At 70.6% G+C, this 51,374-nt stretch carries 50 protein-coding genes and 1 pseudogene; 25 read left to right on the forward strand and 26 right to left on the reverse strand.

All coding sequences use genetic code 11. The features are described from left to right. Nucleotides 1-432 precede the first annotated feature (432 nt). From AC0699_RS27800 to AC0699_RS27815, 4 genes are read right to left on the reverse strand one after another with little or no spacing between them, the layout of a single operon-like run. The gene (locus AC0699_RS27800; protein WP_478665400.1) at nucleotides 433-624 is read right to left on the reverse strand and encodes a DUF1059 domain-containing protein; all 192 of its coding nucleotides are present in this window, start codon (nucleotides 622-624) and stop codon (nucleotides 433-435) included. Nucleotides 625-677: 53 nt separating this feature from the next. Next, the gene (locus AC0699_RS27805) at nucleotides 678-932 is read right to left on the reverse strand and encodes a hypothetical protein (protein WP_478665403.1); all 255 of its coding nucleotides are present in this window, start codon (nucleotides 930-932) and stop codon (nucleotides 678-680) included. Next, nucleotides 929-1,429: a sigma factor-like helix-turn-helix DNA-binding protein gene (locus AC0699_RS27810; protein WP_478665404.1), complete on the reverse strand. Its 501-nt coding sequence runs from the start codon at nucleotides 1,427-1,429 to the stop codon at nucleotides 929-931. The genes AC0699_RS27805 and AC0699_RS27810 overlap by 4 nt, the downstream gene beginning before the upstream one ends. A 31-nt stretch (nucleotides 1,430-1,460) precedes the next feature. Then, nucleotides 1,461-1,991, reverse strand: a complete 531-nt coding sequence (locus AC0699_RS27815) for a MarR family winged helix-turn-helix transcriptional regulator (protein ID WP_478665407.1) — start codon at nucleotides 1,989-1,991, stop codon at nucleotides 1,461-1,463. 166 nt (nucleotides 1,992-2,157) lie between these two features. On the opposite strand from AC0699_RS27815, the gene ilvA reads away from it, so the two are divergent. The 3 genes from ilvA (at nucleotide 2,158) to AC0699_RS27830 (ending at nucleotide 5,563) form a co-directional block, all read left to right on the forward strand. Next, nucleotides 2,158-3,387, forward strand: coding sequence for a threonine ammonia-lyase (gene ilvA, locus AC0699_RS27820; protein WP_478665409.1), 1,230 nt, complete (start codon nucleotides 2,158-2,160; stop codon nucleotides 3,385-3,387). 290 nt (nucleotides 3,388-3,677) lie between these two features. Continuing rightward, nucleotides 3,678-4,712: an ATP-binding cassette domain-containing protein gene (locus tag AC0699_RS27825; RefSeq protein WP_478665411.1), complete on the forward strand. Its 1,035-nt coding sequence runs from the start codon at nucleotides 3,678-3,680 to the stop codon at nucleotides 4,710-4,712. After that, nucleotides 4,709-5,563: an ABC transporter permease gene (locus AC0699_RS27830; RefSeq protein WP_478665414.1), complete on the forward strand. Its 855-nt coding sequence runs from the start codon at nucleotides 4,709-4,711 to the stop codon at nucleotides 5,561-5,563. Before AC0699_RS27825 ends, AC0699_RS27830 begins: the two co-directional genes overlap by 4 nt. A 70-nt stretch (nucleotides 5,564-5,633) precedes the next feature. Here the strand turns inward: AC0699_RS27830 and greA are convergent, their stop codons facing one another. Together greA and AC0699_RS27840 are read right to left on the reverse strand one after the other, a co-directional pair. Beyond that, a complete protein-coding gene (gene greA / locus AC0699_RS27835; RefSeq protein ID WP_453668936.1) occupies nucleotides 5,634-6,131 on the reverse strand; it encodes a transcription elongation factor GreA in 498 nt (165 codons plus the stop codon). Between the two features lie 169 nt (nucleotides 6,132-6,300). Further along, nucleotides 6,301-6,717, reverse strand: a complete 417-nt coding sequence (locus AC0699_RS27840) for a DUF4307 domain-containing protein (protein WP_478665416.1) — start codon at nucleotides 6,715-6,717, stop codon at nucleotides 6,301-6,303. 97 nt (nucleotides 6,718-6,814) lie between these two features. Between AC0699_RS27840 and mca the strand changes: the two genes are divergently transcribed. Next, the gene (gene mca, locus AC0699_RS27845) at nucleotides 6,815-7,696 is read left to right on the forward strand and encodes a mycothiol conjugate amidase Mca (protein WP_478665418.1); all 882 of its coding nucleotides are present in this window, start codon (nucleotides 6,815-6,817) and stop codon (nucleotides 7,694-7,696) included. After that, nucleotides 7,689-7,925 (forward strand): hypothetical protein, encoded by a 237-nt coding sequence (locus AC0699_RS27850; RefSeq protein ID WP_478665419.1) that lies wholly within the window; start codon nucleotides 7,689-7,691, stop codon nucleotides 7,923-7,925. Before mca ends, AC0699_RS27850 begins: the two co-directional genes overlap by 8 nt. Nucleotides 7,926-8,095: 170 nt before the next feature. Here the strand turns inward: AC0699_RS27850 and AC0699_RS27855 are convergent, their stop codons facing one another. Beyond that, the gene (locus AC0699_RS27855) at nucleotides 8,096-11,314 is read right to left on the reverse strand and encodes a tetratricopeptide repeat protein (protein ID WP_478665422.1); all 3,219 of its coding nucleotides are present in this window, start codon (nucleotides 11,312-11,314) and stop codon (nucleotides 8,096-8,098) included. A 169-nt stretch (nucleotides 11,315-11,483) separates the two neighbouring features. Between AC0699_RS27855 and AC0699_RS27860 the strand changes: the two genes are divergently transcribed. Then, nucleotides 11,484-12,107, forward strand: coding sequence for a hypothetical protein (locus tag AC0699_RS27860; protein ID WP_478665424.1), 624 nt, complete (start codon nucleotides 11,484-11,486; stop codon nucleotides 12,105-12,107). A gap of 44 nt (nucleotides 12,108-12,151) precedes the next feature. Further along, complete coding sequence (locus tag AC0699_RS27865) at nucleotides 12,152-14,185, forward strand: thioredoxin domain-containing protein (RefSeq protein WP_478665426.1); 2,034 nt, start codon at nucleotides 12,152-12,154, stop codon at nucleotides 14,183-14,185. Between the two features lie 145 nt (nucleotides 14,186-14,330). On the opposite strand, the gene AC0699_RS27870 is transcribed toward AC0699_RS27865, so the two are convergent. The 3 genes from AC0699_RS27870 to trhA form a co-directional block, all read right to left on the reverse strand. After that, a complete protein-coding gene (locus tag AC0699_RS27870; RefSeq protein ID WP_478665427.1) occupies nucleotides 14,331-14,954 on the reverse strand; it encodes a TetR/AcrR family transcriptional regulator in 624 nt (207 codons plus the stop codon). A 5-nt stretch (nucleotides 14,955-14,959) separates the two neighbouring features. Then, nucleotides 14,960-16,468 (reverse strand): DHA2 family efflux MFS transporter permease subunit, encoded by a 1,509-nt coding sequence (locus tag AC0699_RS27875; protein ID WP_478665430.1) that lies wholly within the window; start codon nucleotides 16,466-16,468, stop codon nucleotides 14,960-14,962. A 161-nt stretch (nucleotides 16,469-16,629) separates the two neighbouring features. Continuing rightward, on the reverse strand, nucleotides 16,630-17,307 hold the full coding sequence (gene trhA, locus AC0699_RS27880; protein WP_469769165.1) for a PAQR family membrane homeostasis protein TrhA: 678 nt from the start codon (nucleotides 17,305-17,307) through the stop codon (nucleotides 16,630-16,632). Between the two features lie 208 nt (nucleotides 17,308-17,515). Between trhA and AC0699_RS27885 the strand changes: the two genes are divergently transcribed. Then, the gene (locus tag AC0699_RS27885) at nucleotides 17,516-19,339 is read left to right on the forward strand and encodes a phosphoenolpyruvate carboxykinase (GTP) (RefSeq protein ID WP_478665434.1); all 1,824 of its coding nucleotides are present in this window, start codon (nucleotides 17,516-17,518) and stop codon (nucleotides 19,337-19,339) included. A gap of 207 nt (nucleotides 19,340-19,546) precedes the next feature. Here AC0699_RS27885 and AC0699_RS27890 read toward each other — a convergent pair whose 3' ends face one another. Continuing rightward, entirely contained in the window at nucleotides 19,547-20,428 is an 882-nt protein-coding gene (locus AC0699_RS27890) for a hypothetical protein (RefSeq protein WP_478665436.1), read from the reverse strand. 373 nt (nucleotides 20,429-20,801) lie between these two features. Here AC0699_RS27890 and AC0699_RS27895 point away from each other — a divergent pair, with 373 nt between their 5' ends. Continuing rightward, complete coding sequence (locus tag AC0699_RS27895) at nucleotides 20,802-21,917, forward strand: glycosyltransferase (protein ID WP_478665438.1); 1,116 nt, start codon at nucleotides 20,802-20,804, stop codon at nucleotides 21,915-21,917. 156 nt (nucleotides 21,918-22,073) lie between these two features. On the opposite strand, the gene AC0699_RS27900 is transcribed toward AC0699_RS27895, so the two are convergent. Together AC0699_RS27900 and AC0699_RS27905 are read right to left on the reverse strand one after the other, a co-directional pair. Then, on the reverse strand, nucleotides 22,074-22,460 hold the full coding sequence (locus AC0699_RS27900) for an SCO4983 family protein (RefSeq protein WP_478665440.1): 387 nt from the start codon (nucleotides 22,458-22,460) through the stop codon (nucleotides 22,074-22,076). A 116-nt stretch (nucleotides 22,461-22,576) separates the two neighbouring features. Further along, nucleotides 22,577-23,788 carry a pyridoxal phosphate-dependent aminotransferase gene (locus AC0699_RS27905; protein ID WP_478665442.1) on the reverse strand — a complete coding sequence of 404 codons (1,212 nt, stop codon included), beginning with the start codon at nucleotides 23,786-23,788 and terminating at the stop codon, nucleotides 22,577-22,579. A gap of 252 nt (nucleotides 23,789-24,040) precedes the next feature. On the opposite strand from AC0699_RS27905, the gene AC0699_RS27910 reads away from it, so the two are divergent. Then, entirely contained in the window at nucleotides 24,041-25,129 is a 1,089-nt protein-coding gene (locus tag AC0699_RS27910; protein WP_478665443.1) for a Kelch repeat-containing protein, read from the forward strand. 137 nt (nucleotides 25,130-25,266) lie between these two features. Continuing rightward, nucleotides 25,267-25,899: an alpha-ketoglutarate-dependent dioxygenase AlkB gene (locus AC0699_RS27915; RefSeq protein WP_478665446.1), complete on the forward strand. Its 633-nt coding sequence runs from the start codon at nucleotides 25,267-25,269 to the stop codon at nucleotides 25,897-25,899. A 45-nt stretch (nucleotides 25,900-25,944) separates the two neighbouring features. On the opposite strand, the gene AC0699_RS27920 is transcribed toward AC0699_RS27915, so the two are convergent. Then, on the reverse strand, nucleotides 25,945-27,228 hold the full coding sequence (locus AC0699_RS27920) for a phosphatase PAP2 family protein (RefSeq protein WP_478665450.1): 1,284 nt from the start codon (nucleotides 27,226-27,228) through the stop codon (nucleotides 25,945-25,947). A 129-nt stretch (nucleotides 27,229-27,357) separates the two neighbouring features. After that, complete coding sequence (locus tag AC0699_RS27925) at nucleotides 27,358-27,534, reverse strand: hypothetical protein (protein WP_478665644.1); 177 nt, start codon at nucleotides 27,532-27,534, stop codon at nucleotides 27,358-27,360. A gap of 398 nt (nucleotides 27,535-27,932) precedes the next feature. Between AC0699_RS27925 and AC0699_RS27930 the strand changes: the two are divergent. Further along, nucleotides 27,933-28,127 (forward strand): annotated as a pseudogene (locus AC0699_RS27930) (alpha-ketoglutarate-dependent dioxygenase AlkB); the annotation flags it as partial. Nucleotides 28,128-28,245: 118 nt separating this feature from the next. Here the strand turns inward: AC0699_RS27930 and AC0699_RS27935 are convergent. Together AC0699_RS27935 and AC0699_RS27940 are read right to left on the reverse strand one after the other, a co-directional pair. Further along, complete coding sequence (locus AC0699_RS27935) at nucleotides 28,246-28,842, reverse strand: hypothetical protein (RefSeq protein ID WP_478665452.1); 597 nt, start codon at nucleotides 28,840-28,842, stop codon at nucleotides 28,246-28,248. Nucleotides 28,843-29,060: 218 nt separating this feature from the next. Beyond that, nucleotides 29,061-30,428: a cytochrome P450 gene (locus AC0699_RS27940; protein WP_478665454.1), complete on the reverse strand. Its 1,368-nt coding sequence runs from the start codon at nucleotides 30,426-30,428 to the stop codon at nucleotides 29,061-29,063. Nucleotides 30,429-30,624: 196 nt separating this feature from the next. Between AC0699_RS27940 and AC0699_RS27945 the strand changes: the two genes are divergently transcribed. Further along, nucleotides 30,625-30,915 carry a type II toxin-antitoxin system RelE/ParE family toxin gene (locus AC0699_RS27945; RefSeq protein WP_478665457.1) on the forward strand — a complete coding sequence of 97 codons (291 nt, stop codon included), beginning with the start codon at nucleotides 30,625-30,627 and terminating at the stop codon, nucleotides 30,913-30,915. A 41-nt stretch (nucleotides 30,916-30,956) separates the two neighbouring features. Here the strand turns inward: AC0699_RS27945 and AC0699_RS27950 are convergent, their stop codons facing one another. From AC0699_RS27950 to AC0699_RS27960, 3 genes are all read right to left on the reverse strand, one after another. Then, nucleotides 30,957-31,814, reverse strand: coding sequence for a hypothetical protein (locus AC0699_RS27950; RefSeq protein ID WP_478665460.1), 858 nt, complete (start codon nucleotides 31,812-31,814; stop codon nucleotides 30,957-30,959). Between the two features lie 309 nt (nucleotides 31,815-32,123). Beyond that, nucleotides 32,124-33,338 (reverse strand): enoyl-[acyl-carrier-protein] reductase FabV, encoded by a 1,215-nt coding sequence (gene fabV / locus AC0699_RS27955; RefSeq protein ID WP_478665462.1) that lies wholly within the window; start codon nucleotides 33,336-33,338, stop codon nucleotides 32,124-32,126. A gap of 431 nt (nucleotides 33,339-33,769) precedes the next feature. Further along, nucleotides 33,770-34,312: a helix-turn-helix domain-containing protein gene (locus tag AC0699_RS27960; protein ID WP_478665633.1), complete on the reverse strand. Its 543-nt coding sequence runs from the start codon at nucleotides 34,310-34,312 to the stop codon at nucleotides 33,770-33,772. A gap of 84 nt (nucleotides 34,313-34,396) precedes the next feature. Between AC0699_RS27960 and AC0699_RS27965 the strand changes: the two genes are divergently transcribed. Continuing rightward, on the forward strand, nucleotides 34,397-35,254 hold the full coding sequence (locus tag AC0699_RS27965; protein WP_478665464.1) for a class I SAM-dependent methyltransferase: 858 nt from the start codon (nucleotides 34,397-34,399) through the stop codon (nucleotides 35,252-35,254). A gap of 84 nt (nucleotides 35,255-35,338) precedes the next feature. Here AC0699_RS27965 and AC0699_RS27970 read toward each other — a convergent pair whose 3' ends face one another. Both AC0699_RS27970 and AC0699_RS27975 read right to left on the reverse strand, forming a co-directional pair. Next, nucleotides 35,339-35,935 carry an NADPH-dependent F420 reductase gene (locus AC0699_RS27970; protein WP_478665466.1) on the reverse strand — a complete coding sequence of 199 codons (597 nt, stop codon included), beginning with the start codon at nucleotides 35,933-35,935 and terminating at the stop codon, nucleotides 35,339-35,341. A gap of 41 nt (nucleotides 35,936-35,976) precedes the next feature. Beyond that, nucleotides 35,977-36,795 carry a 3'(2'),5'-bisphosphate nucleotidase CysQ gene (locus AC0699_RS27975; RefSeq protein ID WP_478665469.1) on the reverse strand — a complete coding sequence of 273 codons (819 nt, stop codon included), beginning with the start codon at nucleotides 36,793-36,795 and terminating at the stop codon, nucleotides 35,977-35,979. A gap of 138 nt (nucleotides 36,796-36,933) precedes the next feature. Between AC0699_RS27975 and AC0699_RS27980 the strand changes: the two genes are divergently transcribed. Together AC0699_RS27980 and AC0699_RS27985 are read left to right on the forward strand one after the other, a co-directional pair. Continuing rightward, on the forward strand, nucleotides 36,934-37,839 hold the full coding sequence (locus AC0699_RS27980) for a LysR family transcriptional regulator (RefSeq protein ID WP_478665471.1): 906 nt from the start codon (nucleotides 36,934-36,936) through the stop codon (nucleotides 37,837-37,839). Nucleotides 37,840-37,868: 29 nt separating this feature from the next. Then, nucleotides 37,869-38,048 carry a hypothetical protein gene (locus AC0699_RS27985; protein ID WP_478665473.1) on the forward strand — a complete coding sequence of 60 codons (180 nt, stop codon included), beginning with the start codon at nucleotides 37,869-37,871 and terminating at the stop codon, nucleotides 38,046-38,048. 106 nt (nucleotides 38,049-38,154) lie between these two features. Here the strand turns inward: AC0699_RS27985 and AC0699_RS27990 are convergent, their stop codons facing one another. Together AC0699_RS27990 and AC0699_RS27995 are read right to left on the reverse strand one after the other, a co-directional pair. Next, nucleotides 38,155-38,424 carry a DUF397 domain-containing protein gene (locus AC0699_RS27990; protein WP_478665475.1) on the reverse strand — a complete coding sequence of 90 codons (270 nt, stop codon included), beginning with the start codon at nucleotides 38,422-38,424 and terminating at the stop codon, nucleotides 38,155-38,157. Next, nucleotides 38,421-39,215 carry a helix-turn-helix domain-containing protein gene (locus AC0699_RS27995; protein ID WP_478665478.1) on the reverse strand — a complete coding sequence of 265 codons (795 nt, stop codon included), beginning with the start codon at nucleotides 39,213-39,215 and terminating at the stop codon, nucleotides 38,421-38,423. The genes AC0699_RS27990 and AC0699_RS27995 overlap by 4 nt, the downstream gene beginning before the upstream one ends. A gap of 94 nt (nucleotides 39,216-39,309) precedes the next feature. Between AC0699_RS27995 and AC0699_RS28000 the strand changes: the two genes are divergently transcribed. From AC0699_RS28000 to AC0699_RS28025, 6 genes are all read left to right on the forward strand, one after another. After that, on the forward strand, nucleotides 39,310-39,810 hold the full coding sequence (locus tag AC0699_RS28000; protein WP_478665481.1) for an ATP-binding protein: 501 nt from the start codon (nucleotides 39,310-39,312) through the stop codon (nucleotides 39,808-39,810). After that, nucleotides 39,777-40,430, forward strand: a complete 654-nt coding sequence (locus AC0699_RS28005; protein WP_478665484.1) for a hypothetical protein — start codon at nucleotides 39,777-39,779, stop codon at nucleotides 40,428-40,430. Before AC0699_RS28000 ends, AC0699_RS28005 begins: the two co-directional genes overlap by 34 nt. 82 nt (nucleotides 40,431-40,512) lie before the next feature. Next, nucleotides 40,513-42,045, forward strand: a complete 1,533-nt coding sequence (mptB, locus tag AC0699_RS28010) for a polyprenol phosphomannose-dependent alpha 1,6 mannosyltransferase MptB (protein WP_478665635.1) — start codon at nucleotides 40,513-40,515, stop codon at nucleotides 42,043-42,045. 109 nt (nucleotides 42,046-42,154) lie between these two features. Continuing rightward, a complete protein-coding gene (locus AC0699_RS28015; RefSeq protein ID WP_478665488.1) occupies nucleotides 42,155-42,613 on the forward strand; it encodes a hypothetical protein in 459 nt (152 codons plus the stop codon). Between the two features lie 56 nt (nucleotides 42,614-42,669). After that, nucleotides 42,670-44,697, forward strand: a complete 2,028-nt coding sequence (locus AC0699_RS28020) for a bifunctional polysaccharide deacetylase/glycosyltransferase family 2 protein (RefSeq protein ID WP_478665637.1) — start codon at nucleotides 42,670-42,672, stop codon at nucleotides 44,695-44,697. A 208-nt stretch (nucleotides 44,698-44,905) separates the two neighbouring features. Beyond that, entirely contained in the window at nucleotides 44,906-45,772 is an 867-nt protein-coding gene (locus AC0699_RS28025) for a trypsin-like peptidase domain-containing protein (RefSeq protein ID WP_478665491.1), read from the forward strand. 4 nt (nucleotides 45,773-45,776) lie between these two features. Here AC0699_RS28025 and AC0699_RS28030 read toward each other — a convergent pair whose 3' ends face one another. Beyond that, nucleotides 45,777-47,396, reverse strand: coding sequence for an N-acyl-D-amino-acid deacylase family protein (locus AC0699_RS28030; RefSeq protein ID WP_478665493.1), 1,620 nt, complete (start codon nucleotides 47,394-47,396; stop codon nucleotides 45,777-45,779). A gap of 46 nt (nucleotides 47,397-47,442) precedes the next feature. Beyond that, on the reverse strand, nucleotides 47,443-48,732 hold the full coding sequence (locus AC0699_RS28035; protein WP_478665496.1) for a type III PLP-dependent enzyme domain-containing protein: 1,290 nt from the start codon (nucleotides 48,730-48,732) through the stop codon (nucleotides 47,443-47,445). Nucleotides 48,733-48,856: 124 nt separating this feature from the next. Here AC0699_RS28035 and AC0699_RS28040 point away from each other — a divergent pair, with 124 nt between their 5' ends. The 3 genes from AC0699_RS28040 to AC0699_RS28050 are packed head-to-tail and all read left to right on the forward strand — an operon-like array spanning nucleotide 48,857 to nucleotide 51,206. Further along, nucleotides 48,857-50,011, forward strand: a complete 1,155-nt coding sequence (locus AC0699_RS28040; protein ID WP_478665498.1) for a sugar kinase — start codon at nucleotides 48,857-48,859, stop codon at nucleotides 50,009-50,011. Next, nucleotides 50,008-50,790: an IclR family transcriptional regulator gene (locus tag AC0699_RS28045; protein WP_478665501.1), complete on the forward strand. Its 783-nt coding sequence runs from the start codon at nucleotides 50,008-50,010 to the stop codon at nucleotides 50,788-50,790. The genes AC0699_RS28040 and AC0699_RS28045 overlap by 4 nt, the downstream gene beginning before the upstream one ends. After that, a complete protein-coding gene (locus AC0699_RS28050; RefSeq protein ID WP_478665503.1) occupies nucleotides 50,787-51,206 on the forward strand; it encodes a RidA family protein in 420 nt (139 codons plus the stop codon). Before AC0699_RS28045 ends, AC0699_RS28050 begins: the two co-directional genes overlap by 4 nt. Nucleotides 51,207-51,374: the final 168 nt, after the last annotated feature.

Raw genomic sequence — 51,374 nt, forward strand, 5'->3', positions numbered from 1 at the left:
CCCCCCCCCCCCCCCCCCCCCCCCCCCCCCCCCCCCCCCCCCCCCCCCCCCCCCCCCCCCCCCCCCCCCCCCCCCCCCCCCCCCCCCCCCCCCCCGGTACAGCTCGACCTCGCCCGGGCCCGGTACAGCTCGACCTCGCCCGGGCTCCGTTCCGCCGGGTCCGGCAGCTCGCCCCCGGGCCTCGCTCCGCCCCGGTCCGGCGCGCGGCCAGGCCCGGTCACGCTCGGATCCCGTTCCGCCAAGGTCCGGGCCCCGCCCGTTCGGATCCGTTCCGCCGGGTCCCGGCCCGGTCGGGTCTGTTTCGCCCAGGTCCCGTTCCGCCCAAGCTCAGGCCGCCCGTTGGGATTCGTTACGCCGGGCGCCGTCCGCGCGGCCGGGTGTTTCCGCTCAGGTCCCGTGCCCCCGGTCAGGCGGCAGGTCCCCTGCCCCCGGTCAGGTGCCGACCTTCTCGTCCTCCAGCATGTTGCTGATCTGTTCGCGCAGTTCCGCGCTGTCCTCGTGGCCATGGACGGAGACCGCGTGCTCGGTCGCGGCCCGGAGGACTTCCTCCTCCTCACCCGCGATGGTGAGGGTGCAGTTCGTCTCGCTCGGGAACTTGCGGCAGTCGGCAACTTTTCTGGTCATGACGACCTCCTGTGCTGGTGCGTTGCGCCGCTTCTCCCAGGATAGAACCGGGCTCACCAGCCCTCGATCTCTGGCGTCGTCGTCGACGGAGGAACGGTCCACGGCTCGACGACCGCCGCCCACACCGCGAACGCGACGGCGGCGGCGAGCAGCAGCAGCCAGCCCACGCGGTGCAGGGTGCGGCGGCGGCGCAGCAGCCGGGTGCCGCGGGTGGTCGCGCGGATGTACAGGTCGGAGGGGACCAGCGGGTGGGGGATGTCCAGCAGGCGCCGGACCTCCTCCTCCTTGACGTTGCGGCGGCGGCTCATGAGGGGCCCGCCGTCCAGACGGGTGCCCGCAGGCGCGGCGGGCGGGTGCTGCGCAGTGTGGAGACGGCGCGTTCGCAGATCGCCCGGACCCGCTCGACCGGCAGCCCGAGCAGCGCCGCGGTCTGCTCCTCGGCGACGCCCTCGTACAGCCGCAGCACCACGATCAGCCGTTCCTGCGGACTGAGCCGGGCCAGCACGCCGACGTCCGCGCCCTCGTTCCAGGTCCGCTGGTGGTGGCGCCAGGCCGTCCGGGCGAAGCGGGCGGCGAGTTCCTGGCGGGTGCGGTCGTACGGGTCCTCGCCGCGCAGCCTGTCCCACTCCGCGTATGTGTGCGCCAGCGCCGCGACCAGCAGCCGCTGCGCGTGCGGATTGTGCCCGTGGGGCTCGGCCGTGAGCAGGGTCGCGGCATGCAGCAGCCGGCCGGCCGCGCCCGCGACGAATGCCTCGAACTCCCGGGCGCGGCGGCCGGCGAGTGCCGTCTGCCGCGTTTCTCGCACGTCCTCATATCAAGGCAGGCGGCGCCCCGGGTCAAGAGGCTGGGGACGTCTCCGTTTCGACGGCCGGCAGCCCGGCCTGGCGCGCGGAGAGCGCCGAGTTGAACCGGGTGAGCAGGGTGCAGAACGACTCCCGCTCGTCCTCGGTCCAGCCGTCGGTCACCTGGGCCATCAGCTCGCGCCGCGAGGAGCGGACCTCGTCCAGGCGGGCCTGGCCGCGCGGCGAGAGCTGGAGGACGACCGCGCGCCCGTCCTCGGGGTGCGAGGTGCGCTTGACCAGCCCGGTGTCGACGAGCGGCGCGACCTGGCGGGTGACGGTCGATGAGTCGATGCCCATTCCGGCGGCGAGGGCCTTGACGCCCATCGGGCCTTCCTGATCGAGCCGGTTGAGCAGGAGATAGGCGGCGCGGTCCATGGAGTTGCGCACCTGGCCGACCCCGCCGAGCCGGGTCTGCTCGGCACGGCGTGCGAATACGGCGACCTGGTGCTGCAGGGCATCGAGGAGACCGGGGGCTCCCTGAGGTTCGGGGGCCGAGCCCCGGGAGTCAGGCGCAGTGGTCGTCATGTCCTGAGATGTGGGCATGGCTGCGAGGGGCTCTCTCGTGCGGTGGTCGGTTGGTGGGGGACAGAGTACGCGGACCGGGGCGGGTCCGTACCTGCCCTGCGAAATCCCGTGGACCCCTCTGTGACCGGGGCCGCTGTCAGGCCGCTGAGCTGCGAGACTTGCTGTCATGAGCTTCCGTACGCCAGGCCCCTTTCACCCGCTCATCCTGGACGACGTCCGCGGTGCGCAGAAGATGCTCTCCGGGGTGGCCAGGCTGACCCCTATGGAGGGCAGCCGGTATCTGTCCGGCCTGGTGGGAGCCCCTGTCCACCTCAAGTGCGAGAACCTTCAGCGGACGGGGTCGTTCAAGCTGCGCGGTGCGTACGTACGTATCTCGGGGCTGCGGCCCGAGGAGCGCGCGGCGGGGGTCGTCGCGGCGTCGGCGGGCAATCACGCGCAGGGAGTCGCACTGGCGTCCGCACTGCTCGGGGTGCGCTCGACGGTGTTCATGCCGGTGGGGGCGCCGCTGCCGAAGGTCGCGGCGACCCGGGACTACGGCGCCGATGTGCGGCTGCACGGCCATGTCGTCGACGAGACCCTGGCGGCCGCGCAGGAGTACGCGCACGAGACCGGCGCGGTCTTCATCCACCCCTTCGACCATCCGGACATCATCGCCGGGCAGGGCACGGTCGGCCTGGAGATCCTCGAGCAGTGCCCGGAGGTACGGACGATCGTCGTCGGTATCGGTGGCGGCGGGCTCGCGGCGGGCATCGCGGTCGCGGTGAAGGCGCTGCGCCCCGATGTGAAGGTGATCGGGGTGCAGGCGGAGGGCGCGGCGGCGTATCCGCCTTCGCTTGCGGCGGGCCGGCCGGTGTCGATCGAGGCGCCGACGACGATGGCGGACGGCATCAGGGTGGGCTGCCCCGGCGATGTGCCGTACGCGATCGTCGAGGAGCTGGTGGACGAAGTGCGTACGGTCTCCGAGGACGCCCTCTCCTCGGCGCTGCTGCTCTGCCTGGAGCGGGCGAAGCTGGTCGTCGAGCCGGCCGGGGCGAGCCCGGTCGCGGCACTGCTGAGCGACCCTCGCGCGTTCCAGGGGCCGGTCGTCGCGGTGCTGTCGGGCGGCAATGTGGACCCGCTCCTGATGCAGCGGATCCTGCGGCACGGTATGGCCGCGGCCGGCCGCTACCTGTCGCTGCGGCTGCGGCTCCCCGACCGGCCGGGGGCGCTGGCGACGCTGCTCGGGGTGCTGTCGGTGGTCGATGCCAACGTGCTGGACGTCGGGCATGTACGGACCGATCCGCGGCTGGGCCTCACGGAGGTCGAGGTGGAGCTCCACCTGGAGACGAAGGGGCCCGAGCACTGCACGGAGGTCGGTACGGCGCTGCGGGACGCGGGGTATCGCGTCATCGGCTGACTCGCCGGCGACCGGCTCTCGCCACGGGGACACGATCACGGGCTCTCGCCGGGCCGGCTCGTCGGTCGACCGGGTCGTTCCTCTTGTGTATCGCGATGTATCGCGTTACGGTTGGCGGGTCATGGAAATTCGCCTGCGCCAACACATGGCGAAATCTAAGCTTGCGTAGCAATCGCGCGGAATAAGCAGTGCGTAAACAGCACGTGAGCGGTACGTGAGCAGCACGTTGAGCAGTACGTGAGCGGCCCGATGCAGGAAGCAACCGACCCTCTGCCACTGGGAGTACCCACATGCCAGGCGCCATTTACGCCGAAGGTCTGGTGAAGACCTTCGGCGAGGTAAGGGCTCTGGACGGCGTTGATCTCGATGTCCCCGAGGGCACGGTCCTCGGAATGCTCGGCCCGAACGGCGCGGGCAAGACGACCGCCGTGCGCGTCCTGACCACCCTGCTGCAGCCCGACAGCGGCAAGGCGGTCGTCGCGGGTATCGACGTCCTCAAGCACCCCAACGAAGTCCGCCGGTCCGTCGGCCTCTCCGGTCAGTTCGCCGCCGTCGACGAGTATCTGACCGGCCGCGAGAACCTGCAGATGGTCGGCCGGCTCTACCAGATGAGCGCCGCCGCGGCGAAGACCAGGGCGGGCGAGCTGCTGGAGCGGTTCAGCCTCGCCGAGGCCGCGGACCGCCCCGCCAAGACCTACTCCGGCGGGATGCGGCGCCGCCTCGACCTCGCCGCGGCGCTGGTCGTCTCGCCGCCCGTGATGTTCATGGACGAGCCCACCACCGGCCTCGACCCGCGGAACCGCCAGGCGCTGTGGGAGGTCATCAAGGAACTCGTCGGCGGCGGTACGACACTGCTGCTGACCACCCAGTACCTCGAAGAGGCCGACCACCTCGCCGACGACATCTGCGTCGTCGACCACGGCAAGGTCATCGCCCGCGGTACGTCGGACCAGCTCAAGGCCCGCACCGGCGGGGAGCGCGTCGAGGTCGTCGTCCACCGCCCCGAGGAGATCGCCCCGGCCCGTGACGTCCTCCAGCGCTTCGGCACGGACGGTACGGAAGCCGGTGGGGTCGCCGTCGAGGAGCACACCCGCAAGCTCACCGTCCCGGTCGCGGGTGGCGCCAAGCTGCTCGCCGAGGTCATCCGTGAACTGGACACCCGCGGGATCGAGATCGACGACATCGGCCTGCGCCGCCCCACCCTCGACGACGTGTTCCTGTCGCTGACCGGTCACGTCGCCGAGCAGGCCGCAGAGGAGAACGGCGAGGTCCCGGCGGCCCGGCCGGCGAAGGACCGCAAGGCCAGGAAGGAGGCCGTGAAGTGACCACCGTCCAGGAACCGGCGGACCGTGTCGCGGCCCCCCGCCCGCGCGGCGGCATCACGCAGTCGGTCAACGACTCGCTCGTCGTCGCCAAGCGCAATCTGATCCGGATGACGCGGATCCCCGAAATGATCATTTTCGGGATGATCCAGCCGATCATGTTCGTGGTGCTGTTCAGCTACGTCTTCGGCGGCTCCATGCAGATCGGCGCCTCCACGTCTCCTTCCGTCTACCGCGAGTTCCTGATGGCGGGCATCTTCGCCCAGACCGTCACCTTCGCCACGGCCGGTGCGGGCGCAGGCATCGCCGACGACATGCACAAGGGGCTCATCGACCGCTTCCGGTCGCTGCCCATGGCGCGCGGCGCCGTCCTCACCGGGCGTACGCTCGCGGATCTCGTCCAGACGGCGCTGACGGTCGTGGTGCTCGCGATCGTCGCGCTGCTCGTCGGCTGGCGGGTCCACGAAGGCGTCCTCAAGGCGCTCGGAGCGTTCGCCCTGCTGCTTCTGCTCGGGTACGCGTTCTCCTGGATCGGAGCACTGATCGGTCTGTCGGTCCGTACTCCGGAGGCCGCCACCTCCGGCGGTCTGATCTGGCTGTTCCCCGTCACGTTCATCTCGAACGCCTTCGTGGACTCCAGCAAGCTGCCCTCCTGGCTGCAGACCATCGCCGAGTGGAATCCGTTCAGCGCGACGGTGCAGGCGTGCCGTGAGCTGTTCGGCAACCCGGGCGTCTCGACATCCGACGCCTGGCCCATGCAGCACCCGGTATGGGCGTCGATCATCTACTCGATCCTGATCGTGGCCGTGTTCCGCACGCTGGCGGTGCGCAAGTACCGCTCGGCGACGGTCTGATCCGTCAGTGACGCAAGGCCCCCGGCACCATCGGTGCCGGGGGCCTTCCGCGTACGGCCGCTGAGGGCGGTCAGCCCTGGTAGGGCTTGGCCTCAATGATCTTGACCATGGCCGTCTTGCCGTTCGGCAGCTCGTACTCGGCCTCCTCGCCGACCTTCTTGCCGTTGACGCCCGCGCCGAGCGGGGACTGCGGCGAGTACGTCGAGATGTCCTCCGACGCGTACTCGCGGGAGGCGAGCAGGAAGGTCTCGGTGTCGCTCTCGTCGCCGTCGAAGGCGACGGTCACGACCATGCCGGGGGCCACCATGCCGTTGTCCGCCGGGGCCTCGCCGACCTTCGCCTTCTCCAGGAGCTGGGTCAGCTGGCGCACACGGAGCTCCTGCTTGCCCTGCTCCTCCTTGGCCGCGTGGTACCCGCCGTTCTCCCGCAGGTCGCCCTCCTCGCGGGCTGCCTCGATCTTCTTGGCGATCTCGACACGCGCGGGACCAGACAGGTACTCCAGCTCGGCCTTGAGCTGGTTGTACGCCTCCTGGGTGAGCCAGGTGACGTTCTCGCTGGTCTGGGTCACAGGTGCTCCTCGTAGGTACTGGGGATACAAAGCATCGCCCTACCCAGAAGGATGTGCCTTCACGAGTGGGCGAAACCACGAGCCTAACAATTGGTGCGGGAAAGGGGGAGGACCAAAAGCCCTTAAAAATGCGTCAATGCAGGTCAGGCCTGATGGGGCGGGGAAAACATCAGCCCTTCGGCCCGCTGTCCGCGGTGCAGCCCACCAGCTCGGCACTGGTCGCTTTCGCCGTCGTACGCACCGTGACGACCTCGTCGACACGGCTCTCGCGCGCGTCGAAACGTACGTCCCGCCGGCCGACCTCGCTGCCGTCCTCCGCGCGCGACCGCAGCGTGCAGTAGCCCTGGGCGTCCTCGTCCTTGCGCACCTCGAGATGGACCTGGACCTCGTCGTCCGCGGAGACGTCGAACTTGATGACCTCGGCGCTGATCCGCTGTCCGGTGACGTAGTCGTAGCCGAACCAGCCGATCATGCCGAGCAGGCCCACGCCGAGCACCGCGCCGACGATCTTGAGCTTGCGGTCCGCGCGTTCGTCCGCCGAGCGGCCGTAACGGTCACGGGGAAGTCCCTCGCGTGCCGCGGTCATGATCGTCCTCTCACAGTCCGGGATCCCGGAATTTTCGGTCCCCCGATTCCGTCACTATAGAAGCTGTCCCGAGCGACAAATGACTGAGGATCGAGTCTTGACTGATCAGCTGCGACTGATGGCCGTTCACGCCCACCCCGACGACGAGTCGAGCAAGGGCGCGGCCACGATGGCCAAGTATGTGTCCGAGGGGGTGGACGTGCTGGTCGTGACCTGCACGGGGGGCGAGCGCGGCTCCATCCTCAACCCGAAGCTCCAGGGCGACAAATACATCGAGGAGAACATCCACGAGGTACGCCGCAAAGAGATGGACGAGGCCCGGGAGATCCTGGGCGTGAAGCAGGAGTGGCTCGGCTTCGTCGACTCCGGCCTCCCCGAGGGCGACCCGCTTCCCCCGCTCCCGGAGGGCTGCTTCGCCCTGGAGGACGTCGACAAGGCGGCGGGCGAGCTGGTGCGGCAGATCCGCTCCTTCCGCCCCCAGGTCGTCACGACGTACGACGAGAACGGCGGGTACCCGCACCCGGACCACATCATGACCCACAAGATCTCGATGGTGGCCTTCGAGGGCGCGGCCGACGCCGAGAAGTACCCGGAGTCCGAGTTCGGCCCGGCCTGGCAGCCCCTGAAGCTCTACTACAACCAGGGCTTCAACCGCCCGCGCACCGTGGCCCTCCACGAGGCGCTGCTCGCCCGCGGCTTGGAATCCCCGTACGGCGAGTGGCTGGAGCGCTGGAAGGAGTTCCAGCGCGTCGAGCGGACCCTGACCACGCATGTTCCGTGCGCCGACTTCTTCGAGACCCGCGACAAGGCCCTGATCGCCCACGCGACCCAGATCGACCCGGACGGCGGCTGGTTCCGCGTGCCGATGGAGATCCAGAAGGAGGTCTGGCCGACCGAGGAGTACGAGCTCGCCAGGTCCCTGGTCGACACTTCCCTCCCCGAGGACGACCTCTTCGCGGGCGTCCGCGACAATGACTGACATGAGCGCTAGCGCAAACCTCGCAATGTCGCACCTCGTCCCGCTCGCCAAGGAGCTCGACGAGAACAAGGTGACCCCGGGCGTCCTCGGGTTCATCGTCTTCGCCGTCATGGCCGTCGGGGTGTGGATGCTGATGAAGTCGATGAACCGCCACATGGGCAAGGTGAACTTCGAGGAGGCGCCGGAGGCCGGCGCTGCCACGGCCGTCAAGGACGCTCAGCGCGAGTAGCCGGAGCGAGTAGCCGGAGCGAGTAGCCGACGCGAGTGGCCAGGGCGAGTAGCCGGCGCGAGTAGCGCGAAGCGGCACCGCGAGAACTCGCGGCCGTGCGCCGGGGCTGGTGCCCACACGCGTGTCCAGCGTGTGCCCACCAGCGCCGGCGCCGCCCGCGCCCCGGCGGATCACTCCCGCGCGGGGCCCACGGGTACCCCCATCACCTCCCGCGCGTGCCGGCCCGGCACCATCCCCAGCTGCCACGCCTGCCAGCCGTCCTCCAGGCGGACGCCCCGCTCCAGCACCAGGGCGAAGGCCTCCATGCAGTCCTCCAGCCTCCCGTCGCGCGTCGCATGGGACTCCTCGCGCAGCCGGGCCAGCTCCTCCTGGGCCACGACCGTGCCGATCTCGACACCGCCCGCCGAGGCGTACGGGAGCAGGGTGCAGCGCAGGAAGCGGGCCCAGTCGCCGCCGCGGCTGTCCTCGTACGAGGCGAAGAGCGCGGCCGCTTCGTCGCAGAGCTCCAGAGCCTGGGCGGGACGGTTGTTCCCGGCGTCCACGATCGCCAGCTCCAGGCAGGTCCAGGCCTCGCCGTGAGCCACACCGATGCGGCGGAAGTCGGCGCGGGCGTCGACCAGGAGCTGGCGGGCGAAACCGGAGTTGAGGAGGTTGCCCGTCTGCGCGGCGCGCTGGTCACGGGTGGCGCGGCCCGAGTGGTGGCGGGCGCAGGCGAGTCCGTACACGTCCCGCATCCGGGAGAACATCGTGCGGGCCCGCTCCAGTTCACGCACCGCCTGGTCGTGGTCGCCGCGCTCCTCCAGCGCCTGGCCCAGGTAGTACAGCGTCCACGCCTCGCCGCGCGCGTCCTCGTTGTCCCGGTGCCGGGACAGCGCCTGACGGAGCTGGTCCACCGCGGGCGACGGGTCACCGTCCACCAGCCGGGCCCGGGCCAGCTGGGTCAGTGCCCACGCCTCACCGCGCTCGTCCCGGGTGCGGCCGTACAGATCGAGGGCCTCGCGCAGCTCCGACTCGGCACGCGGCACATCGCCCATGCGCAGGCACACCTGGCCCAGCTGGAAGTGCGTCCAGGCCTCGCCGTGCAGGGACTCGCCCTTGCGGTGCAGCCCGAGCGCGGTGGAGAGCAGCGTGAGCGCCTGCGCGAGATTCGCCCGGTCCCGCTCGACGGCGGCCAGGGCGTGCAGGGTCCAGGCCCGGTCCGCCGCGAGCACCTCGGACGACTGCAGCTCGATCGCCTCGCGCAGCTTCGCCGCGGCCTCCGTGAGATTGCCCTGGTGGTGCAGTGTGATGCCGAGGGAACACAGGGCACGGGCCGCGCCCGCGTCGTGCTGCGCCTCGCGGTAAAGGTCCACCACCGACGACAGGGTCGTACGGGCCTTGTCCAGCTCGCCGAGCTGGCGTGCGGCGATGCCGGTGCGCCACTGGACCGAGCGGACCAGCAGACCCTGGTCGACGGCCTGGGTCAGGTCGTTGATCTCGCCCAGGCGGTAGAGGTCGCCGCGCAGCAGGCAGTAGTCGCACAGCGCGCCCAGCAGATTCAGCACGGCCTGCTGGTCGACGCCCTCCGCGTGGCGCAGCGCCGCCGTGATGAAGCTCGACTCGTCGTCCAGCCAGCGCAGCGCCGCCTCCAGCGAGGCGAAGCCGTGACCGCCGAACTGATCGGCGCGCGTCGACGTCTTCCCGTCGACGAGCCGGATCACCGAGTCGGCGAGCTCCGCGTATCCGATGATCAGCCGTTCCTGCGCGGCCGTGCGCTCGGCCTGCTGCTCCTCGTCGAGCAGCCGCGCCAGCGCGAAGGCCCGTACGGCATCGTGCAACCGGTAGCGCTCACCGCGCACATGGTCCAGCAGCCCCGCCCGGGACAGCGCGGACAGCAACTGCAGCGCCTCCGTCTCGTCGGTCGCCAGCAATGCCGCCGCCGCGGCCGCGCCCAGCGACGCCCGCCCCGCGAGCGCCAGCCGGCGCAGCAGCCGGCGCGCCTGCTCCGGCTGGTCCGTGTAACGCAGCCACAGCGCCCGCTCGACCGGACCGACCGGGCCGTACGCACCGAGGTCCGCGGCCAGCCGCTCAGGGGTCCTGGACCCCAGCGAGGAGCCCGCGATCCGCAGCGCCAGCGGCAGCCCGCCGCACAACTCCCTTATCCCGTCCGCCGACTGTGAGTCGTACGGGCCTTCCAGCGACTCCTCCGCGGCCGCCGCGAGCAGCTCCTCCGCGCCCGCCGCGTCCAGCGCGTCCACCGGCAGCCGGTGCACCCAGGCCGGAATGTCCTCCGGCAGCTCCAGCGGCTCGCGCGCGGTCACCAGCACCAGGCTGTCCGAGCGCTCCGGGATCAGGGTCCGTACCTGCCCGGCGTCGCTCGCGTCGTCGAGGACGACGGTGACCGGCAGCCCGGTCAGATGCTGGTGGTACAGCTCGCTCAGCCGCCGCACCTGCTGCTCCGCCGACGACCGCTCCCGGAACAGCAACTGCTCACGGGGCGCGCCCAGCCGGTTCAGCAGGTGCAGCAGCGCGTCCCGGGTGGGCAGCGGCTGCTCGTCGGCGGAACCGCCGCGCAGATCCACCAGGCACGCGCCCCGGAACTGGTCCTTCAGATGGTGCGCGGCCCGCACCGCCAGCGTCGTACGCCCCGACCCCGGCGCGCCGTGCAGCACCACCACCGTCGGCTTCGTCTCCGTCGAGGCACGCGCCGCATGCACCCACTGGGCGATCTGCGTCATCGCCTCCCGGCGGCCCGCGAACGGCCCCGCGGGCTCCGGAAGATGTCCGAACGACTGCTCCAGCACACTACGGCGGCGCGCCGCCTGGCTGCGGTCCGCGCCGCGCAGCGGCGGCCCCGCCGCGGTCTTCTTCGCGGGACGCGCCGTGGAGGCCGTCAGCATCCGCTGCTGGTCCAGGAACGGCCGGATGCCCCGTACCTCCAGCGCCGTCAGCCACTGCAGCCGCAGCTGCTCGGGCCCGCCCGGCTGACCGAGAGCCCCGGCCCTGCGGTGCGCCGCCGGCCAGTGCGCCGCGGTCACCTTGGCCACCGTCGCGGCGGCCCCGGCCACCGCGACCACCGCCCCGGCGCCGAGCGCCGTGCCCGTGGCCGTCCCCAGCGCCATGTCCGCACCGATCGCGGCGGCCGCCGCAACGGCCGTGACCAGCACCGGAGTCGACACGTTCTGACGGCTGAACCGCTCGCCCAGCGACAGCCTGCCGGCCTCGGCCTCCTCCACCGCGTGGAGGTACGCCGCGTACTCCTCGTCCGCACTCGCCGCCAGCCCGTCCAGCGCCGCCCGGCCGCGCGCCAGCAACGACGCGGAGTCACTGCGCCCACCGGAGCGGCGCACCTCCTCCTCGACGGCACGTACCAACAGCCGCTCGGCTTCCGCCCGATGGCTGTCCCGCATTTGGTCCCCCCCTCCGAGAGCTTCCGCTTCCGGGGCCAAGTGTGCTGCGGACGGCACGTTGGTGCGAGGGGGCGGGCGGTCTCCGATCACCTTGCGGGGAAGCGAATTGGGGTGAAGGCCGCCGTTGCTATCGTGCTCGCACACAACAGAGGGAAGGGCGGGGGAGTACATGAGCAGGCTGACCGACGGGTCGACGGGTTCGCCTCAGGGTCCCCAACAGCCCCGCTGGGCCTGGTGGGTCGGCGGGATCGCCATCCCCCTGCTGGGAATCCTCGTCACCGTTCTCGTGAGCCAGAGGGACTCGTCGGGGGACGGCGGAGAGGCGGGCGCACCTGCCGCATCGGTGCAGCCCCCCTCGACGGGGGCCGGCGCCCCGGAGCAGTCCGCACCCTCCGCCACGAAGAGCGCCGAGGCGGCTCGGGCGCAGTACGGGCCGGCTGTCGTGGAGGCCGACACGACGAACTCCGGGTCGTATCTTGACCTGGACTCGTCCGAACCGATCGTGTCGGGCGCCCCCACCAAGAGCGCGGACATCATTTTCGGGGCGTCCACCGGTACCGCGGAACTGACCGTGCCGGGCTCCGCTTCCAACTTGGCTCCGTTGTCCGCCTCCGGTGCCGCCCCGACGGCCGCGGAATGCGCCCGAAGAGTGAGCGCCGGCGGCACCTACTGGTCGGAAGTGAAGGTGGGCGACCGCTTCTGCCTGATGACCGGCGACGGCCGTACCGCCTACCTCCGCGTCATCGCCGCGCCGGTCCAGGGCACGGGAAGGCTCGAGGCCACCGTCTGGTAGACGCCTGACGCCCGACCGAGGGGGTCCTGCGGCAGGATGGAGGTATGCCGAACCGCCTGGCTCATGAGACGTCCCCGTATCTGCTCCAGCACGCCGACAATCCGGTCGACTGGTGGCCCTGGTCGGCCGAGGCGTTCGAGGAGGCCCGCAAGTGCAACAAACCGGTCCTGCTGAGCGTCGGCTATTCAAGTTGTCACTGGTGCCACGTCATGGCGCACGAGTCGTTCGAGGACGACGACACCGCCGCGTATCTGAATGAGCACTTCCTCAACATCAAGGTCGACCGCGAAGAGCGCCCCGACGTCGACGCCGTCTACATGGAGGCCGTGCAGGCCGCCACCGGGCAGGGCGGCTGGCCCATGACCGTGTTCCTGACACCGGACGCCGAGCCGTTCTACTTCGGTACGTACTTCCCGCCGGCCCCCCGCCACGGTATGCCGTCCTTCCGGCAGGTCCTGGAGGGCGTCACCGGCGCCTGGACCGGGCGACGCGAAGAGGTCGCGGAGGTCGCCGGGAAGGTCGTCCGGGATCTGGCGGGGCGGTCGCTCGCGTACGGGGGGCAGGGGCAGCCGGGCGAGGAGGACCTTGCGCAGGCGCTGCTCGGGCTGACCAGGGAGTACGACCCGATGCACGGAGGATTCGGCGGGGCGCCGAAGTTCCCGCCGTCGATGGCCCTCGAATTCCTGTTGCGGCACTGGGCCAGGACCGGCGCCGAGGGCGCGCTGCAGATGGCTACGGACACCTGTGAGGGGATGGCCAGGGGCGGGATCTACGACCAGCTCGGCGGCGGGTTCGCGCGGTACTCCGTGGACCGTGAGTGGGTGGTACCCCACTTCGAGAAGATGCTGTACGACAACGCGCTGCTGTGCCGGGTGTACGCGCATCTGTGGCGGGCCACCGGCAGTGATCTGGCCCGGCGGGTCGCGCTGGAGACCGCCGACTTCATGGTGCGGGAGCTACGGACACCGGAGGGCGGTTTCGCGTCCGCGCTGGACGCGGACAGTGACGACGGCACCGGGAAGCATGTGGAGGGGGCCTACTACGTCTGGACGCCCGAGCAGCTGACCGAGGTGCTGGGCGAGCAGGACGCGGAGTTCGCGGCCCGGTACTTCGGGGTGACCGAGGAGGGCACGTTCGAGGAGGGGGCCTCGGTACTCCAGCTGCCGCAGGACGCCGGTGTGGCCGACGCCGCACAGGTCGAGTCCGTCCGGGCGCGGCTGCTCGCCGCGCGCGAGGAGCGGGCGCGGCCCGGGCGTGACGACAAGATCGTCGCCGCGTGGAACGGACTGGCGATCGCCGCCCTCGCCGAGGTGGGCGGGTACTTCGGCCGGCCGGATCTGGTCGAGCGGGCGACGGAGGCCGCTGATCTGCTGGTACGGCTGCACATGGACGACGGTGCGCGGCTGTGCCGTACCTCCAAGGACGGGCACGCCGGGGCGAACGCCGGGGTGCTGGAGGACTACGCGGATGTCGCGGAGGGCTTCCTGGCGCTGGCGTCGGTGAGCGGCGAGGGCGCGTGGCTGGAGTTCGCGGGTTTCCTGCTGGACATCGTCCTGGATCAGTTCACCGGCCCCGAAGGGCAGTTGTACGACACCGCCCATGATGCGGAGCAGCTGATCAGGCGGCCCCAGGACCCCACCGACAACGCCACTCCCTCCGGCTGGACCGCGGCCGCCTGCGCCCTGGTCTCGTACGCCGCGCACACGGGTTCCGAGGCCCATCGGACCGCCGCCGAGCAGGCGTTGGGCGTGGTGAAGGCGCTCGGTCCGCGTGCGCCCAGGTTCATCGGGTGGGGGCTTGCGGTCGCCGAGGCGCTGCTCGACGGACCCCGGGAGGTCGCGGTCGTCGGGGCGCAGGGTGACCCGGGGTTCCGGGAGCTGCACCGGGCGGCGCTGCTGGGGACGGCGCCCGGCTCGGTGGTCGCCGCCGGGGAGCCGGACAGCGGGGAGTTTCCGCTGCTCGCGGACCGTCCGCTGGTCGACGGGCGGCCCGCCGCGTATGTCTGCCGGCACTTCGTCTGCGCTGCTCCGGTCACCGAAGTGGAGTCTTTGAGGCGGGAGTTGACGCCTGGTACGTGAGTGGATTCGAGGGAGTCCGGTGGCCTGACCGAAACGCGGCATTCATCGATACAGCCACGCAGGGCGCCTCGGCGCCAGCGAGCCCGCAGCCCGGACCGGGACGGCCGGACCTGCGGAAACGGCCGGACCTGCGGAAAGGGGGACCTCAGAGGGCCAAGCCGTCCTTGAGCGTGTCCAGGGCGCGGTTCAGGAGTGCGACCAGGTCACCTCGCTGGTCGCGCTCCGCCCAGTAGATCGTCACCTCGCGCAGGGCGCCCATCACGGCGGCGGTGAAGACCCGTACTTCCAGATCGTCCGCCTCCCGCCCGGTGCGCTCGGCGAGGACGCGCGACAGCAGGAGGGAGGTCTCGGCCATGGTCTCGGTCATCCGGGCCCGGACGGCCGGGACCTCCACCAGCAGCCTCGTGCGCTGGTACATCTCCTCGGGGTCGTTCTCCTGGATGGCCCGCACGGCGTGCGTGATGATGAACCGGAGCGACTCCAGGGGCGGCTCGTCGGCCGGCCGCCCCCGCAGCACCTGCTCCATGATCGGGTCGTACTCGTCGGTGAGGACGATGTCTTCCTTGGTGGGGAAGTAGCGGAAGACGGTGGAGGGGGAGACCTCGGCCGCCGCCGCGATCTGCTCGATCGTGGTCGCCTCGTAGCCCTGCTCGGCGATCAGCCGGTACGTGGCCCGGCGGATCGCGAGGCGGGTCTTGAGCTTCTTGCGCTCGCGCAGCCCCATCGGGGGCTGGTGCTCTTCGAGCGGCGTACGTGCGGAGGCGGCCATGGTCGTCATTGTCGGGCATCCACCGTGGCTCCGGCCATGTCCGGGGCCGCCGCCTGCGCCGGCCGGGCCTTCGGCAGCAGAACGGCCGCGAGCAGCGCGGTGACCAGCGCCGCGACGGCGCAGACCAGCAGGACCACGCTCATGCCGTGGAGGTACGCGGCATCGGCCGAGGCCGCGAGAGCCGGATCGCCGAACAGATGGGCAGCCATTACGGAGTCGCCCGCGGCTTCCGGCGCCCCGGACGGCAGCCGGTTCGCGTACACGCTCGCCAGCAGCGAGCCGAGCAGCGCGATCCCGGTGGCGCTGCCCACCTGACGTACGGTCATCAGTAGACCGGACCCGCTGCCGGCCCGGTCCGGCGGCAGGGTGTCGATGGCCGCGGTCATCGCGGGCACCATCGAGAAGCCGAAGCCGACCCCGGCGACGGAGAGCCACAGCGCGGTGAATCCGTACCCGCTGTCCACCGTCGTGCGGCTGCCGAGGAACCCGGCGAACGCCAGCACCACCAGACCGGCGACGATCACGCCGCGCGCCCCGAACCGCGCCACCGCGGGGGCGCTGCCCTTCGCGGCGACCATCAGCCCGCCCATCATCGGCAGCATCCGCAGGCCCGTGCCGAGTGCGTCGTTGCCCAGCACCGCCTGGAGGTACTGCGGAAGCACGAACATCAGCCCGGACAGCACGAACATCACCAGGGTCGCGGCCAGCGTGTTCAGCAGGAACGGCCGGTGGGCCAGCAGCGTCATGTCGAGCATCGGCCGCGCGGAGCGCCGTTCCCGTACGACCAGGGCGGCGATCAGCACAGCTCCCGCGGCGAGCATCGCGAGGATCAGAGGGTCGCTCCAGCCGCGCTCCGGCGCCTCGATGATCCCGTAGATGAACGCGCCGAGACCGGTCGCGGTGAGCGCGGTGGAGACGGTGTCGACCCGTGGCGTCGCCGGGTCGCGCGTCTCGGGCAGCAGGAACATGCATGCGGCGATCCCGATCGCGACCATCGGGATGTTGATCACGAAGACCGAGCCCCACCAGAAGTGGTCGAGCAGCCAGCCGCCGACGATCGGGCCGAGCGGCAGTCCGAGCGCGGAGGCGGCGGTGACGATGCCGACGGCTTTCTGGCGCTCCTCGCCGGCGAAGAGCGACGGTACGACGGCCATGCCGAGCGGCATGACGAACGCGGCGCCGATGCCCATGACCGAGCGGGCGGCGATCACTGCCACGACGTCGTCGGCGAGCGCGCCGACGAGCGAGCCGGCGAGGAAGATCCCGAGTCCGGTGACGAGCATCCGGCGGCGGCCGAAGCGGTCGCCGAGCAGTCCGGCGGGGAGCATCAGGGCGGCGAAGACGACCACGTACGCGTCGGCCGTCCACTGCTGCTCGCCGGTCGTGGCGCCGAGCTGCCCGGCCATGGTGGGCAGCGCCACGTTCAGGATCGTCATGTCGAAGCCGAGCACGAGCAGCGACGCGACCATCGCGCCGAGCGCCCACCACCGGCGGGGGTTCTGGGCCGCAGCCATGGGCCACCTCCGTAGGAGTCAGTGTCAAGTGACAGTAACTCTCAAAAGATGGCAGACGTCAATATGCCGAAAGGCCCGTGGCGGCTGCCACGGGCCTTTCGGTGAGGAACGAGAGGTCAGGGGTGGGGGGTGGGGTGTGGGGTGCGGGTTACGCGTACGCGCTATGCGTGCTGGTAGGCGACCAGGGAGATGCCTACGTAGTGGACGACGAACGCCGCCAGCGTGAGGGAGTGGAAGACCTCATGGAACCCGAACCAGTGCGGTGACGGGTTCGGCCGCTTCATTCCGTAGATCACGCCGCCCGCGCTGTAGAGCAGCCCGCCGATGATCACGAGGACGAGCACCGCGATGCCGCCCTCCCGCATGAAGTCGGGCAGGAAGAAGACCGCCGCCCAGCCCATCGCTATGTAGCACGGGGTGTAGAGCCAGCGTGGGGCGCCGACCCAGAACACCCGGAACGCGATCCCCGCAACCGCAGCCGCCCACACGGCCCACAACAGCACTCGCCCGGTGGAGTCCGGAAGGAGCAGCAGCGTCAGCGGGGTATAGGTACCGGCGATGATCAGAAAAATGTTCGCGTGGTCGAGCCGGCGGAGGACGGCTGTCGCGCGCGGGCCCCAGTCGCCCCGGTGGTACAGCGCGCTCACACCGAAGAGTGCGCAGGCGGTGAGCACATAGATGCCGCAGGCAATGCGGCCTCGTGTCGAATCGGCGAGCGCCGTGAGAACGACGCCCGCGATGAGCACGGCGGGGAACATCCCCGCATGCAGCCACCCCCGCAGCCTCGGCTTCACCGGCGGTGGATCTGTCTCGGTCGCGTCGGATGCGGCTGCTGTCATGGCGGCATGCTACCTACGCCTCCGTAGGTCGCGGGCATGAGTGTTAATGCTCACGTGAGGGGCCCTCTGGACATATGCGCAGAGTCCACCGATGATCAGATGAGTGCGGTCGGCACCGGATGAGCGCCAGAGAGACAGATGCAGTGAAGCATCCGGGTCGCAGCCCCCACGGGGCAACAACCTTCATACCCCTCACTTAGGAGCGATCGTGGCGCGCGACATCGCGGCTCCCAGCACCGTCCCCACCAATCACCAGGAACTGATCGCCTGGGTCGACGAGATCGCAGCTCTGACGCAGCCGGACAAGGTCGTCTGGTGCGATGGTTCCGAGGCCGAGTACGAGCGCCTGTGTGAGGAGCTCGTCGCCAAGGGAACGTTCAAGAAGCTGGACCCGATCAAGCGCCCGAACTCGTACTACGCCGCCTCCGACCCGACCGATGTCGCCCGGGTCGAGGACCGCACCTTCATCTGCTCCGAGAAGGAGGAGGACGCGGGCCCGACCAACCACTGGAAGGCCCCGGCCGAGATGAAGGCCATCTTCGCCGGTGAGAAGGGCATATTCCGCGGCTCGATGCGCGGCCGGACGATGTACGTCGTCCCGTTCTGCATGGGCCCGCTGGGCTCGGACCTCTCCGCGATCGGCGTCGAGATCACCGACTCCGCGTACGTCGCCGTCTCCATGCGCACCATGACCCGTATGGGCCGGCCCGTCCTCGAGGAGCTCGGCTCCGACGGCTTCTTCGTGAAGGCCGTCCACACACTGGGCGCGCCCCTCGCCGAGGGCGAGCAGGACGTGCCGTGGCCGTGCAACTCCACGAAGTACATCTCGCACTTCCCGGAGACCCGCGAGATCTGGTCGTACGGCTCCGGCTACGGCGGCAACGCGCTGCTCGGCAAGAAGTGCTACGCCCTGCGCATCGCCTCCGTCATGGCACGCGACGAGGGCTGGCTCGCCGAGCACATGCTCATCCTCAAGCTGACCCCGCCGCAGGGTGCGCCGAAGTACGTCGCCGCCGCGTTCCCCTCCGCCTGTGGCAAGACCAACCTCGCCATGCTGGAGCCCACGATCTCCGGCTGGACCGTGGAGACCATCGGCGACGACATCGCGTGGATGCGCTTCGGCGAGGACGGCCGGCTGTACGCGATCAACCCGGAGGCGGGCTTCTTCGGTGTCGCGCCCGGCACCGGCGAGCACACCAACGCCAACGCGATGAAGACCCTGTGGGGCAACGCGGTCTTCACCAACGTCGCGCTGACCGACGACAACGACGTGTGGTGGGAGGGCATGACGGAGGAGACCCCGGCCCACCTCACCGACTGGAAGGGCAACGACTGGACCCCGGAGTCGGAGACCCCGGCGGCCCACCCGAACGCCCGCTTCACCGTCCCGGCCGCCCAGTGCCCGATCGCCGCGCCGGAGTGGGAGGACCCGAAGGGCGTGCCGATCTCGGCGATCCTCTTCGGCGGCCGCCGCGCCACCGCCGTCCCGCTGGTGACCGAGTCCTTCGACTGGCAGCACGGCGTCTTCCTCGGTGCGAACGTCGCCTCCGAGAAGACCGCCGCCGCCGAGGGCAAGGTCGGCGAGCTGCGCCGCGACCCGTTCGCGATGCTTCCGTTCTGCGGCTACAACATGGGCGACTACATGGCCCACTGGATCAAGGTCGGTCAGACGGCCGACCCGGCCAAGCTGCCGAAGATCTACTACGTGAACTGGTTCCGCAAGAACGACGCGGGCAAGTTCGTCTGGCCGGGCTTCGGCGAGAACAGCCGCGTCCTGAAGTGGATCGTGGAGCGCCTGTCGGGCAAGGCCGAGGGCGTCGAGACCCCGATCGGCATCCTGCCGACGCGCGACGCGCTCGACACGGACGGCCTCGAACTGGCCGACGAGGACCTCGACTTCCTGCTCAAGGTCGACACGGACGTCTGGCGCGAGGAGGCCGCGCTGGTCCCCGAGCACCTCAACACCTTCGGTGACCACACCCCGAAGGAGCTGTGGGACGAGTACCGCGCGCTGGTGGCCCGCCTGGGCTGAGCCCGCATCCGGCTCGTGGCCGGGGCCCGCACCGTACAACGGCGTACGGAGCGGGCCCCGGCCCTTTTCTCCGTACATCTGTGGGCCGCAGCGGCGTGAGGCCTTGCGGCACACATGCGTGTGCCGTGCCCGGGACGGTGCCCGGGCACGGCACACTACTGTTCCGTCAGGTTTCGGACTGGTTGTCGCCGGGCGATGTCCGGCTCATCAGTCCTTCCGGTTCAGGGCGGAGCTCCTCAGCGCCCCGGTGAGCGCCTTCTCGCTGTGGAAGTTGCTCAGCGCGACCTCCGCCGGTTCCGTGAGCTCGACCCACGGCTCGTCCCAGACGAAGGTCTGCCCCTCGACGTCACCGTGCGTCTCCCACACCTCGCCGTCGATGGTCAGCACCTTGGCGTAGGCCGAGTTGCCCTGGGAGGTGATGGACGCAGCACACGGGTTGTCGGGGAAGCCGGGGTTCGGGTCCCCATCGCTGATGTTCTGCCAGACGTACGGTCCGATCGCCTCGAACTCGATGCCGTCGCCGTCCTCATCCATGTCCGGGACGCCGTTGCCGTTCGAGTCCACGGCCATCTCGTGGAGCCGCTGGCCGACGAAGTACTGCCCGCCGGTGAGCACCACGCTGAACTCTTCGGCGCCGTTGGGAGCGTAGCTGTCGATGTCGGAGCACGGTCCCGTGTCACCGGTGGCTCCGGTGTCGCCGGTCGGTCCGGTGTCGCCGGTGGGGCCGGTGTCGCCGGTCGGTCCGGTGTCCCCGGTGGGGCCGGTGTCGCCGGTGGGCCCGGTGTCGCCGGTGGCACCCGTGGCACCCGTCGCGCCGGTCGCGCCGGTCTTGCCCTTGTTCTTGTTCTTGTCCTTGCACCTGTCGCCGTTCAGGAAGGCGTACGGGCCCTCCTCGTCGTAGCACTGGTCGGCCAGTACCGACGAGGTTCCCATGACGTCCGACGAACGAGGGCTGGGCGCAGTCGCCAGTGCGGGGCTGCTGAGGCCCAGCGTGATGAGCGCCACCGACGTCAGCGCGCCTCCGACGAGCCATCTGCGTCCCTGCGGCAGCGGGCCGAGTCCGGGGACAGTCCTGTTTTCAGGACTCATGAAGTGACCTGCTTTCTTGAGTGGAGCTGATCGTGCGTGAGGTGGGTACTCACAGGTCGTCCTCCGAAACGTGGCTGTCGTGCCTGCGTTGCCCATGGGACCGCCCGGGGCCTGACGGGGTAGCCGGGACGTCCCGCTTCGCCGACTTTCGTCCGAAAGCGCCTGCGGTGTGCCGTTGGCCATGATTCGTTCGTGACTTCGGCGTTTGTCAGCAGGCGCGCCGAACGATCAGCGCATCGGGCGCGTGCGGGACGTCCGAAGGGGCTAGGCATCGGCGTGCCGGACCGGTTCCGCGCCGGCCGGCCCCTAGCGTCGCGCGCACAGCTACGCGGGGAGCGGTGATGACGTGAAGCAGCCGTCCATTTGCCTTTGCATGATCGTGAAGAACGAGTCCGGCGTCATCGAACGCTGCCTCGCATCGGTCCGTGACCTCATCACCACCTGGGTGATCTCCGATACGGGGTCCACGGACGGGACGCAGGAACTGATCCGCAAGGCACTCGAGGGCATCCCCGGCGAGCTCCACGAGGAGCCCTGGGTCAACTTCGGTCACAACCGGAGCCTGAACATCAGTCACGCGCGCGGCAAGGCCGACTATCTCCTCCTGGTCGACGCCGACCTGGAGATCCGGCAGGACGGTCCCCTCCCGCCGCTCACCGCCGCCTCCTACATGCTGCGGCACGAAGGCAACCTGGAGTACCGCATCAAGAGGCTGGTCAGGGGTGACCTCGCCTGGCGCTACGAAGGTGTCACGCACGAGTACCTCACCACCGACGAACCGGCCGATCAGGCGAACCTCGACGCCCTGGTCATCGTGGACCACGCCGACGGAGGATCGCGTCACGACAAGTTCGAGCGCGACGCACGCCTGCTGAGCGCCGAACTCGAACGGGACCCCGACAACCCCCGCACCGTCTTCTACCTGGCCCAGACCATGCGTGACATGGGCCGCGCGGAAGAGGCCATCGCCTTCTACGAGCGCCGCGCGAAGATGGGCGGCTGGCCCGAAGAGGTCTACTACGCACAGCTCCAGGCCGGAATCCTCAAGGCCGACAACGGTGACTGGCCGGGCGGCATGGATGCGCTCGTGCAGGCCTGGGAGGGCCGGCCCCATCGCCTGGAAGCCTGCTACGAGTTGGCCTCGCGGCTGCGTGTCATGGGCCGTTACCGGGCCGCGCACGCCTTCGTCTGCGCCGGACTCAACCGGCCCGCTCCGAACGATCTGCTGTTCGTCAGCCCCTGGGTGTACCGCTGGGGGCTGTTGTTCGAGTTCTCGATCATCGCGTACTGGGTGGGGGACTGGCCGGGCTCCTACCAGGCGTGTGATCGGCTCCTGGCCATGCCCGATCTCCCCGAGGCCCGTCGCGAGCAGACGCTTGCCAACCGCGAGTACGCCGCCAAGCGTCTCTCCGCGGTCCTCAGCCCGCCCTCGGCGGCATCGGCCGGGCGCAAGCGGGCGAAGCCTTCGATGGCGAAGTCCAAGCGATAGGGCCGAGCGCGACATCCTGAAGGCCGAGGGGAACCACGCCAGTTGCCGCGGCTGCGGCCCGCCCCCGCCACGTACCGCCTGTGGGTCCGCCGGCGGTGCGGTTCCTCGATGGTGGCACCCGGTCCGCGCGCCTCCGCGGCCCGCGGACCGGGGCCGTCAGGGGGTGCCGACGAGCTGCGCGTCGCGCAGAGCGGCGGTGTGTGCGTCCATGCGCTCGGCCGAGAGGATCGCCGCGGCGGTGTCGGCGCGCGAGGCGGCGACGACCAGGGCGCGTCCGGCGAGGGCGAGGGCGCGGTGGTGGAGGGCGGCCGGGTCCGCGCCGCTCAGTCCGGCGTGGCGCGCGGGCGGGGCGCCACGCAGCCGGGCGACCTGCTCGGCGATGCGGTCGGCCTCGGCGTCGAGCCCGAGCTCGTCGGTGACGGCGAGGAGTGCGGCGAGGTGGCCGGCGAGCTGTATGTCCAGCTCCTCCTCGCGGGTGCGGTGAGGGAAGTCGGTCTCGCCGGCCATCGAGTGCACCGACTTCGAGCGGATCGGCTCGTACATGGGATGGCCTCCTGCAGTAGCTCTGCGGCCATCCTAGCTTAGATTCCGTCTAAAGTTGAGTGGAGTCCGAAGATCCTGAAGACAGGAAGATCCTGGGGATGCCGGGATCGCCCGGGTCACGGCTGGCCGTATCCGTCCAGGAAGTTCCCGATCCGCGTCACCGCGTCCGCCAGGTCCTTCGCGTTCGGCAGCGTGACGATCCGGAAGTGGTCCGGCTCGTGCCAGTTGAAGCCGGTCCCGTGCACGACCATGATCTTCTCGGCCCGCAGCAGGTCCAGCACCATCTGGCGGTCGTCCTTGATCTTGTAGACGTTCGGGTCGAGCCGCGGGAAGAGATACAGCGCCCCCTTCGGCTTCACGCATGTCACGCCCGGGATCTGGGTCAGCAGGTCGTACGCCGCATCCCGCTGCTCCAGCAGCCGCCCGCCCGGCAGCACCAGATCCTCGATCGACTGCCGCCCCTGGAGCGCGGCGGCCACGGCGTGCTGCGCCGGCATGTTCGCGCACAGGCGCATGTTCGCCAGGATCGTCAGGCCCTCGATGTACGAGGCCGCGTGCGCCTTCGGGCCGCAGACCGCGAGCCAGCCGCTGCGGTAGCCCGCCACCCGGTAGTTCTTGGACATCCCGTTGAAGGTCAGCACCAGCAGATCGGGCGCGACCGCGGCGGTCGGGGTGTGCGTGGCCCCGTCGTAGAGGATCTTGTCGTAGATCTCGTCGGAGCAGACGACCAGCTGGTGGCGGCGGGCGATCTCCGTCAGCCCGCGCAGCATCTCGTCGTCGTAGACCGCACCCGTCGGATTGTTCGGGTTGATGATCACGATCGCCTTCGTCCGATCGGTGATCTTCCGCTCGATGTCCGCGAGGTCCGGCATCCAGTCGGCCTGCTCGTCGCACCGGTAGTGGACGGCGGTCCCGCCCGCGAGCGAGACGGAGGCGGTCCACAGCGGATAGTCCGGCGCCGGTACGAGCACCTCGTCACCGTCGTCGAGCAGCGCCTGCATCGACATCTGGATCAGCTCGGAGACGCCGTTGCCGAGGTAGATGTCCTCGACCGACAGGGGGATGCCCTTGGTCTCGTAGTGGCTCATGATCGCGCGCCGCGCGCTGAGCAGGCCCTTCGCGTCCCCGTACCCGTGCGCGTCGCCGACGTTCCGAAGGATGTCCTCGAGGATCGCCGGCGGGCACTCGAACCCGAAGGCGGCGGGGTTTCCGGTGTTCAGCTTGAGGATGCGGTGACCTGCTGCCTCCAGCCGCATCGCCTCCTCGAGCACCGGGCCCCGGATCTCGTAACAGACGTTGGCGAGCTTGGTCGACTGGATCACCTGCATGACGCGAGCTTACGGGGGCGCCGGGCGAGACGCTCAGTGTTTTGTGCCACGTCGGGGGCTTCGGGGCTTGGGCCGGTTGGCCGCACTGTGGTGGCACGGTGGCCGACCGTGACCGTGGATGAAGGGGAGTGCAACTCTCGTTCGCGCCGCGGCGCACCGCCGCGGCCTGCCGGAAAGAGGTAGTCGATGGTGGGCAATCCGTTCTCTGACCGGGCGATACCGCCCGGTGCGCGGTCCCGGTGGCGGCGGGTCGTGATCGCGCTGATTGTGCCGCTGCTTGCGTTGACGGCGACCTCCGCGCACGCCCAGGGCGTGTGGCTGACCGTCAAGCCGCTGGGGGTCGCCAGGGAAGCCCTGGCGGTGGCGAAGACTGCCTGCCCGGACGACCGGAAGGTCACCTGTGTGTACGCCATCGGGGGAGAAGGCGCTGCCGCGGCCGGTAGCGCGGAGGCCTTCAACCCGCGCGTCAACGCGTGGGCAAACCTTCCTGCCCTGCCGACACCGCGCAGCCACCTGGCCGCGACGACGGCACGCTGCCCCAAGGGGGTGAAGAACGGCTGCGTGTACGCCATCGGCGGGCGCACGGAACCGCCTGGCGAAGACCCCAGCGACAAGGTGGAGGTGTTCAGCCCCTTCACGAACACCTGGAAGACCGTGAGCGACCTGCCGACCGCCCGTGAATCCCTGGCGGCGGCCACAGCGCCGTGCCCCAGGGGTGTCAAGGGGTTGCGAGGGAGCTGCGTGTACGCCATCGGCGGCGACACCGACAGCGGCGACCCGGACCAGGCGCCGTCGAGCAAGGTCGAGGCGTACAGCCCGGCCACGGACACGTGGGCGACACTCCCCGACCTGCTGACCGCTCGCGCGGGTCTGGCGGCAACCGGGGCTGCCTGTCCGCCCGGGCTCGGCTCGAAGGGCACGTGCGTGTACGCCATTGGCGGCGACACCGGCAACGGTACGACGCCGTCACCGTCGGACGCGGTCGAGGTGTACAACCCCGCCACCAACCTCTGGTCGAGGCTGGCCTCGCTGCCGACGGCGCGCAGCTTCCTGGGCGTGGCGGCGGCACCTTGTCCCCAGGGGACCAGGAACGGTTGCGTGTACGCCATCGGCGGGGACGAAGCCCCCAATGATGGTGTGAGCGACAAGGTGGAGGCGTACAGCATCGTCGGCAACACCTGGGAGACCCTGCCCCCTCTGCCGACTCCCCGCTCGGAACTCGGCGCCGCGAGGGCGTCGTGTCCCAAGTCGCCGAAGAGCAGGTGTGTGTATGCCGTCGGCGGGGAGAACGGTGACGGGACCACGGTGGAGGCCTTCGCGATCGAGCGTCGTCGCCACTGAACCACCCGCCCCGGCCGCCCGGCCACGGAAACGGGGGCACTGCACCGGCCAAGCCCCCGTTTCCGTCGCCCGGCGTGGCGGCCACAGCCCTCAGCCGAAATAGCGCAGGTGTTCGGTTTTCTGGTTACCCTTGATGTATGGCAGCAGTCCATCTGCAGGGGTCGCTCTTCGACCAGACCGACGAGATCCGCCTCGGTCCGCTGACGGACGTCCGCAGGACCGTGCTCGGCGACGGGGCCTGGCTCGACGTTCTGCCGGGCTGGCTCACCGGCGCGGACGCGCTGTTCGAGGAGCTGGCCGACGGCGTCCCGTGGCGCGCCGAGCGCCGGCAGATGTACGAACACGAGGTCGACGTGCCCCGCCTGCTCGCGTACTACCGCGAAGGGGACCCGCTCCCGCACCCCGTCCTCGCCGAGGCCCGCGACGCCCTCTCCGCCCACTACGCCGACGAACTGGGCGAACCCTTCGCGACGGCCGGGCTCTGCTACTACCGCGACGGCCACGACAGTGTCGCCTGGCACGGCGACCGCATCGGGCGAGGCGCCCGGGAGGACACGATGGTCGCCATCCTCTCCGTCGGCGCCCCGCGCGACCTGGTGCTACGGCCCCGGAACGGCCGCCGCGACCCCGTCCGCAAGGCTCTCGGCCACGGCGATCTCGTCGTCATGGGCGGCTCCTGCCAGCGCACCTGGGAGCACGCCGTACCGAAGACCGCGCGGCCGGTCGGACCCCGCATCAGCATCCAGTACCGCCCACGCGGCGTGAACTAGCCGGTTAGCTGGTGCCGTGACCGGGGACGTTCGAGGCAGCGCGACTCAAACCGGTTCGGGCTGCGGTTCGCGTCGCGGTTCCGGAAGCTGCACCGACACGGCCTTCCGTTCCCACAGCTTCGTGGTCCGTACGTAGCCGTAGACCACCGAGGTCATCGCCAGAATGAGCAACGGCCCGAACACCCACGGATGTTCGGCCATCTCCGTCGACAGATAGCGATACGACGCCAGGAGTGCAACGAAGACCGCGGTGCCGTAGGCGACCAGCTGGATTCCCGGCCGGTCCCAGCCGCGGTCGAGCGAGCGCAGCGCCGTCTCGATCGTGAGCGTGAACACCACACCGGCGATGATGTCCGCGCCGTAGTGGAAGCCGAAGCCCAACGTTGCGCCGAGCGTGGCGATCAGCCAGAACGCGCCTGCGAATCGCAGAGCCCGCGGGCCCTTGCGGGAATGAATGAAGAGCGCGGTAGCCCACGCCGTGTGCAGGCTGGGCATGCAATTCCGCGGGGTGATCCCGTCGAAGGGCATCGGCTGCGGGGTACTGACCGGCGGCGGTGTGTCCGGCCACAAGTTGGCCACTGCCCAATGCCCCCCGTCGGCACCGTAGGCGAAGACCGGTCCGACCACTGGGAAGAACATGTAGATGCCCGGCCCGAGCAGGCCGATGACCAGAAAAGTGCGCACCAGATGATGGCCCGGGAAGCGGCGCTCCACCGCCACGTTGCGCAGCTGGTACAGCGCGACGACGACCGCGGCCACCCCGAGCTGAACGTAGACCCAGTCGAGAACGTGGGCGCCGACCGTGCCGGTGGCCTCGACGATCCGGCCTACCAGCCACGACGGGTTGCCCAATGCTTGATCGGCGGTTGCCACGTACTGGTCGAGCACCGTCGGGCGGGTCTTCGATGTGATCAGCAGCCAGGTGTGGCCGGTCGCGCCGCCGGCCAGCAGCAGCAGGGCCAGTCCGACGCCTTTCAGCAGCAGGACGCGTTCCCGGCCGGTGCGGCGCGTGACGGCGATGACGGCGCAGGCCAAAGTCACCCACAACGCGCCGTTGCCGAACATCATCTCGGCGTCGACAGCCCACCGCACGAGCCAGAAGACGACGTCGATGCCGATCGCGGCGCCGGCCGCGATGAACCGCTGCCGCCAGGTGAGCACCACCATCATCAACGCCATGCCGGCGTACAGCCCCGTCCCCGATCTGGGGGCGAATATCACCTCTCGCGCCTGGGCGGTGATCGGCCCCGGCTCGCCGTACCGGCGCGCGGCGATCTCGAGTGCGATGAGGAACCCGAGACCCACCACACTGACCGCGACCCACAGCATGACGCGTGATTGACGCCGTGCAGCCAACCGAAGGTTGCCGTCTGTTCGCGAAAACCCTCGCGTTACCGTAGGTATCAATTTTCAGCCGGTTTTTCACATTTCAATATGATCGTTGCGAGCTCGAACATGCTAGCGGAGCGGGTGGGTTTCGCCGATCACGGGTACCTCGAATACAGCGGCGGGCAGGCTCGCTTGGTCGTCGGTGACCACACGGCGGCCGTTGGAGCGTGCGGCCGGAGTGACCCGGCCCAGCTCGTCGAGAGGAAACACGTCGGGGCCCGCGATGCTCGGCCGCAGCGCGTCCAATGGTCGGATCGGACGTCGCGGCACCTCCGACCGCCACGACCACCGAGCCGGCGAACCTAATCCGTAGTCAAGGGCGTCCCGATGGAGTCGGAAGCTTCTCGGGATGTCCGAGTAGAGGGCTGCGATGCCTGCGGCGAACCGGGTCTGCTGAGACCTCCGCATAGATCGGCGCGCGGTCCTCGTACTCATGGTGGTGGCAGCTGCGCGGGCGCCTGGTTCCCCGGCTTCGACGCCCAAGGATCGATCGGCGGCGCTGGCGCCCATACACCTGTCGCCGTCCAGTCGGTGTTGGCGCCCGTCGGTGCTGGACGGACGTTTGACGTCCCTCCCGGCGCCGATGCCTCCCGAAAGATCGGCGCCGTCCAGTGCCGCTGGGCGTCAACACCCACCGCAAGATCGTCGGCGCCCCGCGCGACCTGGTGCTACGGCCCCGGAACGGCCGCTGCGACCCTGTCCGCAAGGCTCTCGGCCACGGCGATCTCGTCGTCATGGGCGGCTCCTGCCAGCGCACCTGGGAGCACGCCGTACCGAAGACCGCGCGGCCGGTCGGACCCCGCATCAGCATCCAGTACCGGCCGCGCGGGGTGAACTGAGGCGGCAGGGGAACGTGGGCGAGACATGCGATGGGGCGGTCGCCCACAGGCGACCGCCCCATCGCATGTCTGTCCCTTCGGCGCGCCGCATCTGCCGGAGCCGAAGCCGAGCGAGCTGTCAGACGGGCGTGCCCGGAATGGGCGTGAACCCGGGGGCACACGCCGTCGCGATGTTCGCCGAGGTCACGGGGATTCCGGGCGAGACCGTGCACCGGGCCCGGTGGATCTCCCCATCGCCGGCCAGCAGGGTGATGAAGAGGTGGGCGGGGTCCTCCTCGGTAACGGAGACGGCGAGGTCCTCAGTGCACTCGGGAGCCCCGGGGACAAGCTTGAGGTCGATCCAGTCACCAGGGTTCCGGAAGTCGTTGAGGTAGGCGTTGCCCCGGCGGTCGGTCGTGGCGCGGAACATCGCTTCGAACGAACCGCTTTCCGAAGCGTCCACGACGGTGGAGCTGACGTCGCGCTGCGTGGGCTTGCACCGGTTCCCGTTCCCGTACATGACCTCGATGCTTTCGGACAGCTCTTGCGCGAGTGTGCTGATGTCCGGGCCGGCGTCCGCTGCCGCGGACGGGACCATGACGGCCCCGGCGAGCACGACCCCGGTCACTGCTGAAAGGCCCCTGGCGGCCCAAGCGAGCTTCCTCATACTGAGTTTCCTTTCACGCGTGTGAGGTCCGCCGGTAATGCTGGAGGGAAGGATCTTGTTCACCTTCACCGGCGTACACTCCGCGCGCGGAAACCCGGTGTCCCCTCAGGAAGCTTGTCGAACAGGGAGACGGCCTTTGGCCTTATCCCTGCGCCAATCGGTGACGGCCTCGTTTCGGACTCGAATATCCCGTCGCGAGCAGGGAGTGCGGACACGCCGCTCCGAGCCGTCACTCAGGTGAGCGTCACCGTGCCCTGAACGGTCCACAGGACGCGGCGAGGCGACGATCACGGGCCGAGAGGTCGCAGGCGGCAGCGGGCGGGACCGCTCGCGCGCAGGGTGATGCCCGCTTCGACGGGGACCTCCGTGTCCACGGCCGTCAGCTCGTACTCCCGCAGGATCATCGAGAGCGCGAGGACCGACTCCAGCATCGAGAAGTGCTGACCGATGCAGGCCCGCGGCCCGCCGCCGAACGGGAACCACGCATACCGGGGCCGCGCTTTCTCGGCCGCCGGTGCGAACCGGTCCGGATCGAACCGCTCCGGATCCTCCCAGTACCGCGGATGCCGGTGCGTCACCCACGGCGCCACGATCACGTCCGCGCCGGCCGGAATCGTGTGCCCGCCGATCTCGGCCGCCGCGACCGTCTGCCGCCCGATGACGGGACCGGCCGGATACAGCCGCATGGCCTCCTTCAGCACCCGGGTGAGGTAGGGGAGCGCGTCGAGGTCGTACGCCTCGGGCGTCCGCCCGGCGAGTACGCGGTCGGCCTCCGCACGCGCCCGCTCCTGCTCCTCGGGGTGGCGGGCTAGGAGATGCAGGGCGAACGCGAGCGACGTCGCCGTCGTCTCGTGCCCGGCGAGCAGGAAGATCAGCACCTGGTCGCGGATCTCGGCCGCGTCCAGACTGCCGTCCTCCGCGCTCTGCGCCTGGGCGAGGAGCGTGAGCAGATCGTCACCGGTCGCCGAGTCGCCCTCGCCGTGCCGCTTTTCGATGATCCGGTCGCACACCGCGTACAGCTCGTCGGTCGCGGCGGCGGCCTTGCGGTTGGCTGGTGTGGGCCAGTGGCGGGGCGGATTGACCGGCGAGTACCCGCGGCGCAGCGTGTAGTTCCCGATCACTGGGAAGCAGCGCTCCACCACGGGGACGGCGGCCTCCACGTCCGTGCCGAACAGGATGCGGGCCACCGCGCGTAGCGTGAGCCGGGTCATCTCGTCGACGACATCGACCGTGGCGCCGGGCGCGGTGCGCCATCCGGCGAGCAGCGTGGCGGTCTCGTCCGTGACGGCCTTGGCATATCCGTCGACCCGGCGGCGGGTGAAGAGCGGCTGCACGAGCCGCCGCTGCCGGAGGTAGTCCTCGTCCTGGCTGGTCAGCAGCCCGTTGCCGAAGGACTCCCGGACCTCCTGGTAGAAGGCGTTGTCCTTGCGGAAGTTGGCCGAATCGGTCGCCAGCACCTGCTGCGCACCCTCCGCGGAGAACACCGCGTACAGCTCCGCGCGCAGCCCGGGCGGGCCCGCGGTGAAGCGGACGACGTCCCCGTGCTCCCGCTGTGCGTTGAGATACGTACCGAGCGAGTCCCGCTTGAGATCGAACATCGACCTGAGCAGCGGCAGGCCGGAAGGCCCGGGAATCTCCGTACCGGTTGCTGTCATGACTCCCCCTGAGTCGGTGACGGATGGAGATCGGTCAGAGCCGATTGTGCCGGGTGGGGCATCCTCGGACGGCGCAATCAGGCCTGTTCGGGGTCTCCGGCACCGGTACCAGGCGTCGGACGGCCGCTGGAGCGCTCCCCGGAGCGCCTGGAGGGCGGCAGGCCGTGACCTGTACGGGTTCGAGATCGAGCCGGAGGTGCGCGAATGGCTGGCAAGCCTCAGTGATCGCGATTTCAAGCGAGTCGACGAGGTCGCAGGGCTGCTTGCCGAACTCGGGCCGGAGCTCGGAGGGCCGTGGTCGGATCATCTCGAAGGCCCGGTCAGGGAGCTTCGTCTGCGGCTGTGGAACATCGCTCCACGGATCACGTACTGGATCACGCCGGCAAGGACGATCGTGCTGCTCACTGTCTTCCGCAAAACCAAGCAGCACGATCAGGCCCGGATCGACCGTGCCGTCCGCGCCCAGAACGGTCGTACATCGGCTTGACGCAGATTCTGCCCGGCGGTCGCTGCCGTGTACCTGCTCGGTCAGATCCGCACGGTAGAAGTCCTGGTGCCGATCCGGTACCTGGGCGGTGGGAGTTCACCCCTGAGCGCCGCCACCCTGCGCTGCACCTCTTCCGGCGCCAGCGGTACGCGGCAGCCGTCGCACACCCCGTCGGGCAGCGCCTCCGGCGTGCCCGGCACCCCGCATTCCGTGCATTCGACGAGCGTGCGGCGCCGCGGTCGTACGGGAGCGGGCGGCGGCATCTTGGCGATCAGCCGACGGCGGGCGAAGGCGCCGGCGGAGTGGACCTGTTCCGGGAGGCCGGACGTGAGGGCGTGCAGCAACTGGTCCGGGGTGGCCCCGTGCGCCAACCACTGCGCGGCGAGCGCTTCGAGCGCGGCGCACTCGGCGGCGGACAGGGTCATGCGGGGGTCGGTCTGCCCGGCGCGGGCGAGCGTGTCGTAGGCCTGCGAGGGCGGCTCGGGGGTTTCGGGGGTCGCCTCTTCGGGTGGTACGTCACCGCGCACGAACCGCGCCCACCAGGCGCTGTCGCGGGCGGTGCGGGTGAAGTACGTACGGAACACCCACTGCGACAGCCCGTCCCCGAGGGACTCGCGCACGCGCCGCAGATGCCCGGCCGCGGCAAGGCCGTTGAGCGCCTTGGTCACGGCCTGCTGGCCGTAGCGCGGCAGTTCGCGGGCGAGTGTCTTGATGTCGATCGCGGCGCCTTCGGGGAGCCGGTCGATGAAGGCGGCGATCTCCGCCTCGCGGGCGGGGAGATGGTCGAAGTGGCCCTTGCGGCGTGGCGCTTGGCCGGGGGCGGTGCGTTTGCCGTAGCCCGGCTTGGCCATGGGGTGTGCGGGCGCGGGCAGGGCAGGGCTATTGTCTTCAGCAGCCACGAGATCGCCTCTTATCGATCTTGAAGGTCAGACCCCGGCGGGTGTTGGTAGCACCCGGTCGGGGTCGTTTGTTGTTGCGAACGCTAGAGGGTCGCGACAGCCCGTGGCAAGCCGGTCACGAAATGTCATCTCTGGTGGTGCGGGAGGCACTTGGGAGGGTGGGTGGGTTGGACCCACCGCCCATTCCTTACACAAGGCGCTCGGCTCCCGGATCCCGGATCTCGGTCACGAAGGCGGTTCTTCAAAGTACTGCTGCCAGCGGATGAGTTGCTCGCCGGTCGGCACGGGCACGGCGTTCCTCCAGGGTGTTCAGGTGGTCGGGTCGGGCCAGAGCACGTCGGTCTCAACCGGCGTGGTGTAGTCGACGCCGGGCACGGCGAAGCCGTACAGGCGCCGTACTTCGTCGTGGAACCAGTCCAGGCCGGCGAGGTCGCCGATGGTGTCGGTGGTGGCCTCCTTCCAGCGCTCGGCCACCGTGGCCTGCACGGAGTCGGCGAGTTCCCAGGTGTCGAGGCGTACGCGGCCCTCGTCGTCGAGGGTGAGCGGGTGGGCGCCGGTGAGCTGGTCCCAGAGCTTGACCAGCTGCCCGATGGGCGGGACCAGTGCCTGGCCGAGGACGCCGCGCAGCAGGCCGATGTAGAGGGCGATGCCGGGGACGGCGGTGGAGGACTGGGTGACGGCGGCGCCGTTGACCGAGGTCACCGCCCGGCCGCTGACCAGCTTGCCGAGCCGTTCGTCGAGGGTGCGGGCGGTGGCTTCCAGGTGGGACTTGGCGGCGCCGATGGTGCCCTGCCGGTAGATCGCGGCGGTGAGCGGCGAGCCGATGTAGGACAGGGCGGCGGTGGTGAAGCCTTCGGCGAGCAGGTCCCGGCCGGCGAGGTGGTCGATCCAGCGTTCCCAGTCCGTCCCGCCCATCACCGCGACGGTCTGGTCGATGTCGTCGCCCTCGGCCGGCGCGGTCTCGATTTCCTTGACCTCGGGGGCGCCCTGGTCGTCGAAGACCAGGGTCTTGGTGCGGTAGGGCCGGCCGATCGGCTTGAGCACGGAGGCGTACGTGGTGCCGGTGTCCGGGTCGGTACGGCGCGGGGCGGCGACGGAATAGACCAGGTAGTCCAGTCGGCCGCCGAACCGCTCGGTGAGGAGGTCGGCGACCTGGTCCTTCATGGCATTGCTGAAGGCGTCGCCATTGAGGAAGACCATGTCCCGGCCGTGGGCGCGGGCGAGTTCGGCGGTGGCGGCGGTCCGGTACCAGCCGGCCGTGGCGGTGCGCCGCTCGGTGGGCGCCTTCTCGAAGCACACCCCGATGCCGCGGATCCCCGCGCGGGCGAGCCCGGCGATCGTCGCGGCGAGTCCGTACCCGGCGGAGGAGCCGATGACGAGCGCCACAGGCCCGTCCCCGTCCGGTACGGACGACGGGGCCGGTACGGCCTGCCACATGTCTTCGACGAGCCGTTCGCAGCCGGCCGGGTGGGAGTCGAGGAAGAGGAATCCGCGGCTGCGGGGGTTGATGACGCGTTCGCTCACGAGGGAGTCCTTGGGTCGGCTCGGACGAGGACGCGGCTGCCACAAGAGGGGCCACCGCATCCTGCAAGTCTGCGACCCTTCGGATACGCGCGGTGACTTCATCCGGCACAGAGATCGCGTGTCGGGTTTGGAGGGTCGCCACCAGTTCGAGCAGAGACAGGCTGTCCACGCCCGGATCCCGCTCCAGCTCGGCAACGGTACGCGCAGGCCCCCGGGGAGTATCGGAACGGAAGTCAGACGTAGCGGGAGTGGCCATGGAACTGGCCCTGGACCGGGCCCGCGAGGTGCGGGGCCTGGGCGCCGGCGTGGTCGACGTCGGTCGGGTCCCGGCCGCGCGGATGACCGGGCTGGCCCGGTACGGGCTGACCTCGAAGGCGCCGACGCTGAAGCGGCTGGAGGTGAGGCGTCCCGGGCGTTGGCGATCGCGATGGTCACGGGCTCGCGTGGAGGTGGTTGCGTTCGCCGTTGTGGTCGAGGATGCACAGGACCTCGGCGGGCCCGCGGTCGGCGCGCAGGGTGTGGGGGGTCATGGTGGAGAAGGAGGCGGCCTGTCCGGCCTCGACGCGAATGACGCGTTCGCCGAGGTAGAGGACGACCGTGCCGGACAGCACGGTGAACCAGTCCCGGCCCGGGTGGACTCCGAGGTCGTCCGGCGCGACGGCGCCCGCCGGGTCGGTGATGCGCATCTTGGCGACGGTCAGGCCTTGGGGGCCGTTGTCGCCGCTGAGGAGCCAGGTGGTCAGGCCCCGGCCCTCGTCGCGGTCGGGACGGATGACGACGTCGGAGTCGTCGGGGGATTCGACGAGCTGGTCGAGGGACTTGCCGAGGGCGCTCGCGATGGCGGTGAGCTGGTCAAGGCTGATGCGGCGGTGCCCGGTCTCGATCCGGCTGAGCTGGGACGGGCTGATGTCGGCGCGTTCGGCGAGGTTGTCCAGTGACCAGCCCCGTGCTTTGCGCAGGGACCGGATCCGCATCCTGACGATGGCGTCGAGAGTCGATTCTTGCTTCACCGGCAAGAGCGTATGACGTGTCGGCAGTGATGGTCATAGCGTCGGCGCATGCGTACCCACCACACCACTCACGGTCATATCGGGCACGAGCGTGCGAGCGGCTTCGACGTCGCGATGGCGGAGCTGCTGGAGCTGGACGCCGAGGTCCTCAAGCCGTACCTCACGGAGCTGACCGACTGGATCGCGAATCTCGCCGACTCCGTCCCGGCGCGGATCATGGACGTGGGCAGTGGTCCCGGCACCGGCAGTCTCACGCTCGCCGACCGGTTCCCCGCCGCGTCGGTGACGGCAGCGGACATCTCGCCCCAGATGCTGCACCGGCTGCGGAAGCAGGCAGCCACGCACGGCGTCGCAGGATGTATCCGCACGCTGGAGGCGAACCTGGACGCGCCATGGCCCCTGTCCGGCAAAGGGGAGCCGTACGACCTGATGTGGGCGGCTGCCTTTCTGCACCACCTGAGCGATCCGGCCCGGACGCTGGCTCAGGCGTACGGGCAGCTGCGGCCGGGCGGTCTGCTCGCGGTCAGCGAGATGGACTTCTTCCCGCGCTTCCTGCCCGAGGACGCCGGCGTCGGCCGCCCTGGGCTGGAGGCACGGCTGCACACCGTGATGAACACCGAGCCGCCACACGAATGGGACCGGACGCTCATGGACGCCGGCTTCACCGTGGACGCGCGCCGCCCCTTCGAGATCCGCCTCACCGCCTCCCAGGCCGGTCCGGCGTTGGGCCGCTACGCGCAGGTCTGTCTGACCAAGCTGCGCTCCCACGCCGACGACGCGCTGGAAGCGGATGACCTGGCCGCCCTCGACGCCCTCTTGGAGGAGACCCACCCGCTCGGCATCGTGCGCCGCGGTGACCTGAGCGTCCGCACGACACGCACCACCTGGATCGCCCGCCGCCCCTAGGGCCTGTCCGGTGGATCTTGCTGGGCTCACGACGGGTGGCCGTTCTGGATGTGGGCCCGCCGGGGGCGGTGCACTGTGTGCGGATCAGCGGGCGATCGAGATCGCGAAGGGCGCGAATCCGCTGGACCGAATCACGTGCGGTACGAACAGTATCGAGGCCTCCGTGGCGCGGGCGGTCTGGATCCCGCCGAGATCAGTGATCCACTCCTTGCGCCAGCCGAGGTTGATGAGCAGTTCACGGACGGTCTGCTTGGCCTGCGGGTCCTCGCCGGAGAGGAAGGCTTCGGGCGCCTGGGTGAGCGTGGCCGGCGCGGTCATCACCGGGAAGAGCATGGTGTTGAGTGTCTTGACGACGCGCGTTTCGGGGAGCGCTTCCTGGAGCTGCTCGGCGAGGCTTGAGCCGGGGTAGATCAGGTCGGCGGGCAGTCCGTCCGGTCCGTCGACGGTGGCGTTGGAGACGTCGACGAGGATCTTGTCGCGCAGTTCCTCGCGCAGGGCGACGAGCCGGTCCAGCGAGCCGGCGCCCGGGGTGGCGTTGATGACGATCTGGGCTGTCCGGGCAGCGTCGGCGGCGGCGCCCGGCGCGCGGTCCGCCACGGTCACCTCATGCCCTGCCCGGATGAGTGCTGTGGCCAGGTTGCCGCCGACGCGGCCGTTTCCGAGAACTGCGATCGTGGTCATGATGATCTGGTCCTTCCGTGCGTGCAGGTTGTGGTGCGCGGTCAGCGTGAGAGCGTGGCGACGGCCTCGGCGTGGACGCCGGGCGCGGCGGCCAGGAAGCTCTCGCTCTGCGGGGTCCAGGGGCGGCCCTCGGCGTCGGAGATCTGTCCCCCGGCCTCGGTGACGAGCAGCGCCCCGGGCAGCAGGTCCGCGCGGGCGCCGGCGAACTGCCAGAAGGCGTCGATCCGGCCGGCGGCCATGTTCAGCAGGTGCAGGGTCGCGGGCACGGCGGTGCGGACGACGAGCGCGTCGAAAAGCATCGCGGTGATCGAGGAGCCGACGCGCTTCACGACCTTCTCGTCCTCGTCCGGCCGGGCCTGGCTGGTGGCCACGATGCTCAGGCCGAGGTCCGCGGTCTGGGAGACGTGCAGCGACCGGCCGTCGAGGTGGGCGCCCGCGCCGGTGAGCGCGGTGTAGGTCTCGCCGGTCAACGGCAGGTGGACCGCGGTGAGCACCGGCTGGTTCTCACGCACGAGGGTGGCGGTCACCGCCCAATCCGGCAGGGCGTGCAGGTGGTTGACGTTGCCTTCGGCCGGATCCACGACCCACCATTCGCCGGGCGGCAGCGCCCCGCCGTCCAGTTCGTCCTCCACCCAGCCGGCGTCGGGGCGCAGGCGCGTGAGGCGGGGGCGCAGGATGTCGAGGGCCGTGTCGTCGTTGGCGGCGAGCGCGCGCATCAGCTCTTCGCGGGTCTGGTAGCGGACCACCTCGCCGAAGCGCTCGCGCAGCGCCGAACCGGCCGCGCGCACGGCGATCGCGGTCTGGCCGAGCAGGTCGGCGTCGGAGGCGGCGACGTCAGTGGTCTGAAGCGTTTCGGACATGGTGGTACTCCCATGTGAGGAGGGGGTGATGAGGCCGGTCGGGCCGAGCTGTGCGTTCCGTCTTGCGCTCTCGTCTCGAAGGTATAGAGGCCTTTGATTAACTTCAAATGCATGTTAAGCACGGCTAGGATTACTCACATGCAATTGGATTTGAACCTGCTCGCTGCGCTCGACGCGCTGCTGGAGGAGGGAAGTGTGGCCGGGGCGGCCGCGCGCCTGCACGTCACCGCCCCCGCGATGAGCCGGAGTCTGGGCCGGATCCGGCGCACGACCGGGGATCAGATCCTGGTGCGCACCGGCCGCACGATGACCCCGACGCCGTATGCGATCGCCGTCCGGGAACAGGTGCACGAGCTGCTGCACCAGGTCCAGGGGGTGCTGGCACCGAGCCGTGAACTCGATCTGGCAACGTTGGAGCGCACTTTCACACTCCGCTGGCACGATTCCCTGGTCGCCTTGAGCGGCCCCGCACTGCTCGCGGCCGTGCGCGGACAGGCGCCGGGCGTGCGATTGCGCTTCGTCGCGGAATCGAGCATCGACACCCCCGAGTTGCGGCGCGGCGAGGTCGACCTGGAGGCGAACGCCAACCGCCCGAGCGCACCGGACATCCGTGCCGAGAACGTGGGCGAGACCCGCCTCGTCATCGTCGTGAGGCAGGGGCATCCCCTCACCCGCGTCAGGACCGTCACCGCAAAGCGGTACGCCGCCGCTGAGCACGTCACCGTCTCGCGACGTGGAAACCTCAGCAATGCCGTCGACGACGCCCTCGCGCGGCTCGGCCTCAGCCGCCGCGTGGTGGCGACCGCGCCCACGGAAGCGGCCGCGCTGGAGTTCGCGCGCGGCTCCGATCTCCTGATCAGCGTCCCCGAAGCCACCACGCGGTCAGCGGTCGCCGACCTCGGCCTGGTCGTGCTCCCCCTCCCGCTCGAACTGCCGTCGGCACCGATATACCTGTCGTGGCATCAACGCTACGACACCGACCACGCCCACGCCTGGCTGCGCGGGCTGGCGCGAACCGCGCTGGCCATGCGCGGAGAGTCGTAGTCGGCGCCGTCCGGCCGCTTCACCCAATAATGACCAACCTGGTCTACAAGCAGGTGTCGACCGACCAGCAGTCGACCGACCGTCAGAAGCTCGTCCTCGCCGAGGCCGGGATCGAGGCCGCCTCGCCCTGCGCATCCACGACGGCGCGTTCTCCGCCATGGACCTCACCGCCTGCCACCCGCGTACCGGAGAGCTGCTGTCCACCGTGAAGTTCATGGTGCAGACCCTCGGCCCACCGCCAGCTTCTCGACCGCTCCAGCCCCTCGACAGTCAGTGGCGGCGCAGGTGTACCAGCTGCCGTCGACTGCCCATTCCTTATATAAGGCGCCCGGATCCCGAATCCCGGATCTCGGTCACGAAGGCGGTCCAGGCGGGGGCGGCGACGGCGAAGCGGGGGCTGGTGTCGGCGGCGCCGAGCTTGGAGTCGCGGACGTGGACGGTGTGGGGGCAGGTGGCAACCTCGACGCAGGCGCCGCCCCCGCTGTCACTGTGGGTGGACTTGTGCCAGTCGAGGGCGACTTCGATGCAGGCGCTGCCCTGGTCGTCGCTGTAGCTCGACTTGAACCACGTGAGTCGGTCGCTCATAGCTCTTCGGCCACCTTTCTGAAGAACTCGGCTGAGTCCTCGACGCAGAGGGCATGCCTTCGGATCATGTCATGGCGCTGGGCCAGTTCACTGACCTTGGCGGGCTCGGTGTAGAGCGCGCTGGTCGTCTGCCCTTCTGCGAACGCATAGTGCTCGTGGTCCGGAGTCTCCAATAGGACCATCGGACCTGCGAGCGCGAGGCCGCTGCACCGCCCCATGGGCAGCACCTGGATGGACACGTTCCGCAACTCGGTGGCCTCCAGGAGGCGTTGCAGCTGACGCTTCATCGCCTCGTCGCCCCCGGTCATCGTCCGCAGAGACGCCTCGTACAGCGCGAAGTTGAACATCGTGCGGGTCTTGCGGGTCAGCGCCTCCTGTCGCTGCATTCGTCCCCTCACCCGCTCCTCCACCGTCTCGTCGTCCAGCGGCGGACAACTCTCGCTGATCAGCGCCCGCGCGTACGCCTCGGTCTGGAGCAACCCCGGAATCAGGAGCGGCTCGTACCAGTGCAGCGCGATCGCCTCCGCCTCGATCGCCATGAACTCCTTCGCCCTCTCCGGAAACGGCTCCGGCTTCAAGAACTCCTGAGCCGCCAGCAGCTTCCCCTGCGCCCCGCACATCTGGTCCGCGATCTGGAGCAGCCGTACCGTCGGTCTGCGCCGCCCCTGCTCCATCGACTTGACCGACTCGTACTCGTAGTTCGCTTCCTTGCCGAGCTGCTCCCGGGTGATCCCGGCCTCCGTCCGCCACAGCTTGATCTGGTTGCCGCAGTAGCGCCATGCCTCGCTCAAGGGCCCGCCTCCCCGGGACGTACTGGGTACAACCACGGTTCGTACCCACGCAGTTACTCCACGAGGCTATGCCTGCGCCAGCACCGTATGAGCCATGAATCAGCACATCGAGTGGCGGCTGCCCCGCAGCCCACGCAGTGCGGGCCGCGCCCGTGCGCTTCTGGCCGAGCAGGCGAGGGACTGGAAGATCCCGGACGACATGACCGAGATGGCCGTACTGCTGCTCAGTGAGCTGGTGACGAACGCGTGCCGGCACGGCCGGGTCTCGCCGGGCCGTGAGGTGTGGACGCGGTGTGTGCTGGGCGGAGACGGGGCGATGCTGAGGGTCGAGGTGTCCGACGCGAGCGACGTACTCCCGTGCCCGCGTGTGGCCGCGCCCGACGACGAGTCGGGGCGTGGGCTCACGCTCGTGGCCGCGCTCGCCGACGCGTGGGGTGCGTATCCGCGGGCGTGCGGCATCGGCAAGACGGTGTGGTTCGAGATCGGCGACGGCGTGCGACTTCGCCAGGGGTGTGCTGCGCTTGATGGTGCGGACGCCGCGCCTCACCACCCGGAGGAACCATGTCCCACACGACGAAACCGTCCCGGCACCTGAGCGGTCTGCGGGACGCCCGCTACGGCGAGGTCATTCTCATCTCGCCGGACGAGGACGGTGGACTCAAGGCGGCCGTCTACAACACCTTCGGTCTGAACGACTGTCCGCCCGAGAAGTGGAACGCGCTCGATTCCCGTGCGCTGGCGGAGCAGTTCCAGGTGCCGATCGTGTTCCTGAACGGCCCCCGCTTCTGGACGATCGACGAGGTCACGACGTACGCGTGGGGGGACACCGCGATGTTCGACGGCCTGGAGGCCCGCTGGGCGGCCGAGCTCCGCATTCCTCCGGAGATCGACGTCACCGGCGCGACGGCGAAGAAGTACTACGTCGATTCCACGGTGCAGCGGGACACCGAGTACGTCCTGTCCGCCGGTAAACCGATGCACGCGCTGATCGCCCCGGGCGACCGGGCGTACGTGCTGCAGGCGTATTCCCACACCGTGGACGACAGCCAGACGATGGACTCCCTGGCCACGCTCGGCGAGCGACTGCGGCTCCCGCAGGGGTGGCAGTACCGGGTCCACATCCCGGAGGTCGACGTGATCGTGCGGACGGTCGAGGGAGAGGCCCACGTGGTGCAGGACGAGCTGGAGAACACGTACATGCTCCTAGCCCACTGAGTGTGCGTAGGCGGGCGCTGTAAAGTCGGCAATCCTTGCGACCGGTACACCGGCGAACCTGGTGGGGATGGACCTGCTGCTCATGTGGATGCGGAGTGCGACCGGTGCGCGCCGGCTGGGGGCGATCGGAGCACTGGCGATCGCGGCCGGAGGTACGGTCGCCGGGGCCCTGCCGGTTCGCGACCCGTGGGGGCTGTGGGTTCCGCACGGGTCCGGGGTGACCATCGCGGCGGCGGTGCTCGCGTACGCCGGGCTGACGCTGCTGGTCCTGGCCTGGTGGGCGTACGGGCGGCTGCTCGCGGAGCAGGACGGCCCCGCGGTACGGGACACCCTCGTCACGCTCGGCTGGTGGGCCGCGCCCCTCGTGCTCGCGCCGCCGCTCCACAGCGCGGACGTCTACAGCTACATCGCCCAGGGCGCGATGGTCCTCGACGGCCATGACGTCTACACGCACGGGCCGTCGGTCCTCGCTCCGGACTCGCGCGGCGCCGACGCCGCGGCCAGTGTGGGCGGTCACTGGACGGACACCCCGGCGCCGTACGGGCCGGTCTTCCTCGTCCTGGCGAAGGCGGTGGTGTGGGTCACGGGCGGGACGCTCGTGCCCGCCGTGCTCGGGATGCGGCTGATCGCCGTGGCCGCGCTCGTGCTGATCGTCTGGGCCGTACGCCGACTCGCCGTGGAGTGCGGGGCGGACGAGCGCCGCGCGCTGTGGCTGGCCGCGCTCAACCCTCTCCTGCTGTTGCACGTCGTCGGCGGGACGCACAACGACGGGCTGATGATCGGCCTCATGCTGACCGGCGTCGTCCTCGCGCTGCGCGGGCGCCCTCTGCTGGGCAGCGGGGTCGTCGCCCTCGCCATGATGATCAAGTCCCCGGCTGCCGTCGCCCTGCTCTTCATCGGCGTGATCGTCGTACGTCAGGGCGGTGGCTCGCTCGTCCGGCGCGTACTGAAGGGATTCCTCGGTCCCGGCCTGGTGGCCGCCGCGGTCGCCGCCGGCGCCACTCTCCTCAGCGGCACCGGCTTCGGCTGGCTGCGGACGCAGAGCGTCGCCGGGACCATACACACGCCGCTGTCGGCCTCCAGCGACCTCGGTCAGGCCGCCGGGGCGCTGGCGCATGCGGTGGCGGGCGCGGACCTGGCCACCGTGAAAGGGGCCGTGCAGAGCCTCGGTCTCGCCGCCGCGCTCGCGGTGATCGCCTTCCTCGCCTTCCGGACGCTGTTCGCGTGGCGCGGCCGTCCGGCCCTCCACGCCGTCCACGGCCTGGGACTGTCCCTGCTGGCACTGGTCGCGCTCTCGCCGATGGTGCAGCCGTGGTACCTGCTGTGGGGGATGGCGGTGGTCGCCGCGACCGCCGCATGGGACGGCCTGATCGTCCGAGTGCTGATGGTTCTCTCCGTGAGCCTGGTGTACGAGACCGCGCCCTCGGGCCACACCCCGCCGTACGGCTTCGTGCTCGCCGCCGTCGCGGCCGCCGTCGCCGTCGCGGCCCTGCGCCGGCTGCCTCCGCTTCCGCGTCCCGTGTCTGCGCCGGGCCCGTACCCCGGGAGCCATGGGCAGTCGACCGCACCAGCCGGCGCCACCGGAGCATCGAACGCCGCGCGGGCGGCGCGATAGGGCGCATCCGCGGTCTGCCGATCAAGGTAGCCCCGCGCATAGCGGACAGAATGTCGGGTTTGGTACCTGGCTTCGAAGTGGAGTCCTTCAGTCCGTACAATCCGCGGCTATGACTCGACAGGAGAACGCGGTATTCGTCGATACCTCGGGGCGCAGGGGCCGCCTCGTCAGGTATGCATCCGTCGTCGTCGGTGCCGCGTGTGTCTGCTTCGTCGTCATTGTTCTGGCCGGGTTCTTCGGCGCCGGGCCGGCCGGCGGGCCGCTGCCCTGGAGCCAGAGCCGGCAGGACCCGCCCCCCGCGGTCGACGAGTCGGCCCCGTCCACCGACGAGTCCCGGGAAGCCGCAGACGGCAAAGCCGACGCGGAGGCGGTCTCGGACGCGGCCTCTCCTCCGGCCTCCGCCACCGGGGGCTCCGACGCATCGGCGAGCCCCGGTACCGACGGGACAGGCACGGCCACGACCACCAAGGCGCCCCCGACGGCCAGTCCTGCGGCGAGTGCCCCTCCCGGGAACTCCGGCAACGCGCCCCGGCGCAGCCCCGCCGCGGACGGCAAGGGGCCGAAGTGACCCGGCACGCCCTGCGCAGGGACCCCCGCGCTCACTGGGTGCTGCTGATTCTCACCATGGCCGTCGCCGCCACCGCACTGATCTTCAGCGGCTACGGGCGGCACGAGATAGCCCCGACCGCCGCGCCCGCCGGCCGGTGCCCGGCCACCACGGCGTCCGAGTTCGCCGACGGGCCCGTCCTGCGGCAGGCCCCGGAGACCGGCGAAGCCGCCGGGGCCCGGATGCCTTCCGGCAGCGTCGCCCTCACCTACGACGGCGGCCCCGACCCGGCCTGGACCCCGCGCCTGCTCGACCTGCTGAAGCGCCACGACGCCAAGGCCACCTTCTTCCTCACCGGTACCCAGGCCGCCGCCCACCCCGATCTGGTACGCCGGATCAAGGACGAGGGCCACGAGATCGGCTCGCACACCTACACTGACGCCAACCTCGCCGGCGTCTCCGAGCCCCGCTTCCGTCTTGAGCTCGCCCTCACCCAGAACGTCCTGGCCGGCACCGCGGGCATCGGCACCCATCTGCTGCGCCTCCCGCACACCGCGGACGTCGCCACCCTCTGCGGCGACATGGGCGAGGCGGCCCGGCGCGCCATCGCCGACGGCTATGTCCTCGTGGCCGCCGACCCGTCCCGCCGGGACGCCGCACAGGGCGCCGTCCGACAGCTCACCGGCTCGGCCGGCGCCATCGCCGAGACCGAGCGGCTGCTGACCGCCACCCGCGGCGACCGGGTCACGTACACGACCGTCGGTGCCGGTCTCGGGCTGCGGGGCACCACCTACGCCGTCTCCGGCGCCGCGGAGTGGAAGGGGGTCGCCGTCGTCCGCGCCCAGCAGGCGTCCCGGGCCTTCGCCGACGGCATGACCTGGTTCCTGCTCGCGGCCGGTGTGATCACCGCGGCCCGGCTGGTGATGCTCTTCACCGTCGCCCGTGTGCATGTGAAGCGCGTACGGGGCAAGCGCTCCCGGCGTCGCGGCGGCCCGCGCTTCCCGCCGCTCACCGACCCGGTCTCGGTGATCGTCCCCGCGTACAACGAGGAAGCGGGTATCGAGGCGACCGTGCGTTCGCTGCTCGCCTCCAGCCACCAGGCCGTCCAGATCATCGTCGTCGACGACGGTTCCACCGACCGGACCTTCGAGATCGCCGAGGCGATCGACGACCGCCGGGTCATGGTGATCCGCCAGACCAACGCCGGGAAGGCCGCGGCCCTCAACACCGGGCTCGCCTGGGCCCACTTCGACATCGTCGTCATGATCGACGGTGACACGGTCTTCGAGCCCGACGCGGTCTTCAACCTGATCCAGCCGCTTGCCGACCCGCGCGTCGGCGCGATCAGCGGCAACACCAAGGTCGGCAACCGGCAGGGCGTCCTCGGCCGCTGGCAGCACCTCGAGTACGTCATCGGCTTCAACCTCGACCGCCGCATGTTCGACGTCATGGAGTGCATGCCGACCGTTCCGGGCGCGATCGGGGCGTTCCGCCGTGACGCGGTCCTGGGGGTGGGCGGCGTCAGCGAGGACACCCTGGCCGAGGACACCGACCTCACCATGGCTCTGTGCCGGGCCGGCTGGCGCGTGGTCTACGAGGAGTCGGCCATCGCCTGGACCGAGGCCCCCTCGACGGTGCGGCAGTTGTGGAAGCAGCGCTACCGCTGGTGCTACGGCACGCTGCAGGCCATGTGGAAGCACCGCGGCGCACTGCTGGAGCGGGGTGCCGGGGGCAAGCTCGGCCGCCGTGGCCTGACCTATCTGCTGCTGTTCCAGACGCTACTGCCGCTGCTCGCCCCGCTCGTCGATGTCTTCGCCCTGTACGGACTGCTGTTCCAGGGCGCGGGTCAGGCGGCGGCGGTCTGGCTGGCCTTCACCGCGGTCCAGGTCGTCAGCGCGGTGTACGCGCTGCGCCTGGACCGGGAGAAGTTCGAGCCCCTGTGGACGCTGCCGCTCCAGATCTTCGTCTACCGGCAGCTGATGTACCTGGTCGTCGTCCAGTCGGTGGTCACGGCCCTGATGGGCAACCGCCTGCGGTGGCAGCGGACGCAGCGCACGGGTTCGGCGACGGACACCCTGGAGGACCGTCGCGCGGTGAACGCCTGACGTACCGCGGGTCAGGCGGGCTCGCGCAAGTGGCTCGGCTCGCCGCCGCCGACGACGGCTCAGGAAGCGGCCGAACTCACCGCTGCCGGCGACGGCCCCGTACGTGGCCGAAAAGGATGCCTTGATGGTGCGAGTGGTCCCCTCGACAATGCGCATGACAAGTCCGGATTCACTCCGGTCACTCACGTCGCAAGAGGGGACCCCCCACATGAACAAGCCTCTCGCCGCCGCGCTCCTCGCCCTCGGGCTCTTAGGAGCGGGCGCCGCACCCGCGATCGCCTCGACGCCACCCGCCGACACCGGGACCCAGGCCAAGGCCGTCGGCACCGGGACCCAGGCCAAGGCCGTCGACTTCGCCGGGACCGTCGCGCTCAGCAACTGTTCCGGCTCCGTCGTCCGTACGCCCGACTCGCAGCCGGACGACCCCGCCCTCGTACTCTCCAACGGCCACTGCCTGGAGACCGGCTTCCCCGCGCCCGGACAGGTCATCGTCGACCGTCCCTCGTCGCGCTCCTTCGGACTCCTCAACTCCGCCGGGAACAGAGTCGGCACGCTCCGGGCGAGCAAGATCGCGTACGGGACGATGACCGACACCGACGTCTCGCTCTACGAACTCACCACCACCTACGCACAGATCGAGAGCCGGTACCGCATCAAGGCGCTGGAGCTGGACGCGGCGCACCCGGTCGCGGGCAAGGCCATCAAGGTGGTCTCCGGCTACTGGAAGCGGATCTACAGCTGCGACATCGACGGGTTCGCTTACCGCCTGAAGGAAGGCTCGTGGACCTGGAAGGACTCGGTCCGCTACACCTCGTCCTGCAACACCATCGGCGGTACCTCCGGCTCGCCCGTGATCGACGACGCCACCGGCAAGGTCGTCGCCGTCAACAACACCGGGAACGAGGACGGCGGCCGCTGCACGGACAACAATCCCTGCGAGGTCGACGAGAACGGCAACGTGACCGTCCGCGAGGGCATCAACTACGGCCAGCAGACGTACATCGTCGTCCCGTGCATCGGCGCTGGCAACAAGATCGACCTGGGCCGTCCGGGCTGCACGCTGCCCAAGCCCTGACCGCTCACGGCGTCCTGCGGATCGCCTTCCCGGCCAGTACGTCCGTACGCTTCCCGTCCTCGATGACGAAACGGCCGTCGATCAGGACATGCGGAATGCCGGCCGGGAGGGTGCGCGGGGCGTCGAACGTCGAGCCGGCCGCGACCGTGTCCGGGTCGAAGAGGACCAGGTCCGCGCGGTAGCCCTCGCGGACCAGGCCCCGGTCGGGAAGGCGCAGCCGGGCCGCCGGGCGCGAGGTGAGGTGGGCGACCGTCTCCTCCAGGGAGAGAACACCCAGGTCACGGGCGTAGCGGCCGAGGTACTGAGGGAAGGTGCCGTACGCCCGCGGATGCGGCTTGGAGCCCTGGAGGATCCCGTCCGAGCCTCCGGTGTGCACACGGTGGCGCATGATCGCCCGGACGTTCTCCTCGTGGCCGACGTGCTGGAGGATCGTCGAGCCGAGCCGGTCGGCGACGAGCAGGCGGCGGGCGGTGGCCCACGGCTCCTCGCCGCGCGTCCCGGCCGACTGCTGGATCGTCCTGCCCACGAACGACGCCAGCCCGGGGTCGCTCACGCCCGAGATCTCGACCGTGTCCCACTCGATGGGCACGCCGTGGCAGCCGTCCGAGCCGATGACCTCCAGATGGTGGCGGATCCGCTCGGCGGTCGCGTCGTCCCGCAGGCGCGACAGAGTCGCCTCGGGGCCGCCCTCGCTCGCCCAGCTCGGCAGCGTCGCGACGAGCGTGGTGCAGCCCGGGGTGTAGGGGTACGTGTCGAGCGAGATGTCGGAGCCCGCGTCGAGCGCCTCGTCGAGCAGGGCCAGCAGCTCCGGGGCGCGGCCCTTGTTCACACCGAAGTTCAGGGTGGCGTGGGCGAGATGGAGCGCGCAGCCGGCGTCGCGGGTGAGGGCGGCCATCTCCTCGTACGCCTCCAGGGCGCCGGCGCCGTACGAGCGGTGGTGCGGGCAGTAGTAGCCGTCGTAGGCCGCCACGACCCGGCACAGCTCGGTGAGTTCGGCGTCCTGCGCGTACATTCCGGGCGTGTAGGTGAGTCCGGAGGACATGCCGACGGCGCCCTGCTCCAGGCCCTCGGCGACGAGCTGCTTCATGCGCCGGAGTTCGGCGTCGGTGGCCGGGCGGTCGTCCCAGCCGACGGCGTACATACGGACCGTGCCCTGGGGGACGAGGTACGCGGCGTTGACGGCGATGCCCCGGCCGTCGAAGTTGCGGTCCAGGCGGTCGAGGTACCCGCCGACCGTGCGCCAGTCGAAGTCGATGGAGGTGTCCTCGGGCGCACCGCCGTTCCAGCCGGTGATGGACCTGCGGACCTCGGCGAGGGTGCGGTCGTCGACCGGCGCGTACGACAGGCCGTCCTGGCCGAGGACTTCGAGGGTCACGCCCTGGGCGGCCTTGGCGCTGTGGTCGGGGTCGCGGAGCAGCGCGAGGTCGCTGTGCGCGTGCATGTCGATGAAGCCGGGGGAGAGGGCGAGGCCGCGCGCGTCGAGGGTGCGGCGGGCGGTGGGGCGCGGCCCTTCGCCCTCGCGGCGTATCTCGCTGATCCGGCCGTCCTGGAGGGCGACGTCGGCGCGGTAGGAGGCACCGCCGGTGCCGTCGATGACGCGTACGTCGCGGATGACGAGGTCCATGTGCGGGCTCCTGCTCCGGTGTTCGGAGGCGCTTGCTCGGAGGCGCTCAGAAGAACGTGCGGATGTAGTCGACGACCGTGCCGTCCGCCTCCACCAGGGGGATCAGCTGCCACTTGTCGAACGACGTGCACGGGTGGGACAGGCCCATGCCGAGCCAGTCGCCGACCTCCAGGTCCGCGCCCTCCTCCGTGCGGACCCAGCCGTGCTGGTCGGACAGGCCGGTGACCGAGATGCCGGTGGCCGGGCGGATCTCGCCGTCGCGGGCGCCCCGGACGACCTTGGCCTCGGGGAGGTCGAGGTCGTACGCGGCGTCGCGCTTGCCCGCGTTGGTGAAGGCCTGCTGAGGGGTGGGCCGGGAGACGACCTGGGCCCAGAGCCGGAACGCCGGCTCCAGCGCGCCCTCCTGCGGAACCCGGTTGAAGGGGGTGAGGTGCTTGTAGTGACCGTCGTCGTGGGAGACGTACGCGCCGGAGCGCAGGAGCTTCAGCACGGGGCGGGACAGTTCGGGGAGCTCCGCGAACACCTCGGCGACCGCGTCGAACCAGGCGCTGCCGCCCGCGCTGACGACGATCTCGGGCGCATCGGCGAAGCGTCCGTCCTTGTCGAAGGCCGCGGCGAGAGCGGTGAGGCGGCGGAGCCAGTCCCGTACCCGCTCGGACGTCGCGTCCGGGACCTCGCCCTCGTATCCGGCGACGCCCACCAGGCGCAGGGTGCTCGTGGCGGCGACCGCGTCGGCGACGGCGGCGCAGTCCGCGTCGGAGCGGGCGCCGGTACGGGCGGTCTCGCCCGCGCCGAGCTCGACGACGACGTCCAGCGGGCGGACGGCGCCGCTGTCGCGCAGGGCTTCGTCCATCAGCTCGACACCGCGGACGGAGTCGGCGTAGCAGACGAAGCGGAAGTCGGGGTCGCCGTCCAGCTCGGTGGCGAGCCAGCGGAGCGCCACGGGGTCGACCAGCTCGTTCGCGAGGAAGACGCGCCGGATGCCGAAGGCGCGGTAGACGCGGACCTGGTGCGGGACGGCGGCGGTGATGCCCCACGCGCCGCGCTCCAGCTGGCGGGCGAAGAGCTGAGGCGACATGGAGGTCTTGCCGTGCGGGGCGAACGCGAGGCCGTGGCGCTCGGCGTAGGTCTCCAGAAGGGCGAGGTTGTGCTCCAGGGACTCCGCGGACAGCGCGAGGACGGGGGTGGTGAAGCCACCGGTGAAGAGGTTGCGGCGCTGGGCGGCCAGCTCGCCGACGGTGAGGCCCTCCGCGTCGGGCGGCAGCGCCTTGAAGCGGTGGTCGACGGGCTCGCGGTCCAGCTGGGCGAATCGCTGGGCGGCGCTGTCGGCGGGCATGTGAGCCTCCTTCAGGAGCGTGTTGCAAAGAATGCAACATCCGTTGCGTATATCGCTTGACGCTGTCTAACATCCGAGCGGACGCCGGGTCAATGGACCCACAGGACCAGCGAGGAGTGCCAGGGTGACCGGAGCCGCAGCCGTCGACGGTGACGTCGTGGACGTCGTCTGCCTCGGCGAGTCCATGGTCACGTTCCTGCCGTCGCGGCCGGGCCGCCTCGCCGACGTGCCGTCCTTCGCCCGCACCATCGGCGGCGCGGAGTCGAACGTGGCGTGCGCGCTCGCGGCGGCCGGGCACGCGGTGAAGTGGGTCAGCCGGGTCGGGGCGGACGGCTTCGGCGACCACCTGATCGCCGCGGTCGCGGCGTACGGCGTCGACACCACCGCGGTCCGCCGGGACGCCACGCGCCCCACCGGCATCTACTTCCGGACGGCCACCGACCGCGCGACGGACGCCCACGAGGTCCTCTACTACCGGGCGGGTTCGGCGGCGTCCGCGATGTCCCCGGCCAACGTCCCCCACGAGGACCTCGCCGGCGCGCGCGTCCTCCACCTCTCCGGCATCACCGCGGCCCTCTCGCCCGACTGCCTCGCCCTGATGCGCACCCTCACCGCCCCGCGCCCCGGCCGCCCGCTCGTCTCGTTCGACGTCAACCACCGCCCCGGACTCCGGCACGACGACCCCGCCGTCCTCCTCGACCTGGCCCGCGGCGCCGACGTCGTCTTCGTCGGCGAGGACGAGGCGGAGGAGGCGTGGGGCCTGCGCGGCCCCGCGGCGATCCGCGAGGCGCTGCCTGAGCCGGAGGTCCTCGTCGTCAAGCAGGGTGCGGGGGGCGCGGTGGCGTACTCCCGCACTCTGGAGCCCGTCCCGCGATTGAGGACGGACACACCGGTTGACCCGACGGCACCGGTCAGCTGCGGAGCCCGCCCGGAGGGCGCTACGCACCCGGGTCCGGGGCGGAGCCCCGAGGAGGGGGACACCGTCACCCGCGTACCCGCCCCTCGCGTCACCGTCGTCGCCCCCGTCGGCGCCGGAGACGCCTTCGCCGCCGGGTTCCTCTCCGCAACCCTCCGCGGACTGCCCACACGGGACCGGCTCCGCCACGGACACCTCATGGCCGCCGCCGCCCTCACCGTCCCCGGTGACCTCGGGACCCCGCCGCCGACCCCGTACGCCGACCGCCTCGTCGCCCTCGACGGCGAGGGCTGGGGGAGACTTCACCTCGGCCCCGGCTGGACCGCAGCCGCGCAGGCCACGGAGGAGGTACGTACGTCATGAGCCAGACCGTCGACCGCGCGCTCAGCATCCTGCCGCTGCTCGCGCAGGGACCCGCAGACCTCGGACAGGTCGCCGAGCGGCTCGGCGTCCACAAGTCCACCGCGCTGCGGCTGCTGCGTACGCTCCACGAGCACGGTCTCGTCTACCGCCAGCAGGACCAGCGCTACCGCCTCGGTGCCCGCCTCTTCGCCCTCGCCCAGGAAGCCGTCGAGAACCTCGACGTCCGCGAGATCGCCCACCCCCACCTCGTCGCCCTCAACGAGCAGTGCGGCCACACGGTCCACCTCGCCGTCCACGAGGAGAACGAGGTCCTCTACATCGACAAGGTCGAGAGCCGCTACCCGGTCCGGATGTACTCCCGCATCGGCAAGCCCGTCGCCCTCACCGTCGCGGCCGTGGCGAAACTGCTCCTCGCCGACCTGCCGGAGGCCGAGCGCCGCGCCCTCGCCGAGCGCCTCGACTACCCCATGTACACGTCCCGTTCGATCCCGAACGCCCGCGCCTTCCTCAAGGAGCTGGCGACCGTACGCGAACAGGGCTGGGCCACCGACCTCGGTGGCCACGAGGAGTCCATCAACTGCATCGGGGCTCCCATCCGCGGTGCGGACGGCCGTGTCGTCGCCGCCATGTCGGTCTCCGCGCCGAACGTCGTCGTGACCGCCGAGGAACTTCTCACCCTCCTCCCGCTGGTGCGCCGTACCGCCGACGCCATCACCCGGGAGTACTCAGGCGCTGCCCCCCATTCGTCAGAGACCGGCCCACCGAAGGACACCGCATGACCGAGAAGACCGCGATCACGCCCCCCACCCACACCGCCCCGCCGGCCAAGTTCTCCCACGGCGTCCGCAAGGGCAACATCCTCCAGGTCGCGGGTCAGGTCGGCTTCCTCCCGGCCGACCGCGAGGGAACCGGCCTGGCCCCCACCGTCGCCGGGCCGACCCTGCGCGAGCAGACCCTCCAGACCCTCGCCAATGTCGCCGCGGTCCTGACGGAGGGCGGCGCGAGCTGGGACGACGTGATGATGCTGCGTGTGTACCTCACGGACACGGACCACTTCGCGGAGATGAACGAGATCTACAACGCGTACTTCGAAGAGCAGGGCCTCACGGAGGCCCCCGCCGCCCGTACGACGGTATACGTGGGCCTCCCCCAGGGCCTGCTGATCGAGATCGACGCCCTGGCGGTCCTGAGCTGATCTTCCTGAACGAGCCGCTCCACGGCAGGGCGCCCACGGACGGGGGGGCCGGGGCCCCCCATCCCCGACGCCCCCCGGTCCTTCCTGCCCCCGGCGGGGCTCCGGCGGTGGCTCCACTGTGCCTTGCCTTTTCTCCTTTTCAATGGGGGGATACACTCAATCCGCGTT

This window comes from Streptomyces sp. NPDC043870, assembly GCF_056435785.1.

Excerpts from the sequence above, each read along its gene's own strand:
- AC0699_RS27855 (WP_478665422.1), bottom strand. The coding sequence starts at position 11,314 with ATGCGGGACAGCCATCGGGCGGAAGCCGAGCGGCTGTTGGTACGTGCC.
- AC0699_RS27990 (WP_478665475.1), bottom strand. The coding sequence starts at position 38,424 with ATGAGCGACCGACTCACGTGGTTCAAGTCGAGCTACAGCGACGACCAG.
- AC0699_RS27940 (WP_478665454.1), bottom strand. The coding sequence starts at position 30,428 with ATGACAGCAACCGGTACGGAGATTCCCGGGCCTTCCGGCCTGCCGCTG.
- AC0699_RS28015 (WP_478665488.1), top strand. The coding sequence starts at position 42,155 with ATGACTCGACAGGAGAACGCGGTATTCGTCGATACCTCGGGGCGCAGG.
- AC0699_RS27875 (WP_478665430.1), bottom strand. The coding sequence starts at position 16,468 with ATGGCTGCGGCCCAGAACCCCCGCCGGTGGTGGGCGCTCGGCGCGATG.
- AC0699_RS27895 (WP_478665438.1), top strand. The coding sequence starts at position 20,802 with ATGATCGTGAAGAACGAGTCCGGCGTCATCGAACGCTGCCTCGCATCG.
- AC0699_RS27905 (WP_478665442.1), bottom strand. The coding sequence starts at position 23,788 with ATGCAGGTGATCCAGTCGACCAAGCTCGCCAACGTCTGTTACGAGATC.
- trhA (WP_469769165.1), bottom strand. The coding sequence starts at position 17,307 with ATGACAGCAGCCGCATCCGACGCGACCGAGACAGATCCACCGCCGGTG.
- ilvA (WP_478665409.1), top strand. The coding sequence starts at position 2,158 with ATGAGCTTCCGTACGCCAGGCCCCTTTCACCCGCTCATCCTGGACGAC.
- AC0699_RS27975 (WP_478665469.1), bottom strand. The coding sequence starts at position 36,795 with ATGTCCGAAACGCTTCAGACCACTGACGTCGCCGCCTCCGACGCCGAC.
- AC0699_RS27965 (WP_478665464.1), top strand. The coding sequence starts at position 34,397 with ATGCGTACCCACCACACCACTCACGGTCATATCGGGCACGAGCGTGCG.
- AC0699_RS27840 (WP_478665416.1), bottom strand. The coding sequence starts at position 6,717 with ATGACCGCGGCACGCGAGGGACTTCCCCGTGACCGTTACGGCCGCTCG.
- AC0699_RS27985 (WP_478665473.1), top strand. The coding sequence starts at position 37,869 with ATGACCAACCTGGTCTACAAGCAGGTGTCGACCGACCAGCAGTCGACC.
- AC0699_RS27800 (WP_478665400.1), bottom strand. The coding sequence starts at position 624 with ATGACCAGAAAAGTTGCCGACTGCCGCAAGTTCCCGAGCGAGACGAAC.
- AC0699_RS27815 (WP_478665407.1), bottom strand. The coding sequence starts at position 1,991 with ATGACGACCACTGCGCCTGACTCCCGGGGCTCGGCCCCCGAACCTCAG.
- AC0699_RS27805 (WP_478665403.1), bottom strand. The coding sequence starts at position 932 with ATGAGCCGCCGCCGCAACGTCAAGGAGGAGGAGGTCCGGCGCCTGCTG.
- AC0699_RS27865 (WP_478665426.1), top strand. The coding sequence starts at position 12,152 with ATGCCGAACCGCCTGGCTCATGAGACGTCCCCGTATCTGCTCCAGCAC.
- AC0699_RS27970 (WP_478665466.1), bottom strand. The coding sequence starts at position 35,935 with ATGACCACGATCGCAGTTCTCGGAAACGGCCGCGTCGGCGGCAACCTG.
- mptB (WP_478665635.1), top strand. The coding sequence starts at position 40,513 with ATGTGGATGCGGAGTGCGACCGGTGCGCGCCGGCTGGGGGCGATCGGA.
- AC0699_RS27860 (WP_478665424.1), top strand. The coding sequence starts at position 11,484 with ATGAGCAGGCTGACCGACGGGTCGACGGGTTCGCCTCAGGGTCCCCAA.
- AC0699_RS27960 (WP_478665633.1), bottom strand. The coding sequence starts at position 34,312 with ATGCGGATCCGGTCCCTGCGCAAAGCACGGGGCTGGTCACTGGACAAC.
- AC0699_RS28050 (WP_478665503.1), top strand. The coding sequence starts at position 50,787 with ATGACCGAGAAGACCGCGATCACGCCCCCCACCCACACCGCCCCGCCG.
- AC0699_RS27920 (WP_478665450.1), bottom strand. The coding sequence starts at position 27,228 with ATGCTGTGGGTCGCGGTCAGTGTGGTGGGTCTCGGGTTCCTCATCGCA.
- AC0699_RS28045 (WP_478665501.1), top strand. The coding sequence starts at position 50,008 with ATGAGCCAGACCGTCGACCGCGCGCTCAGCATCCTGCCGCTGCTCGCG.
- AC0699_RS28035 (WP_478665496.1), bottom strand. The coding sequence starts at position 48,732 with ATGCCCGCCGACAGCGCCGCCCAGCGATTCGCCCAGCTGGACCGCGAG.
- AC0699_RS27870 (WP_478665427.1), bottom strand. The coding sequence starts at position 14,954 with ATGGCCGCCTCCGCACGTACGCCGCTCGAAGAGCACCAGCCCCCGATG.
- AC0699_RS27900 (WP_478665440.1), bottom strand. The coding sequence starts at position 22,460 with ATGTACGAGCCGATCCGCTCGAAGTCGGTGCACTCGATGGCCGGCGAG.
- AC0699_RS28020 (WP_478665637.1), top strand. The coding sequence starts at position 42,670 with ATGGCCGTCGCCGCCACCGCACTGATCTTCAGCGGCTACGGGCGGCAC.
- AC0699_RS27890 (WP_478665436.1), bottom strand. The coding sequence starts at position 20,428 with ATGAGTCCTGAAAACAGGACTGTCCCCGGACTCGGCCCGCTGCCGCAG.
- AC0699_RS27915 (WP_478665446.1), top strand. The coding sequence starts at position 25,267 with ATGGCAGCAGTCCATCTGCAGGGGTCGCTCTTCGACCAGACCGACGAG.
- AC0699_RS28000 (WP_478665481.1), top strand. The coding sequence starts at position 39,310 with ATGAATCAGCACATCGAGTGGCGGCTGCCCCGCAGCCCACGCAGTGCG.
- AC0699_RS28025 (WP_478665491.1), top strand. The coding sequence starts at position 44,906 with ATGAACAAGCCTCTCGCCGCCGCGCTCCTCGCCCTCGGGCTCTTAGGA.
- AC0699_RS28005 (WP_478665484.1), top strand. The coding sequence starts at position 39,777 with ATGTCCCACACGACGAAACCGTCCCGGCACCTGAGCGGTCTGCGGGAC.
- AC0699_RS27825 (WP_478665411.1), top strand. The coding sequence starts at position 3,678 with ATGCCAGGCGCCATTTACGCCGAAGGTCTGGTGAAGACCTTCGGCGAG.
- AC0699_RS27980 (WP_478665471.1), top strand. The coding sequence starts at position 36,934 with ATGCAATTGGATTTGAACCTGCTCGCTGCGCTCGACGCGCTGCTGGAG.
- AC0699_RS28030 (WP_478665493.1), bottom strand. The coding sequence starts at position 47,396 with ATGGACCTCGTCATCCGCGACGTACGCGTCATCGACGGCACCGGCGGT.
- AC0699_RS27850 (WP_478665419.1), top strand. The coding sequence starts at position 7,689 with ATGACTGACATGAGCGCTAGCGCAAACCTCGCAATGTCGCACCTCGTC.